This is a genomic window from Oceanobacillus sp. CF4.6 (genome assembly GCF_051262635.1).
GTDB lineage: Bacteria > Bacillota > Bacilli > Bacillales > Amphibacillaceae > Oceanobacillus.
In genome coordinates, this window is record NZ_JBIMEX010000002.1 from 403,699 (window position 1) to 461,369 (window position 57,671).

The 57,671-nt window shown below is 35.8% G+C and carries 60 protein-coding genes and 6 pseudogenes (2 of these 66 only partly in view); 16 read left to right on the top strand and 50 right to left on the bottom strand.

Annotated features, from left to right (window positions below; translation table 11 throughout):
* From ACHABU_RS05565 to ACHABU_RS05695, 27 genes are all read right to left on the bottom strand, one after another.
* A protein-coding gene (locus ACHABU_RS05565; RefSeq protein WP_435763167.1) for a CaiB/BaiF CoA transferase family protein crosses the window boundary here: on the bottom strand, positions 1 to 554 show its 5' portion. It extends 577 nt beyond the left edge of the window; 554 of the gene's 1,131 nt are visible here — the first part of the coding sequence; it begins with the start codon at positions 552 to 554; its stop codon lies beyond the left edge, outside the window.
* Positions 555 to 593: 39 nt separating this feature from the next.
* Entirely contained in the window at positions 594 to 1,745 is a 1,152-nt protein-coding gene (locus ACHABU_RS05570; RefSeq protein WP_435763682.1) for a thiolase family protein, read from the bottom strand.
* Positions 1,746 to 1,776: 31 nt separating this feature from the next.
* Positions 1,777 to 2,544 (bottom strand): 3-hydroxyacyl-CoA dehydrogenase, encoded by a 768-nt coding sequence (locus ACHABU_RS05575; RefSeq protein WP_435763169.1) that lies wholly within the window; start codon positions 2,542 to 2,544, stop codon positions 1,777 to 1,779.
* 212 nt (positions 2,545 to 2,756) lie between these two features.
* On the bottom strand, positions 2,757 to 3,518 hold the full coding sequence (locus tag ACHABU_RS05580; protein ID WP_435763171.1) for an SDR family NAD(P)-dependent oxidoreductase: 762 nt from the start codon (positions 3,516 to 3,518) through the stop codon (positions 2,757 to 2,759).
* A gap of 20 nt (positions 3,519 to 3,538) precedes the next feature.
* Positions 3,539 to 3,940, bottom strand: coding sequence for a MaoC/PaaZ C-terminal domain-containing protein (locus ACHABU_RS05585; RefSeq protein WP_435763173.1), 402 nt, complete (start codon positions 3,938 to 3,940; stop codon positions 3,539 to 3,541).
* A 16-nt stretch (positions 3,941 to 3,956) separates the two neighbouring features.
* On the bottom strand, positions 3,957 to 4,412 hold the full coding sequence (locus tag ACHABU_RS05590; protein WP_435763175.1) for an FAS1-like dehydratase domain-containing protein: 456 nt from the start codon (positions 4,410 to 4,412) through the stop codon (positions 3,957 to 3,959).
* Positions 4,413 to 4,475: 63 nt separating this feature from the next.
* A complete protein-coding gene (locus ACHABU_RS05595) occupies positions 4,476 to 6,038 on the bottom strand; it encodes a class I adenylate-forming enzyme family protein (protein WP_435763177.1) in 1,563 nt (520 codons plus the stop codon).
* Positions 6,039 to 6,063: 25 nt separating this feature from the next.
* Positions 6,064 to 6,474, bottom strand: a complete 411-nt coding sequence (locus ACHABU_RS05600; RefSeq protein ID WP_435763179.1) for an acyl-CoA thioesterase — start codon at positions 6,472 to 6,474, stop codon at positions 6,064 to 6,066.
* 28 nt (positions 6,475 to 6,502) lie between these two features.
* Positions 6,503 to 7,246 carry an SDR family NAD(P)-dependent oxidoreductase gene (locus ACHABU_RS05605; RefSeq protein ID WP_435763181.1) on the bottom strand — a complete coding sequence of 248 codons (744 nt, stop codon included), beginning with the start codon at positions 7,244 to 7,246 and terminating at the stop codon, positions 6,503 to 6,505.
* Positions 7,246 to 8,931 carry a long-chain-fatty-acid--CoA ligase gene (locus ACHABU_RS05610; protein WP_435763184.1) on the bottom strand — a complete coding sequence of 562 codons (1,686 nt, stop codon included), beginning with the start codon at positions 8,929 to 8,931 and terminating at the stop codon, positions 7,246 to 7,248. Before ACHABU_RS05610 ends, ACHABU_RS05605 begins: the two co-directional genes overlap by 1 nt.
* A gap of 410 nt (positions 8,932 to 9,341) precedes the next feature.
* Complete coding sequence (locus ACHABU_RS05615) at positions 9,342 to 10,115, bottom strand: SDR family oxidoreductase (RefSeq protein ID WP_435763186.1); 774 nt, start codon at positions 10,113 to 10,115, stop codon at positions 9,342 to 9,344.
* Positions 10,116 to 10,237: 122 nt separating this feature from the next.
* Positions 10,238 to 11,086 carry a 3-hydroxyacyl-CoA dehydrogenase family protein gene (locus ACHABU_RS05620; protein WP_435763188.1) on the bottom strand — a complete coding sequence of 283 codons (849 nt, stop codon included), beginning with the start codon at positions 11,084 to 11,086 and terminating at the stop codon, positions 10,238 to 10,240.
* A 155-nt stretch (positions 11,087 to 11,241) separates the two neighbouring features.
* Entirely contained in the window at positions 11,242 to 12,453 is a 1,212-nt protein-coding gene (locus tag ACHABU_RS05625) for an acyl-CoA dehydrogenase family protein (protein ID WP_435763190.1), read from the bottom strand.
* A 70-nt stretch (positions 12,454 to 12,523) separates the two neighbouring features.
* On the bottom strand, positions 12,524 to 13,288 hold the full coding sequence (locus ACHABU_RS05630; protein WP_435763192.1) for an SDR family NAD(P)-dependent oxidoreductase: 765 nt from the start codon (positions 13,286 to 13,288) through the stop codon (positions 12,524 to 12,526).
* Positions 13,289 to 13,299: 11 nt separating this feature from the next.
* On the bottom strand, positions 13,300 to 14,958 hold the full coding sequence (locus ACHABU_RS05635; RefSeq protein WP_435763194.1) for a long-chain-fatty-acid--CoA ligase: 1,659 nt from the start codon (positions 14,956 to 14,958) through the stop codon (positions 13,300 to 13,302).
* A 44-nt stretch (positions 14,959 to 15,002) separates the two neighbouring features.
* Complete coding sequence (locus ACHABU_RS05640) at positions 15,003 to 16,040, bottom strand: phosphotransferase family protein (RefSeq protein ID WP_435763196.1); 1,038 nt, start codon at positions 16,038 to 16,040, stop codon at positions 15,003 to 15,005.
* 697 nt (positions 16,041 to 16,737) lie between these two features.
* Positions 16,738 to 16,959, bottom strand: a complete 222-nt coding sequence (locus ACHABU_RS05645; RefSeq protein WP_435763198.1) for an acyl-CoA thioesterase — start codon at positions 16,957 to 16,959, stop codon at positions 16,738 to 16,740.
* Between the two features lie 53 nt (positions 16,960 to 17,012).
* On the bottom strand, positions 17,013 to 18,221 hold the full coding sequence (locus ACHABU_RS05650; RefSeq protein ID WP_435763200.1) for a YbfB/YjiJ family MFS transporter: 1,209 nt from the start codon (positions 18,219 to 18,221) through the stop codon (positions 17,013 to 17,015).
* A 192-nt stretch (positions 18,222 to 18,413) separates the two neighbouring features.
* Positions 18,414 to 18,614 carry a hypothetical protein gene (locus ACHABU_RS05655; RefSeq protein ID WP_435763202.1) on the bottom strand — a complete coding sequence of 67 codons (201 nt, stop codon included), beginning with the start codon at positions 18,612 to 18,614 and terminating at the stop codon, positions 18,414 to 18,416.
* A 668-nt stretch (positions 18,615 to 19,282) separates the two neighbouring features.
* Positions 19,283 to 19,876 (bottom strand): TetR/AcrR family transcriptional regulator, encoded by a 594-nt coding sequence (locus tag ACHABU_RS05660; protein ID WP_435763204.1) that lies wholly within the window; start codon positions 19,874 to 19,876, stop codon positions 19,283 to 19,285.
* 305 nt (positions 19,877 to 20,181) lie between these two features.
* Positions 20,182 to 20,580, bottom strand: a complete 399-nt coding sequence (locus ACHABU_RS05665; protein ID WP_435763206.1) for a nuclear transport factor 2 family protein — start codon at positions 20,578 to 20,580, stop codon at positions 20,182 to 20,184.
* Between the two features lie 80 nt (positions 20,581 to 20,660).
* Positions 20,661 to 21,752, bottom strand: coding sequence for an LLM class flavin-dependent oxidoreductase (locus ACHABU_RS05670; protein WP_435763208.1), 1,092 nt, complete (start codon positions 21,750 to 21,752; stop codon positions 20,661 to 20,663).
* 92 nt (positions 21,753 to 21,844) lie between these two features.
* Positions 21,845 to 22,339 (bottom strand): flavin reductase family protein, encoded by a 495-nt coding sequence (locus ACHABU_RS05675; protein ID WP_435763211.1) that lies wholly within the window; start codon positions 22,337 to 22,339, stop codon positions 21,845 to 21,847.
* Between the two features lie 95 nt (positions 22,340 to 22,434).
* Positions 22,435 to 22,782 carry a VOC family protein gene (locus ACHABU_RS05680; RefSeq protein ID WP_435763214.1) on the bottom strand — a complete coding sequence of 116 codons (348 nt, stop codon included), beginning with the start codon at positions 22,780 to 22,782 and terminating at the stop codon, positions 22,435 to 22,437.
* Between the two features lie 185 nt (positions 22,783 to 22,967).
* The gene (locus ACHABU_RS05685; RefSeq protein WP_435763216.1) at positions 22,968 to 23,249 is read right to left on the bottom strand and encodes a hypothetical protein; all 282 of its coding nucleotides are present in this window, start codon (positions 23,247 to 23,249) and stop codon (positions 22,968 to 22,970) included.
* Positions 23,243 to 23,545 (bottom strand): hypothetical protein, encoded by a 303-nt coding sequence (locus ACHABU_RS05690; protein WP_435763218.1) that lies wholly within the window; start codon positions 23,543 to 23,545, stop codon positions 23,243 to 23,245. The genes ACHABU_RS05685 and ACHABU_RS05690 overlap by 7 nt, the downstream gene beginning before the upstream one ends.
* Positions 23,546 to 23,897: 352 nt before the next feature.
* Positions 23,898 to 24,152, bottom strand: coding sequence for a hypothetical protein (locus tag ACHABU_RS05695; RefSeq protein WP_435763219.1), 255 nt, complete (start codon positions 24,150 to 24,152; stop codon positions 23,898 to 23,900).
* Between the two features lie 171 nt (positions 24,153 to 24,323).
* Here ACHABU_RS05695 and ACHABU_RS05700 point away from each other — a divergent pair, with 171 nt between their 5' ends.
* Positions 24,324 to 25,268 (top strand): alpha/beta hydrolase, encoded by a 945-nt coding sequence (locus ACHABU_RS05700; RefSeq protein WP_435763221.1) that lies wholly within the window; start codon positions 24,324 to 24,326, stop codon positions 25,266 to 25,268.
* Positions 25,269 to 26,018: 750 nt separating this feature from the next.
* On the opposite strand, the gene ACHABU_RS05705 is transcribed toward ACHABU_RS05700, so the two are convergent.
* The 5 genes and pseudogenes from ACHABU_RS05705 to ACHABU_RS05725 form a co-directional block, all read right to left on the bottom strand.
* Positions 26,019 to 26,645 (bottom strand): transposase, encoded by a 627-nt coding sequence (locus tag ACHABU_RS05705; RefSeq protein ID WP_435763223.1) that lies wholly within the window; start codon positions 26,643 to 26,645, stop codon positions 26,019 to 26,021.
* A gap of 441 nt (positions 26,646 to 27,086) precedes the next feature.
* Positions 27,087 to 27,386 (bottom strand): annotated as a pseudogene (locus ACHABU_RS05710) (SDR family oxidoreductase); the annotation flags it as partial.
* 425 nt (positions 27,387 to 27,811) lie between these two features.
* Positions 27,812 to 28,021 carry a DNA cytosine methyltransferase gene (locus tag ACHABU_RS05715; protein WP_435763225.1) on the bottom strand — a complete coding sequence of 70 codons (210 nt, stop codon included), beginning with the start codon at positions 28,019 to 28,021 and terminating at the stop codon, positions 27,812 to 27,814.
* An 80-nt stretch (positions 28,022 to 28,101) separates the two neighbouring features.
* Entirely contained in the window at positions 28,102 to 29,304 is a 1,203-nt protein-coding gene (locus tag ACHABU_RS05720) for a serine hydrolase domain-containing protein (RefSeq protein WP_435763227.1), read from the bottom strand.
* A gap of 107 nt (positions 29,305 to 29,411) precedes the next feature.
* Positions 29,412 to 31,040 carry a flavin-containing monooxygenase gene (locus tag ACHABU_RS05725; protein ID WP_435763230.1) on the bottom strand — a complete coding sequence of 543 codons (1,629 nt, stop codon included), beginning with the start codon at positions 31,038 to 31,040 and terminating at the stop codon, positions 29,412 to 29,414.
* A gap of 368 nt (positions 31,041 to 31,408) precedes the next feature.
* Between ACHABU_RS05725 and ACHABU_RS05730 the strand changes: the two are divergent.
* Positions 31,409 to 31,980: pseudogene (locus ACHABU_RS05730) on the top strand (transposase); the annotation flags it as partial.
* 31 nt (positions 31,981 to 32,011) lie between these two features.
* Here ACHABU_RS05730 and prpB read toward each other — a convergent pair.
* From prpB to mmgD, 3 genes are all read right to left on the bottom strand, one after another.
* A complete protein-coding gene (prpB, locus tag ACHABU_RS05735) occupies positions 32,012 to 32,908 on the bottom strand; it encodes a methylisocitrate lyase (RefSeq protein ID WP_435763232.1) in 897 nt (298 codons plus the stop codon).
* Between the two features lie 220 nt (positions 32,909 to 33,128).
* Positions 33,129 to 34,562: a bifunctional 2-methylcitrate dehydratase/aconitate hydratase gene (locus ACHABU_RS05740; RefSeq protein WP_435763235.1), complete on the bottom strand. Its 1,434-nt coding sequence runs from the start codon at positions 34,560 to 34,562 to the stop codon at positions 33,129 to 33,131.
* 216 nt (positions 34,563 to 34,778) lie between these two features.
* Positions 34,779 to 35,888: a citrate synthase gene (gene mmgD / locus ACHABU_RS05745; protein WP_435763238.1), complete on the bottom strand. Its 1,110-nt coding sequence runs from the start codon at positions 35,886 to 35,888 to the stop codon at positions 34,779 to 34,781.
* Between the two features lie 208 nt (positions 35,889 to 36,096).
* Between mmgD and ACHABU_RS05750 the strand changes: the two genes are divergently transcribed.
* The 5 genes and pseudogenes from ACHABU_RS05750 to ACHABU_RS05770 all read left to right on the top strand — a co-directional run bounded on the left by ACHABU_RS05750 (position 36,097) and on the right by ACHABU_RS05770 (position 39,086).
* Positions 36,097 to 36,966: a LysR family transcriptional regulator gene (locus ACHABU_RS05750; protein WP_435763240.1), complete on the top strand. Its 870-nt coding sequence runs from the start codon at positions 36,097 to 36,099 to the stop codon at positions 36,964 to 36,966.
* 117 nt (positions 36,967 to 37,083) lie between these two features.
* On the top strand, positions 37,084 to 37,218 hold the full coding sequence (locus ACHABU_RS05755; protein ID WP_435763242.1) for a hypothetical protein: 135 nt from the start codon (positions 37,084 to 37,086) through the stop codon (positions 37,216 to 37,218).
* Positions 37,211 to 37,441 carry a hypothetical protein gene (locus ACHABU_RS05760; protein ID WP_435763244.1) on the top strand — a complete coding sequence of 77 codons (231 nt, stop codon included), beginning with the start codon at positions 37,211 to 37,213 and terminating at the stop codon, positions 37,439 to 37,441. The genes ACHABU_RS05755 and ACHABU_RS05760 overlap by 8 nt, the downstream gene beginning before the upstream one ends.
* Positions 37,438 to 37,692, top strand: a complete 255-nt coding sequence (locus ACHABU_RS05765; RefSeq protein WP_435763246.1) for a hypothetical protein — start codon at positions 37,438 to 37,440, stop codon at positions 37,690 to 37,692. The genes ACHABU_RS05760 and ACHABU_RS05765 overlap by 4 nt, the downstream gene beginning before the upstream one ends.
* Before the next feature lie 155 nt (positions 37,693 to 37,847).
* Positions 37,848 to 39,086, top strand: a pseudogene (locus tag ACHABU_RS05770) (IS256 family transposase).
* 179 nt (positions 39,087 to 39,265) lie between these two features.
* Here the strand turns inward: ACHABU_RS05770 and ACHABU_RS05775 are convergent.
* The 11 genes and pseudogenes from ACHABU_RS05775 to ACHABU_RS05825 form a co-directional block, all read right to left on the bottom strand.
* Positions 39,266 to 39,525, bottom strand: a pseudogene (locus ACHABU_RS05775) (AMP-binding enzyme); the annotation flags it as partial.
* Between the two features lie 431 nt (positions 39,526 to 39,956).
* Complete coding sequence (locus ACHABU_RS05780; protein WP_435763248.1) at positions 39,957 to 40,718, bottom strand: SDR family oxidoreductase; 762 nt, start codon at positions 40,716 to 40,718, stop codon at positions 39,957 to 39,959.
* A gap of 68 nt (positions 40,719 to 40,786) precedes the next feature.
* Positions 40,787 to 41,104: pseudogene (locus ACHABU_RS05785) on the bottom strand (SDR family NAD(P)-dependent oxidoreductase); the annotation flags it as partial.
* A gap of 430 nt (positions 41,105 to 41,534) precedes the next feature.
* On the bottom strand, positions 41,535 to 42,521 hold the full coding sequence (locus ACHABU_RS05790; RefSeq protein WP_435763250.1) for a tripartite tricarboxylate transporter substrate binding protein: 987 nt from the start codon (positions 42,519 to 42,521) through the stop codon (positions 41,535 to 41,537).
* Between the two features lie 106 nt (positions 42,522 to 42,627).
* Positions 42,628 to 44,136: a tripartite tricarboxylate transporter permease gene (locus ACHABU_RS05795; RefSeq protein ID WP_435763252.1), complete on the bottom strand. Its 1,509-nt coding sequence runs from the start codon at positions 44,134 to 44,136 to the stop codon at positions 42,628 to 42,630.
* A gap of 20 nt (positions 44,137 to 44,156) precedes the next feature.
* The gene (locus tag ACHABU_RS05800) at positions 44,157 to 44,615 is read right to left on the bottom strand and encodes a tripartite tricarboxylate transporter TctB family protein (RefSeq protein WP_435763254.1); all 459 of its coding nucleotides are present in this window, start codon (positions 44,613 to 44,615) and stop codon (positions 44,157 to 44,159) included.
* 40 nt (positions 44,616 to 44,655) lie between these two features.
* Entirely contained in the window at positions 44,656 to 44,859 is a 204-nt protein-coding gene (locus ACHABU_RS05805) for a hypothetical protein (protein ID WP_435763256.1), read from the bottom strand.
* 235 nt (positions 44,860 to 45,094) lie between these two features.
* The gene (locus ACHABU_RS05810) at positions 45,095 to 45,193 is read right to left on the bottom strand and encodes a thiamine pyrophosphate-dependent enzyme (RefSeq protein WP_435763258.1); all 99 of its coding nucleotides are present in this window, start codon (positions 45,191 to 45,193) and stop codon (positions 45,095 to 45,097) included.
* Positions 45,159 to 45,413, bottom strand: a complete 255-nt coding sequence (locus ACHABU_RS05815) for a thiamine pyrophosphate-dependent enzyme (protein WP_435763260.1) — start codon at positions 45,411 to 45,413, stop codon at positions 45,159 to 45,161. Before ACHABU_RS05815 ends, ACHABU_RS05810 begins: the two co-directional genes overlap by 35 nt.
* A gap of 290 nt (positions 45,414 to 45,703) precedes the next feature.
* A complete protein-coding gene (locus ACHABU_RS05820) occupies positions 45,704 to 45,988 on the bottom strand; it encodes a hypothetical protein (protein WP_435763684.1) in 285 nt (94 codons plus the stop codon).
* A 225-nt stretch (positions 45,989 to 46,213) separates the two neighbouring features.
* Positions 46,214 to 47,005: an IclR family transcriptional regulator gene (locus ACHABU_RS05825; protein ID WP_435763262.1), complete on the bottom strand. Its 792-nt coding sequence runs from the start codon at positions 47,003 to 47,005 to the stop codon at positions 46,214 to 46,216.
* A 1,559-nt stretch (positions 47,006 to 48,564) separates the two neighbouring features.
* Here ACHABU_RS05825 and ACHABU_RS05830 point away from each other — a divergent pair.
* Positions 48,565 to 48,828: a hypothetical protein gene (locus ACHABU_RS05830; RefSeq protein WP_435763265.1), complete on the top strand. Its 264-nt coding sequence runs from the start codon at positions 48,565 to 48,567 to the stop codon at positions 48,826 to 48,828.
* Positions 48,829 to 49,066: 238 nt separating this feature from the next.
* Here the strand turns inward: ACHABU_RS05830 and ACHABU_RS05835 are convergent, their stop codons facing one another.
* From ACHABU_RS05835 to ACHABU_RS05850, 4 genes are all read right to left on the bottom strand, one after another.
* On the bottom strand, positions 49,067 to 50,356 hold the full coding sequence (locus ACHABU_RS05835) for a TRAP transporter large permease (protein ID WP_435763267.1): 1,290 nt from the start codon (positions 50,354 to 50,356) through the stop codon (positions 49,067 to 49,069).
* Positions 50,357 to 50,359: 3 nt separating this feature from the next.
* Positions 50,360 to 50,839, bottom strand: coding sequence for a TRAP transporter small permease (locus ACHABU_RS05840; protein WP_435763269.1), 480 nt, complete (start codon positions 50,837 to 50,839; stop codon positions 50,360 to 50,362).
* 99 nt (positions 50,840 to 50,938) lie between these two features.
* Positions 50,939 to 51,979, bottom strand: a complete 1,041-nt coding sequence (locus ACHABU_RS05845) for a TRAP transporter substrate-binding protein (protein ID WP_435763271.1) — start codon at positions 51,977 to 51,979, stop codon at positions 50,939 to 50,941.
* 75 nt (positions 51,980 to 52,054) lie between these two features.
* Positions 52,055 to 53,050: a zinc-dependent alcohol dehydrogenase gene (locus ACHABU_RS05850; RefSeq protein ID WP_435763273.1), complete on the bottom strand. Its 996-nt coding sequence runs from the start codon at positions 53,048 to 53,050 to the stop codon at positions 52,055 to 52,057.
* Positions 53,051 to 53,284: 234 nt separating this feature from the next.
* Between ACHABU_RS05850 and ACHABU_RS05855 the strand changes: the two genes are divergently transcribed.
* From ACHABU_RS05855 to ACHABU_RS05890, 8 genes and pseudogenes are all read left to right on the top strand, one after another.
* On the top strand, positions 53,285 to 54,055 hold the full coding sequence (locus tag ACHABU_RS05855; protein WP_435763276.1) for an IclR family transcriptional regulator: 771 nt from the start codon (positions 53,285 to 53,287) through the stop codon (positions 54,053 to 54,055).
* An 88-nt stretch (positions 54,056 to 54,143) separates the two neighbouring features.
* Entirely contained in the window at positions 54,144 to 54,917 is a 774-nt protein-coding gene (locus ACHABU_RS05860; protein WP_435763278.1) for an SDR family NAD(P)-dependent oxidoreductase, read from the top strand.
* 185 nt (positions 54,918 to 55,102) lie between these two features.
* Positions 55,103 to 55,378 (top strand): SDR family NAD(P)-dependent oxidoreductase, encoded by a 276-nt coding sequence (locus ACHABU_RS05865; protein ID WP_435763686.1) that lies wholly within the window; start codon positions 55,103 to 55,105, stop codon positions 55,376 to 55,378.
* Positions 55,366 to 55,533, top strand: a pseudogene (locus ACHABU_RS05870) (SDR family NAD(P)-dependent oxidoreductase); the annotation flags it as partial. The gene ACHABU_RS05865 and the pseudogene ACHABU_RS05870, both read left to right, overlap by 13 nt.
* 132 nt (positions 55,534 to 55,665) lie before the next feature.
* Positions 55,666 to 55,815: an SDR family oxidoreductase gene (locus ACHABU_RS05875; protein ID WP_435763281.1), complete on the top strand. Its 150-nt coding sequence runs from the start codon at positions 55,666 to 55,668 to the stop codon at positions 55,813 to 55,815.
* A gap of 78 nt (positions 55,816 to 55,893) precedes the next feature.
* Positions 55,894 to 56,661: an amidohydrolase family protein gene (locus tag ACHABU_RS05880; protein ID WP_435763283.1), complete on the top strand. Its 768-nt coding sequence runs from the start codon at positions 55,894 to 55,896 to the stop codon at positions 56,659 to 56,661.
* Entirely contained in the window at positions 56,654 to 57,439 is a 786-nt protein-coding gene (locus ACHABU_RS05885) for an amidohydrolase family protein (protein WP_435763285.1), read from the top strand. The genes ACHABU_RS05880 and ACHABU_RS05885 overlap by 8 nt, the downstream gene beginning before the upstream one ends.
* 116 nt (positions 57,440 to 57,555) lie before the next feature.
* On the top strand, positions 57,556 to 57,671 hold the 5' end (the start) of the coding sequence (locus tag ACHABU_RS05890; protein WP_435763287.1) for a thiamine pyrophosphate-binding protein. 1,645 nt of this gene lie beyond the right edge of the window; 116 of the gene's 1,761 nt are visible here — the first part of the coding sequence; its start codon is at positions 57,556 to 57,558; its stop codon lies off the right edge, out of view.

Below are 57,671 nucleotides of genomic sequence, written 5' to 3' on the forward strand. Positions count from 1 at the left end.
TTATCCATTAATGCTAGTAAAATACCAATTATTGCAGGAAGCGCGCCACCTCCGATATCAGCGACCTGGACTGCCGGAACAACTGGGTCTCCATCCCTTTCTCCCATTATATCTAATAGACCTGCATAACTCATATAATTAATATCATGACCTGGTTTCTCGACATATGGACCTGTTTGCCCATAGCCAGTAATTGCACAGTATATAATAGAAGGATTTATTTCCTTTAATTTCTCGTAACCGATTCCAAGTCTGTCCATTACACCTGGACGGAATGATTCTACTACAACATCTGTAGACTCTACTAACTTTAAAAAGGCAGCTTTCCCTTCCTCAGACTTCAAATTTATTGCAACACTTTTTTTATTACGATTTAAAGAATGAAAAAAAGCACTATTTTCATCTATCTTTGGTTCCTGAAATCTGACATAATCACCTAGCTGAGGTTCTTCAATTTTAATAACTTCTGCTCCAAAGTCTGCTAATACCATTGTACAATATGGACCCGGTAATAGCCTTGTTAGATCAAGTACTCGTATTGATTTTAATGGCATCTCACTTTCCCCTCTCTCCTTTTTCGAAATGATTAGTTCTCAATCTAATCTTTCAATAATTGTAGCGTTTGCCATACCATGTCCTTCACACATGGTTTGCAGGCCATATCTCGTACCCGTACGCTCTAACTCATGTAACATCGTAATCATTAAGCGTCCGCCACTAGCACCAAGTGGATGACCCAAGGCTATCGCACCACCATTTGGATTTAATTTCTTAGGATCTGCTCCTGTTTCTTTTAACCATCCTAATGGTACAGGGGCAAAAGCTTCATTTACTTCAAAAATATCAATGTCGCCAATTGATAACCCGGCTTTTTCCAGTACTTTTTTAGTTGCTGGAATAGGTCCATCCAACATTAAGGTCGGATCAGAACCAACTACGGATCGAGCAAGCACACGAAAACGGGGTTTTAAACCAAGCTCTTCTGCCTTTTCACGAGACATTAATAATAAAGCAGATGCGCCATCGCTAATTTGACTAGAGTTACCTGGTGTAATTGCCCCATCATCTTTGAACGCTGTTTTTAAGGTAGCCAGTTTTTCCAGACTTGTATTTTCTCGTGGTCCCTCGTCATCCTTGAGCAGTTTCTTCGTACCATCAGGCATTGTTACTTCCAAAGGCATGATTTCTCGTTCAAAGCGACCTTCCTTTATTGCCTGAAGTGCTTTTTGGTGGCTTGCGAGAGAAAATTCATCTAATTGTTCACGCGTCAATCCCCATTTTTCTACTAATCTTTCCGCAGATAATCCTTGATTAATAATTTCATATTTAGAAGTTAATGAATTTGCTAATTCTGCCCCTTGCATATTTGAAAACATCGGTACTCTTGACATGTTTTCTATTCCACCAGCAACCACGACGTCCATATCTCCACTGATAATTGCTTGTGCTGCAAAATGAACTGCCTGCTGACTTGAACCACATTGGCGGTCGATTGTAGTACCTGGTACATGTACTGGATACCCAGCAATTAGCGCTGCTTGTCTTGCAATATCGAATGCTTGTTCAGAAACCTGACTTACACAGCCTAGGATCACGTCTTCTACTAGTTCCGCTGAGATACCAGCGCGTTTTATTACTTCTTCTAGCGGTTTTGCAGCTAAATCCTCTGCACGTATACCACTTAATGCTCCATTACGTTTCCCTACTGGTGTTCTAACCGCTTCAACAATAACTGCTTCACGCATCATCATTTTCCTCTCCATTTTAAGATTTATTTTATTTTGGTTGCATTCGGATAGCGCCATCTAAGCGAATGACTTCTCCGTTTAACATCGGATTTTCAATGATACTCTTTACAAGTAATCCATACTCACTTGGTTCACCTAATCTAGGTGGAAACGGTGTCATCTCCTCTAATGCATTGATTACTTTATCAGGTAATGTTGCAAACAATGGTGTTTTAAATAGTCCAGGTGCTATCGTCATCACACGAATTCCTGAACTCGCCAAATCTCTAGCAATAGGCAAAGTCATACCAACAATTCCACCTTTTGAAGCACTATATGCAGCCTGTCCCATTTGTCCATCAAATGCCGCAACAGATGCTGTATTAATGATAACGCCTCTTTCATTTTCTTCATTTGGTGTGTTTTCACTCATTTTCTCTGCAGCATAACGAATAACATTAAAAGTTCCAATCAAATTAATCTGGATTACTCTCGTAAATGAGTCTAAATCATGCACTCCTTTCCTTCCAACTACTTTCCTAGACAAACCGATACCAGCACAATTAACAGTAATATTGATTTTCCCAAAAGACTCTACCGCCTCGTTCAATGCTGCTTGAACACTCTCTTCATCCGTTACATCTGTCTTCACATATAGAGCATTTTCCCCAAGCTCTTCCGCTAGACTTATACCTCTGTCTTCTTGTAAATCTGCAATAACTGCTTTTCCACCATTTGAAATGATATTTCTTACTGTTGCTTCACCTAATCCTGAGGCTCCACCTGTTACAAATGCAATACTTGAATCTAATTTCATTTTTTCCTCTCCTTATCTATTTAATTTTAAAAAAAACCATTTAAAGTGCTTATTATTCAAAATTAAACTTTTAGTTCAAAAAAATGACATAAAAATACCGATACAAAATAAAAACGTGAAATATTCTATCGCATCCTAATAAATCTTCTCGCTGAAGAATTATCGATATAATACAATCTACACAAACACAATTCATACTTCCAGTACTAAATCTATTTCAAATATCCGCCATCTACTGGTATTACAGCACCCGTTGTAAAACTCGCTGCATCAGATGCAAGGTAAAGAACAATACCAACGATTTCATGAGGCTCTCCACCACGGTTAAGAAAAGATTCTTGTTCAATTTTTTTCAAAGCACTTTCATCCCAAGCCTTCGAAATGTCTGTTAAAAACGGACCTGGCATCACACTATTTACACGAACATTTGGACCATACGTTTTTGCCATAGCAAGGGACAATGTATTTAAACCAGCTTTTGCGGCAGCATACGGTACTTCTTTTGGTGTTGGGTTCGTTGCTGCTGTACTACTAATATTGATAATCGAGCCGCCGTCACTTTCATACATTTTTTGACCAATAAGTGAAGATAATCGGAATGGACCCTTTAAATTGATTGCCAATACGCTATCCCACAGTTTTTCATTTACATCCGCTAGCGAGTCATAAAGCGGTGATTTCCCTGCATTATTGACAAGAATATCGACTTTATTAAACTCCTTATAAACATCTTCCACAAGCTGATTAATATCTTCCCACCTGCCTGTATGACAAGAATAGGCAAGTGCACGTCTCCCAAGTGCTTCAACCTCTGCAGCGACTTCCTGACAAGCTTCAAGCGTCCGACTTACAATAATTACATCTGCCCCTGCTTTTGCAAAGGCAATTGCCATTTCTTTCCCTAGGCCCCTACTACCACCCGTAATAAGTGCTGTTTTTCCTTCGAGTGAATATAATTTTTCAACCGATTCCACACTCTTCACCTCACATATCATTATTTTGACTTTATTTCTACTTCAAAGGTACCTGACATCTTTACTTCATCCTGTAAATTACTAGCAAGCACTTCCCCCACTAATATATGATCATTCCTTATTTCTATTACTGTTCCTGTTATCTGAATAGATTCTCCAGGTCGAGTCATACCCTTAAAGCGAACACTGAATTTTTTTAGTTTTTTTCTAGGAAACCATTTTGTTATTTCTCTAGAAGCGATTCCCATTATTAACATGCCATGTGCAATTACACCAGTACCAGCTTTTTCACCAACTTCTTCAACAGTATGCAGTGGGTTAAAATCACCCGATGCGCCTGCATATTTAACTAATTGGACTCTAGTAATTTCATCTGATTTTATTACCGGAAATGCATCACCAATTTTATACTCCTTTCTCATCGTAAACTCCCTCCCTTTAGTGCCTATGAATAATCACTTCTTTTGAAAGCGCGGCCAATTCGTCACTCTGGTTTATGTATGAATTTTCTGTTGTAATAATATCCATTAAACCAGTGGAACCTTTCTTTAATTCTGCACCCGTTATTTTCGAAGTAACTGTGAGCACATCATCTACATAAATGTCTTTTAAATATGCATACTCCTGTTGCCCATGAAGTACATTAACAAAATTAAGTTGAAGGATGTTTACCTTCTCCTCAAAATTAAGTCCTCCAAAACAGTCAACAGCAGTTAAAAAAGTAGGTGGAATCGGAATCCCTTCGTACCCATTATTCTTAGCGAATTCAAGATCTTGATATATCAAGTTATCATCACCAATTGCTCGAGCAAATTCTTTTATTTTCCCATGTTCTACTTTAAAAGTATAGGTTTCAAATTCCATTCCAATAATCTTATCAATGCTGCTTTTCATAATACCCTCCTTCCAAAATTGTTCAAACAGTAAATATGGATTATTTTGAAATATTAAGATATTTTAGTTGAAACTTTTTTCATTTTTTAATAAAAATGAGCTTTTAATTTTCTTTTTATCTATTTTTCCATATGGAGTTAGATGGAGACTGTCTACAAAATAAACAACCTTTGGTCGTTTATATTTCGTTAAGTCTTCACAATGTTTCAGAACTTCTTCTTTTGAAAGTGTGTAGCCTTCATTAGTAACAATAATAGCCACTACCTGCTCGCCCCAATCAGAGTGAGGAACACCTATTACGGCAACCATTTTTACTCCGGGATGTTTTAAGAGAACATTTTCCACTTCAACAGAATATATATTTAATCCACCACTAATAATCATATCTTTTTTTCTGTCTAATAAATAAACATAACCATCTTCATCCATTTTGCCTATATCACCGGTATAAACCCACCCACCAATTAAAGTAGCTTCCGTCGTCTCAGGGTTTCGGAAATATTCCACCATATTATAAGGTGTACTTGCTATAATTTCACCCTCTTTTCCCTTTGGAACCTCTTTTCCATTTTCATCGACTATTTTTACAAAGCTCATCGTTACACTCTGACCACAACTATTCAGTCGATTTTGAGCATCCAAACGGTGGTCTTCTTTCCGTAACTTAGTAATAAGATTTGGCGCTTCTGTCTGTCCATAGATTTGTACAAAAACACTTCCAAAGATGGAAAGCCCTTGTTTTAAACGTTCCACATCAATAGGGGCCGCTCCGTACATAACGGTACGTAAAGAACTATAGTCATCCTTATTCTTCTCCGCTTGATCAAGCAAACGGTAAATCATAGTAGGGACTAAAAAGGTGAATGTTATCTTATTCTTACTAATTCGATCTAAAACAATAGAAGGATTAAATTTTTTCTCAATCCAATTTTCCGCTCCTTTAAGTAGTCCTGCCTGTAACACTAGTCCAGCAGAATGTGGTAAAGGTGAATGAAGCAGAATCTTTTCATCATGTTGAATTTCAAGTTCTGTGATATGGGTAAATATATAATTTATAACATTTTTTTGGTCATGGACAACCCCTTTTGGTCTACCAGTTGTTCCTCCTGTATACATAATTCCAGCCATGTCCGTAGGCTTAACATGGACCTCTACAACAGTTTCTGGCTGTTTTCCTTGAAAATCTTCCCAAGACATAAATCCATCGGGAAGAAAATCTGAATTCGAAACGCCAACAATTAATTTCACATTTGGGATAATAGCGGATATTTTTTGTATTTTGTCAAAAGAATCTTCATCCACAATCAATATTTCTGCACCAGAATCATTAAGGATATATGCAATCTCTTTTTCAGCTAACATATAATTAAGTGGAACTTTCGTTGCACCGGCATATATGATTCCTACATCACAGATAACGTACTCCAAACTATTTTCCAATAATAATGCAACACGAGAATTTGGTTCTATTTTATTATGGATTAATGCATGGGCAACTTTATTTGCTGCTTTATTTAATTCTAAATAACTAAGCTTTTCTTCTTCAAATACTAAGGCCGTTTTCTCGCCGGAATTTGTTATATTTTTTCTAAATAAATGATGAAGCACTGCGAATTTATTTGGCATCACCAGCCCTCCCTTTTATAAACAACTATAATTTGCTAACTAGCTTCCGTTCTAAGAGCACTCTTATTTCATCTGGAATCGGCACCGTTTTTTGTTCTTCATAATTAAAGCAGGCAAGGACAGCTGTACCTTTTGCAATAACTGTTCCAGTATCAGCAAGTGTAAGTACATGATCTACTCTAAAACTTTTGTTTCCAACATGGGAAACCTCTGTAGTAATTTTAAGTATTTTTCCTGCATAGGCTTGTGCAATGTAGTCACAAGATGTGGTAACAAGTATCACATTGGACGGAAGAAAATCTCTCTTACTATCCTTGCTTATCTGTTCAAGATACTTTATTCGTGCTTCTTCAAAATATATAAAATAACTTGTGTTATTCACATGTCCTGCTGCATCTGTCTCACTAAATCGAACATAGACTTCTATTTCATGCATTTTTTAATCCTCCTCCCCAAGCCTTATTTTAAAGATTTAACGTCCCACCATCGATGATTAATGTCTCTCCAGTAATGAATGAAGCCTCATCAGATGATAAAAATAACACGGCGTTGGCTATTTCCGTTGCTTTTCCAACTCTCCTTAAAGCATTAGCCGTTGATAATGCTGACCATTTATTAGAGTTTTTCCAATCTTCTACCATGTCTGTATCAATAACACCTGGAGCGATGGCATTGACACGAATATTTTCCCTTCCAAATTCGGTTGAAGCAGCTTTGGTTAGTGCGATAACACTACTTTTGGAAGCCGTGTATGCAGACAAGAGCTTTTGACCTTTAATCCCAGCAATACTAGCCGTATTTACAATCGCACTTCCTGATTCCATCTTCGGAATGGCATATTTCATTCCTAAAAATACACCATTAAGGTTTATATCCATTACTCTTTGCCAATCCGAGAGTGATACGTCTGGAATTTTACTTTCATCGATATTTACACCCGCGTTATTAAATAATATATCCAGCTTACCAAACGTATCGATTGTTACATTTACCATGTTTTCAATATCTTCAGGACTCGTTACATCCGTTCGAACAAAAAATGCTTGCCCACCATTTTCTTTAATTAAATCTACCGTATGTGCACCCGCTTCTTCACGTATGTCTGCAACAGCAATTCGGCAACCTTCTTCCGCAAATCGAAGCGCTGTTGCCCTACCAATATCTCCACCAGCACCAGTTATAATTGCAACTTTATTTTCTAAACGCATTAAATCATCCTTTCAATTTCAGTTTTATTCTCTTCCGTTTCCTTTTGCAATTGTCTCCACAAGATTTTCCCGCTAGCTGTTGTAGGAAAAGTTTCTCTAATTTGTACAATTCTAGGACGTTTATAAGCAGCCATTTGATCCTTTGACCATTCAATGATATCTTCTTCTGAAACCTTCCCTTTAGAGTTATCTTCTAATATGACGTAGGCTTTTACCGTTTCTCCTCGTTTTGGATCTGGTGCACTGACTACACACGCCTGCTGGATTGCAGGATGTTTATATAGTATAGATTCTACTTCTGTTGGCCAAACTTTATAACCCGCTGCGTTAATCATTCGTTTTAAACGATCAATGATATAGAAATATCCTTCTTCATCCATTTTTACAATGTCGCCTGTTTTAAAGAATAGCTTTCCATCAATTTCAATATGCGAATCCCTATTTTCTTCTTCGCGATTATAGTAACCTTTGAACAATTGTGGCCCATGAACTATTAATTCGCCTTCTTCATTTGGACCAAGTTCTTCTCCATTACTCAAGTCGATAATTCTTGCATCTAAATCAAATACTGGTACACCTAAACACTCCATTTTTGGTCGGTCTGGTGGATTAAAATGGGTTTGTGCGATTGTTTCTGTTAAACCATACCCTTCCACATACCTTAAGCCTGTTCGTCTGTATAACTGGTTTCCCACTGCTTCTGGAAGAGAAGCGCCTCCACCTCCAATAAATTCAAGAGAAGAAATATCAAAATTACCTAGATTAGGATTCGCTAAAAAATCAATTAGCATGGTACTGATATTGATCCAATGGGAACATTCAAATTTTTCAATGGCCTTGGCCGCGTAATCTCTATCCCATCTTGTTAAAATAACCATTGTACTTCCTGCGTATAATGGAGTAAGTGCACTATGAACTAATCCCGTAACATGAAAGAGTGGAAGTGTTGTTAACACCACCGCATCCGAAGAGTAATCCATCCAGTAATACGGACCAATTACATTTGCTAATATGGTTTTATTTGTATGAACACAACCTTTAGATAGTCCTGTAGTCCCTGATGTGTACGGTATCGCTGCAACATCATCAATCTTCCCTTTATAAATAGAAGCTTCGTATCTCTCATTAATTATTTCGCTCCATAAAATAGTATTTTCCAATTCTTTTACTGGATTACTAACTTCTGAAGGCAATTCACCTAGTGCATCTTCTTCATGTACATAATCTGAGTAGGTAGCTACGATAATATTATCTATTAATTTTTGTACCTGTAATGGATATACTTTATCAAATAGCTCCTGTCCTATAATTACATTTTTAATATCACAATCTTTCACAAATAACTCTAAATCATTCGTCGTACTCATAGGATTAATTGGTACAACAACCGCTCGTACACGGAGAATTGCTAAATAAGTGATGATATATTGAGGTGAATTCTGCATGAATAACAATATCTTTTCTTCTTTCTGCACATGCAACTCTTTTTCTAAATATCCTGCAAGGAATTCCACTTCCTTAATTATTTCACTATACGTATATGTTCCACCATAATAGTGTAAAGCTATCTTCTCTGGATACTTTTTCGCGGAAATTTCTAAGTTCTCGAACAGCGTTGTCTCAGGAATCGTTAACGATTTTGCTACTCGGTTCGGCCAATATTTGAAATGATTTACATTTTTCAACCTAAACTCTCCTTTTTTCAAATTAAATTAGATTGTGGTTAATACCCTCCAAAGAGAACACATTTTGTAGGCGCTTACATTTTTGATGTGGAATTTTAATCCTTATTATCTATTATGTTAAGAATAAGTTAATATATTTTTTATTAATGGTGTATGTTTTTTAAGTATGAGTGAATATAATCTTTCTTAAAGTTTTCTAAGTGGTGCTCATCAAGAAAAAGTTTATTCATTGCTATTATTATAAACGTTCATAATTTAACTGTAAAGTATTATTTTTCTAAATATTATAATTTTACTATTCTTTAAAGTTATTTCATTTTAATAAGTTGTAAATAAGATCAGGTTTTGCACGAATATATTAAAGTGAAAAACCCTAAGTAAGGAATAATTACTCAGGGGTTTGTTCTGTGTTATAACGCGTTCATTCCTCCATCGACAGACAGAATATCTCCCGTTACATAATTCGAGGCGCTTGATGCTAAAAATAATGCTGCACCCTTGATATCTGTATTGTCTCCTAATCTCCCTAGTGGGGTTCGCTCTAAAATTAGCTCCCCACTCTTTTCCAGAACACCTTTCGACATTTTTGTCGGGAAAAAACCTGGTGCTATCGCATTGACATTGATATTGTACGCTCCCCATTTTACAGCAAGGTCCTTTGTAAAATTAACAACAGCAGCTTTACTAGTATTATAGCCAATTGCATCTAAATATCTTGGGTCAGTAGCCTTTAGACCTGCAACCGATGCGATGTTAATTATTTTCCCGCTCTCTTGTTCCACCATTATTCTTCCGACTTCTTGTGACATTAAAAATGTACCTGTAACATTAACATTCATTACCTTATGCCACGCTTCAATTGGCATATCTAATACTGTAGCACCCCATGAAGCGCCACTGTTATTTACTAAGATGTCAATTCTTCCAAAATGCTTATAGGTTTCACTTACGACTTTTTTAACATCATCTACATTGGTTACATCACAAGCGAACGCTAGAGAGTCAACTCCGAATTTCTTTAGTTTCTCACTCATTTCAATACAACCATCTACTTTACGTGAACAAACAACTACATTTGCGCCAGCTTCTGCGTAGGCTTCTGCAATTTGTGCGCCTAACCCTCGTCCACCACCTGTAACAATTGCTGTTTTTCCTTCTAATTTAAATAGGTCTAATACACTCATGAATTTCCTCCTTTAATTATAAGTAATACAATATTTTTAACTAGATATAACCCTTGGCCAATGGAGCTTGTAAGTATAATAAATATATTCTTGGTCATTTCATTAATAACGCTTTTTATCTATTAACTATAATTATAAAAACCTTTTCCTGATTTCTTCCCTAGTTGATTTGCTTCTACCATTCTTCGCAGCAATGGGCAAGGACGGTATTTTGAGTCATTAAATCCTTCATAGAGACTTACTAATGTATGGAAAAGTACATCGATTCCTACCATGTCGGCTAATTTCAACGGACCGATTGGTTGATTTGTACCGAGCATCATCCCACGGTCAATGTCTTCCGGGCTATTACCTTCCATGACAAGAAAAGCCGCTTCATTCAACATAGGTACCAATACACGGTTTACTGTAAAACCTGGGTAATCTTGAGCAACAATTGTTTTTTTATCGATTTTTTCAGCAAAAGCTTCTGCAAATTTAATTGTTGTATCATCTGTCTTAATACCACGAACAATTTCTAATAACGTCATAACTGGGACAGGACTAAAGAAATGTAAACCAACTATTTTCTCTGGCCGCTTTGTTACAGAACCAATTGCAGCAATTGATAAAGAAGATGTATTACTTGCTAAAATTGCTTCTGGTTTCATTAGACTATCTAATTGCTTAAAGACCTCTTTCTTAATCTCTAATCTTTCAGGTACTGCTTCAATTACTAGGTCTCCATCTTTACCATCATTCATGTTAGTTGTAAAAGTAATACGATTTAAGATGGCTTGTTGATCTGCCTCATTTTTTTTAGAAATTCCTTTTGTAATTTGTCTTTTTCCTCTTTCTAAGTCTGCTTCTGTTCGATCATAAATCACAACGCCGAGACCTGCTTGAGCAGTTACTTGAGCGATTCCCGCTCCCATTAAACCGCAGCCAACAACAAATACTGTTTCACAAGAATTTAATAGTGAATCAGACATTATATCTACCTCCAACATATAAATTGATAACTCTAAAATATTTTATAGTTTTAGTTTTTATAGCAATGTTGACGAATTAATTTACTTTATAAAAGAATTAATTAGTCTAAATTTCATATACTAATTAATCTTCACTATAAATTTATAACCAAAATTTACTTTCCTTGATATTGTCGAAGTTCTAATCTTCCAATATCGCGACGATGCACCTCATCTGGTCCATCTACCAATCTTAAAGTTCTTGCGTTCGCCCAATGTTCTGCAAGTGGCGTTACTTGAGATACTCCTCCAGCACCATGGACTTGGACAGCACGATCGATTACTTCTTGACACATCTTAGGAACCGCAACTTTAATCATAGCAATTTCTTTTCTAGCAGCTTTATTGTCTTGTTCATCCATGATAAAAGCTGTTTTTAGAGTTAATAGTCTAGCTTGTTCAATATCAATTCTAGAATCTGCAATGTACTCACGAATAACCCCTTGTTCGGATAGTTTCTTTCCAAATGTTTCTCGTGATTCTGCTCTCTTACACATTAATTCTAGCGCACGTTCTGCTGCACCTATTGCCCGCATGCAATGATGGACTCTACCTGGTCCAAGTCTACCTTGGGCAATCTCAAACCCTCTTCCTTCTCCCAGTAAAATATTTTCAACTGGCACACGCACATTATTGAATGAGATTTCTGCATGTCCTGTTGGTGCATGATCGTATCCATAAATGGAAAGTGGTCGCTCCATTTTCACACCTGGCGTATCCATTGGAACAAGCACCATCGATTGTTGTTTATGTCTATCTGCCTCTGGCTCGGTCTTACCCATAACAATTATAATTTTAGTGCGTGGATCAACCCCATTTGTTGTCCACCATTTCCTACCATTTATTATATATTCATCTCCATCACGTTCTATACTACATTCTATGTTCGTAGCGTCAGATGAGGCTACATCAGGCTCAGTCATTGCAAAAGCTGAGCGAATTTTTCCGTCCAATAAAGGTTTTAACCATTCATTTTTCTGTTCTTCCGTTCCATACTTTAAAAATACTTCCATATTCCCCGTGTCTGGAGCATTACAGTTAAAAATTTCAGGTGCAATTAATGAGCGCCCCATAATTTCTGCTAATGGAGCATATTCTTGGTTCGTTAATCCATATGGATTATGTGCTTCAGGTAAAAATAAGTTCCACAGTCCTTGCTTTCTTGCTTTCTCTTTTAATTCATCAATAATTGGGGGTATATTCCAACGAGATTCACCCTCATTTAGTTGTTGTTCATAGATTATTTCAGCTTCATATACATATTCATCCATAAATCCCGTTAACTTCGCTTGCAATTCCTTTGTCTTCTCTGAATAATTAAAGTCCATTATAATTCCTCCCTAGTTAGTTTTTCATATATTTATCATTGCTATAGTTATTGGCGTTCAATTTATCTTGTTACTTTGCTGTCCATCCACCATCAACTGCTAATATTTGTCCAGTTATGTAAGCTGAAGTATCCGATGCTAAAAAGACAACTGGCCCCGCTAAATCCTCCATATCTCCAACTCGTTTTAGCATTGTACTATTTACAATTTTTTCATAGCGTGCCTTATCAGAAAGCCAATCTTCTGTCATTGGTGTGCGAATATATGCAGGTGCTATAGCGTTTACATTAATTCCGTGATCTGCTAATTCATCTGCCCATACTTTAGTGATTTGATTAATCCCCCCTTTACTTGCTGCATAGCTAGATTGAAATGGATTACCAATCTGGCCCAAAATAGATGATATATTGATGATTTTCCCGGATTTCTGTTTAATCATTTGTTTTGCCACAGCTTGACCAACAAGAAAAACCCCTTTTAGATTCGTAGTCAGAACTTTATCCCAATCAGCTTCTTCTATTTCTACAAGTGGTTTGCGAATATTCATTCCGGCATTGTTTACTAGGATATCTAGTTGACCAAATTCCGTTACAATGTCCTGAATTAGTTTTTCCACTTGCTCCTTATCTGTTACATCAACTTGAAAACCTTTTGATCTTATTCCGCGTTCTGTTAAGTCTTTTTCTGCTTTCTTTAAATCTTGAATTCCTCGACTAGCTATTGTTACGCTCGCTCCATACTCACCTAATGCAGCAGCCATTCCAAAACCAATCCCTTTACTCCCTCCTGTTACAAGTGCAACTTTATTTTCTAGAGAAAAACTTGGTATTTTCATTTTATTCCTCCTTACAATATTGGGCTTTCTTCCTGGAGTTGTTTCCATAATATTTTTCCACTGCTTGTTGTTGGAAGACTATCTCTAAACTCCACAATTCTTGGATATTTATACGCCGCCATATTTTCTCGTGCCCAGTCCATAATCTCTTCTTCTTTAATTTTTCCAATATATTCATTATTTACGATTACAAATGCCTTTACCGTTTCCCCTCGTTTTTTGTCCGGCACACCAACAACACAAGCTTGTTGTACTGCAGGGTGTTTATAAAGTTTTGATTCAATTTCGGTTGGCCACACTTTAAATCCTGAAGCATTTATCATACGTTTCAGCCTATCAACCATAAAGTAATAACCCTCTTTATCCCGAATTACAATATCACCTGTTCTGAAAAACTTCCTTCCATCAACCTCGATAAAGGCGTCTTCATTCTCTTCTACTCTGTTATAGTAACCCTTAAATATTTGATCACCATGGACAATTAGTTCTCCCTCTTCATCATCACCCTTTTCTTCTTCTGTAATTGGATCAATGACTCTTGCGTCCACACCAAATGATGGTATTCCAAGGCACTGCAATTTCGGTCGTTGAGTCGGATTAAGATGTGTTTGTGAGATTGTTTCCGTAAGACCATAAGCTTCGATATAACGTAATCCCGTCAAATCATACAATTCCTCTCCAACTACTGCTGGTAATGGCGCACCACCTCCACCTATCATTTGAAGTGACGAAATATTAAATTTATTTAATTTTGAATTCGATAGAAAGTCAATTAACATTGTACTTATATTGAACCAGTGTGTGATTTGGAATTTCTCAATTGCTTTTGCTGCATAGTCACGATCCCAGCGTGTTAGAATGATCATTGTTCCACCTGCTAAATTTATAGCTAACATACTATGAATCAAACCAGAAACATGAAACATTGGTAAGCTTGCTAATGCAACAGAATCAGAATTTTTATTGAACCAATGGTAAGAACTATGTGTATTCGTTTGTATTGTTGCATGTGTATGAAGACAGCCTTTTGGTAGTCCAGTAGTACCTGATGTGTATGGGATTAGCGCGATATCTTTGTTTGCCCCGTTATATGTAGACGGTTTTTCATTCTTAGCAACGGTTTCTTTCCAATGAATCGCTTCATTTACTTTAATAGGCTCCTCCAATACGATGTTAGGAATTACACCAAGCGCTAAATCTTTGTTAATATAATCGGAATAGGATGCAATAATAATGTTTTTTAATGAAGTAGTCTGCTTCAAAGGAGAGACCTTTTCATAGAGTTCTTGGCCAACAATTGCCTGTCTAATATTACAATCCTTAACAAAAAACTCTAAATCCTCTCTTGTACTCATAGGATTAATAGGAACGATAATTGCTTCTACACGTAAAATCGCATAAAAGCTAATGATGTACTGAGGCGAGTTTTGCATAAATAAGAGAACTTTTTCGCCCTTTTCTACATGTAGCACATTCTGCAAGTATCCCGCTAAATTAATTACCTCATTATATACTTGGCGATATGTGTATTTTTCACCATAAAAATGAAATGCAATATTATTGGGATACTTTGTCATCGTTGCTTCCAAATTATCTACTAAAGTTGTATCGGGAATGATTAATGTTTTCGGTAATCGTTCTGGCCAAAATTGATAATGAGCAGTATTCATTGCTCTACTCTCCCCCTCATACAGGTAAATAAATACTAGAAAGATTATAATATCCTGTTATTCTTAGCCTCATTTGCCATTGCTACTAAGTTAGCTACACTTTGATTTAAAGTGGAGAAACGTTCATCTTTTGCCTCACCAATCTTCCAGCGGTAATAAAGTTGTTGCAAAACGCCGGCTAGTTTATAAAAGCCAAATGTTAAATAATAATTGATTTCTGAAACATCATTGCCCGTCAATTTTGAGTACTCTTCTAAAAATTCTCTTCTTGATAAAAAGCCAGGTTTATCCGTCACAACATTTATCCCCATATCCATATCTCCCGGTTCTCCCCAGTAAACTAAAGAAGATGCTAAATCCGTTAATGGGTCACCAATGGTCGAGAGTTCCCAATCAAATACTCCAACCACTTTTCTAGGATCATGATAATCAAGTAACATATTATTTAGCTTGAAATCATTGTGTACGATAGTAGCCTTACCTTCGCTAGGCATTTTTTCTATTAACCACTTTTCTATTTCATCAGCATAGGCGATATCATCACTTTTTGTACGATGGAATCGTTCGGTCCACCCCAGCACCTGTCTATTTAAATATCCTTCTGGTTTTCCTAAACTTTCTAGTTTTGCTGCTTTATAATTGATAGAATGCAGTTGAGCTAATGTAGAAACAACAGCTTGTGAAATCTTTTGTCCTACCTCAGGTGAATCGCCATACTGTTCTGGTATTTCCTTATCAACAACAATTCCATTTTTTCTTTCCATAATATAGAAGTGTTTGTCCATAATTTCCGGGTCTTCACAATAAAAAAACACTTCTGGTGCTAACGGGAAAACGGGATGGACTTTGTTTAGTATTCGATACTCTCGTTCCATATTATGTGCTTTAGGTGGTACATAACCAAAAGGTGGTCTTCGAAGGACTGCTTCCCATTCACCAATCGTAATTAGATACGTTAAGTTGGAGTACCCTTCAGTAAACTTTTTTACTTGCATTTTTTCTTCCGTAAGATTGTCAACTTTTGAACGAATATAGTTTTCTACTACATCCCAATCTATCTTTTGTTGCGATTCGATTTCCATTTTTATTGTCCCCCTTTATTTTTATGAAATCAATTTAAATTTCGTTATTCCTTTTAAAATAAGTTCTGCATACTGGATTAAATTAGTAGTTATATCTTCAATTAATTACGCCCAGTAGATAAAAGTAATACTTTCCTCTTCATTTAATGTGTATTTAAGCAACCGCTTTCATTATCTTTGAAATACTATCGCTTTTTAAGCAAATACTTTATGTTCACTAACTAACCAGATAGTATAATTAAGATTATTATAACATATCCGAAAATTCACGCAACAGGTAAATTATTTAATATATTGTTAATTAAGAAAAGTGTAATTTTTTAAGGAGGTAAATTAGCCTATAAAATATATTAATATAAGCTTATTACTTTTCGTATTTCTAAAAAACCATTGTACATGCCTTCTATCAATGGTGTTCCGGAAAAAAATAATACTGCAAATCCAACGATGATAAGCCCTAATGGCATTTAATCTTTTTACAGATAAAATAATTATGCTACATGCTATGATTCCGATTCCAGTAAGGGGCAAATATTGAAAAGTAAAAGTGGTTCTCGGTAAAAATAGGTAATAAAATGTAATAATCCATATGTAGAAATGGGGAGATTTCACCCCCACTTGGTAAATGAGGGATCAAATAATAATCCTTATCAGAATATTTTATAATATTTATTCAATTATTACTTTATGGGGCAATCTAGAGTGTAGATTTTAACGAAGCAGTAGCATTATTTCGACTAATATGGACAACCGGATATGCAATTCCAATCTCGTTCGTCATTACTTCCATAGGCGCAATGAGCTGAGCCACCCAATCCGTTCTCGCCTCAGTCATCAGCTCTATGTACGTTGTATAGGTTACATGTCCTAATATATCAATATCTGATTCTCTTATATTTCGAGTGAACTTAGTCTTCATTTTATATTCAACTCCCCATCTTGTCCTTCAAGTTTATTATTCTTGCTCAATGTTTATAAAGTTTTTCTCATTGCATCACTCATAACCACCGCATCTTTTTCCAGTCGTACCGATAACAGGAAAGCCAAGGTTAAAAGAGAGCTACAAAAAACTAATGCTACAGGGATACTACCTAGATATTCAATGATCCATCCACCAATCCCTGGGCCCATTAATTGACCAACAGCAAAATATACGGTTACATATGCCAAAGCAACTGGCGCGTGGTAAGCAAGTGTTTGGTCTGTTGCAAGTGCCTGGATAAGTGAAAACATTCCGACTATTGTAACACCCCAAATGAATTGGCTGATTGTGAATCCGATTAAAACTGGAAAGAAAACCGGTATAATCATTGCAATTATTGCCAAAAATAGAGCAATAAGTAGGGACTTTTTGCGACCTACTTTATCTGAAACTGCCCCCCATAAAGGACCACTGAAGACAGACATAAGTCCACCTAAACTCATTACCCTTCCAGCAGTAAAGGAATTGATATTCGATTCTAAAATATAACTAAAGTAAAAGTTTTGTGGGATTAAATATGCAAACCCCATGAGACCGTAAATAAAGGCAACAAGAACAACCTTTTTATTAAAATATACAGCACGAAGAAGTGACGTTTCTTTCTGGTCATCCTTAAGTAAAGGGACTGGTGGGTCACTCAAAAAAGTATGTGCAATAATTGCAACAAGAATTGATAATAAACCAAATAATAACCAAAGAGCTCTCCAACCATTATCTGAAAAGATATTTATGAAAGTTGGTATTAATAAACTTGGAATAAACGTGCCCAAACCAATCCCACTTAAAAGAAAACCAATTAACAGACCCTTTCTTTCTGGAAACCAACCAACCACTATATTAACTATTGGGGTATAAGCAAAAGCTGTCCCAATACCAAGAATTGCCATTATTATTATAGCACTAGTAAAACTTTGAATTGCTGCAAGGAAAAACAAGCCGCAACCTACGATTAATGTACCGATTACTACAAGTCGTTTAGAACCCCACTTTGCTGCTAAAATCCCCGTATATAAAACCATTGCTAAATAGCCAACAGCAGTCGAGGTTCCTAATACTCCCGCTTGCCCGTATGTAAGAGAAAGACTATCCATCATGAAGGGAACCAGTATACCGTAAGCCATCCTACCAAACCCTATTATACTAACTGTTATCATAAGCCCTAGAAATGCATACTTCCAAACATATTTTCTTTCGCTCACCACTCCCACCTAATTTCTACGCAATAATGAAAAAATCTTTATTAAAACTGGGTGAACTTATTTCTTAAAATGATTGTGATGTCCATGCAAGTTGAATATATTCTATCATTTACTTTTTCCGTTACTTCCATTATTTATAAACTGTTGCTTAAATAATTGCTATATATACAGCAATTGGCTTATATTCTCAATTTATTTAGTATCTTCCTTTACATTTTCAAATGCAGATCTGATTTCTAAAACTACCGGAATACTTTTTCTGTCTTTCATATTAAACATTACATGTTTCATAATGCCTTCAGAAATCAAATCATTTTCTTTATTATATATTTGTTGTTTCAAAGTAAAACTTATTTGAAGATAGGCTGTGTTCTTTAAAGTTAATTTCCCCATTTTCCTTAATCCCGTTTACATTATGCAAATATAGCAAAAAATATAATATTTCCTCACGTCTGTTGACTATCTCTCTTATTCACTTTTCATATAGGATTTCATCAATCGTATTATAAACGCCTCGGTTCACACCGAATATATTTTGATATTTTTGTACAAATAACAGGTCAGGAAGATGAAGATACGCATAAGTTTGAAGATTACTATGAATGTTCATCATTTGGTTCTATCTTCACACCCTTTTAATCATTTTAAATTATTATTAATGTTTACATTAAGATTCCCTTTTTATGATGAAATCGCTTATACCTCAGCCTCCTTTAGCAGCATCGACAAGCTTCAATAAATACTTTTTTTCTAATCGGATGCCTTCCCTGCGAAGGAAGTTTAATGCGAAGTTTACTTTGGAATATGATTAGTAAACGCATTGTGCCAAAAGGAAGCAGGTATAAAGATACAAATATAAGGATTTTTACTACTAAAAATAACGAATAGTATACAGGAAGCCAGCTTCCTAAAATTTCCATCAATTCTAATGTTACATTTTTTAACCTTTATCAATTTTCTCACTAAGTTCTATCCCTTAACATTATATTTTTAACTTTAAATATTTAATGAAAGCACATTTATGTTCTGGTTAAAAATTTCCGTCTATTGTTAGATTAGAATTAGCTTTTTATGAGTATACACATTAAATGATTGGAAATTGTTTCTGCCAACTCCTCTTTATTCTTATTACCATCGGGAGAGTACCACTGTATAACCCAATTCAGAGCTCCTAAGATTAGGTTTCTAACTATCTTAATATCCATTTCTTTAAATAAGTTAGCTTCAATCCCTGCTGTAATGATTTCATCAAAACACGTAGCATATTCTGAACGTAAATCTAATATTACCAGTAGTTCTACTCCATCAAAGAAGTGTTCTGGTTTCATCCCTGTTTCAAAACCGTTTTTTTGTGTGATGAGGTATTCAGTATGTGCCTGCATAGCCTTTCTTAACTTCTCGTCAACTGGTAATGAATATTTCATAACTTCATTAAATCGATTAATACTATTCTCCAAAAGCATTTTATAGCTTTGATATAATAAATCTTGTTTATCCTTAAAATAATAATATACAGACCCTTTTGTCATTAATAGCTTCGCAGCGATATCTTCCATTGTTGTATTGTGGTAACCCTTTTCAGTTATTAAGCTTATTGCTGATTGAAGAATTTCCTCTTTTTTCTTAGCTGTTTTTTTTTCTCTCAGTGATGGCATATTTCCACCCCCTTTTTACTTTATAAATCATTCTATATGTTTGTTGTTTTTAACTCGTATTCATTTTCTATAACTTATAGAAAAAAATGGTCTTTTTTAGCGGGATTATGCAAATATAAAACAATGTCCACACTTAATAGTTAGCGTGGACTAATCATCGCAATGTAATCTTCACAGATATATTCATAATCTGCACTTAGAGATTTTGTTAGTGTTAATTTAATACCAATGTTCTAGAACAGATTTTGCAGTCATCATGGCTAAATATAACAAGAAGAGAACAGCTTTCGTTCTCTTCTTTATCATTAACCTAGAAAAACTTCCCTCGTATGTTCTGTATCAAGAAATTCTTTTACTTTCTGGATTTTTCCATCCTCTACAATAAATAAGAAGTGATACAGATTGTTATATACTTTTCCATTCGTCATTTCAGCATAAGATTCTGTTTCTACTGCAACTCTATTTCCTTCAGCTGTCCAAGCAAGAGGAGTCAGTTTAATAGCCGCTTCCTTCGTTGCTGTAGCCAAACCTGAATTCATTTCTTTAAATTCGTGCATATTCTTTTCGCCTGACACCCCTTCAATGTTGCCAGCAACCCACCATGTCGCTGTATCTGACATATAGGTTAGGAATTTATCAATGTTTCCAGTGGAGAATACTTCCATGAACTCCTTAACAATCTGTTTGTTCTCTTCTAAATTCAATATTTCAAATCCCTTCTTTTTAAATTTGAATGAAGAATTTCTCATTGAATATAGCTAAAATCTAGAAACCTCTGGATAGATTAACGATATGCTTTTTTCTTCGCTGCTTTCTTTTTGAAATATGGAATGACATCCGTTGCCATTCTTTCCATTGATTCACGAACTAATTTGTCAGACATTCCACCAATTCGTTGCCAGCAGCTTAATTGCGTTAATCCAAAAGTCTCTTGCATCTCTTCGATTTCTTCAATTAGCTTTTGTGGACCATCAACATGAATTGTTCCAGCTTGACGTAATTGATCATAAGTAATACCAGTCATGCTCTTCGCCACTTCTCCGAAAGCTTCATACGATTCAGGTATTTCTTGCCTTTCACCTGTTTCTGGCACCATTCCACCAGGAACTAATTGCCCAACATAGTCAAAATACCAATCAAAGTAATCTTGCGTTTTTTCAAATACTACCTCTGCATTATCAGCAACATGCATTTGTAAGTTTACAACAAAATCAATGTCTTTTTTATTCATTCCTTTACTAATTAAAGTTTCCCTTGCATCTTTTAATTGACCTTTTAATTCATCTAAGGTAGATAATGTAGGTGTTGCAGCTATGTTCAGTCCCATATTAGCCACTAAATCAAATGTTTCCGGACTAATTGAACCAACATAAGTCGGTATTTTTTTCTGAATTGGTCTTGGTCTAAGTGTAACATTATCTAGCTGATAAAATTCTCCGTCATAGCTAAAACTCTCGTTTTCCCAAAGACCAGTAATGATTTCTAATTCTTCTTTAAAACGTGCTCTAGTTCTCTCCATGCTGACACCTAATTGTTTAAATTCAGTTGGCTGGTATCCGCGCCCTACACCAAATTGTAGACGACCACCACTGATAATGTCTGCCATTGCATAATCTTCCGCAATTCTAATTGGATTCCCTAAAGGTAAAACTGAAATAAGAGAACCGATTTTTATTTTTTTCGTACGTTCAGCTATAGCTGCCATTGCAACTGCTGGGTTAGGAATGGATCCATATGCAGTAGAATGATGTTCTGCAAGCCACACCGAATCAAATCCTAGCTCCTCCCCATATTCAATTTGACCTAGCATCTCATCATAAGCCCGCTTAAACTCCCCATCTGGTGATTCAAGTACATAAAACATTCCAAATTCCATTTTTATCTTCCCCTTTTTTTGAATTTTATATTAATAATTGCTATTAATACCGCGTTAGACTGATCGTAATCGTTAGTTCATTTCCTAAATCATTAAACTAAAGACTTATATTGACCTTGGAAAAATATTAATGGCTGTTTGGAAGAGTTCACATTTCCAGACATAACTTCTCCGATAATAATAGTATGGTCCCCTCCATCAACTAGTTCAGTTATTTTACAATCAATATACGCTAGCGTATCCGGCAGAATAGGACATCCTGTAGCACATTCATAATAGCCAACCCCTGCAAACCTTTCAATCCCTTTTGTTGCAAACTGCTTGCATAAATCTATTTGGTCTTCCGCTAGTATATTTATTGAAAAACATTCTGCATTCATAAACTCTTCATAGTTACTAGAGCCCTTATCAATACTGAATAATATCAACTGGGGATCTAGTGACAAGGATGCAAATGAATTTGCCGTAAAGCCGATTGGCTTTCCTTCATTATTCTTCGTGGTTATTATAGTGACACCGGTCCCAAAGTTCCCTACTAAGTTACGAAACACTCGGCTATCCATTACTTTACTCTGTACTTGATTCAAATTATTCTTCTCCCTTCTTTAATTAAAACAGTTTTTTAAATTCCTTTTTAAGGAGTTACAATGAACTTTATCTATACCTATCTACTATTGTTTTATTATTTTTGATAGAGTTGAACAATATTATTTGATGGATCATAGAAATAGCATGTCTTTCCGTGATCCCCCATGTCCCTTATTTCATCAACCTTAATTCCATTTTGTTCAAGCTTTTTTTTTATTTCATCTAAACTTTCGACTTCAAAGGTTACAACTGCACCTGTCCTTAATTCATTCGGAACTTCTTCCGGACCACCTAATGCAAAAGTAACCCCATCAACCTTAAATTGTGTCCACTGATCTCTATCTATAAATTGCAAAGGTATTCCTAAAATATTTTCATAGAATGCACTTGTTTCCTTCATGTTAGCAACACTGTAGAACACATTTTTCAATTTCACTGCCATGTATTACCACCTCCTTTATTCTCGGCACCAATAATGTTAGCGTTTTCAAATAATGCGTTATAATATTATTTTTTATCTTTTATATTAACTTAATGGTTATTATACATAGTTATATTTTGAATGTAAAGTATTATTTGAATTTTTTAATTATTTTTATAATTATAAATTAAAGTTATACAAATTAATCATGAAATAGAAGTTACCCATACAGCCTTAACCAATTTGGTTATCTCATTTTCTAAATTATTTGTATTTATTACGAACTCATTTCTCTCACTTTGAATATCAATTGATATATTATCAATTGATTTTGGAATACTTTCCTTTGAAACATCAAAAACACGTAATCTATGAGTAATTTCCAAATTCTTAACTAATGCTTTTATAAGATCTGGTGCTTTTTTTTCATTATCTTTTATAGAAAGTGCAAGATTTGTAACACCTAATAATTCACTGATTTTCACCAAATGATGATACGTTCTCGGTAAAATCCCATTACAGACGGCAGCATAATCGCTGAAGTCATTCCATGTGGGATATTATAAAAGGCTCCTAGTAGGTGACCAATACTATTGGATAACCCCAATTTGATATTATCAACAAAGAATAGTGACAACCACGCACCAATTTGGCATTGTAATCGGTATTCCAAGTTGTCTGGGTCTTGTTTCGTTAGAGGTAAGTATTTGTATAAATTCTCAAGTGATTGTAATGAAAGACTAGTTTTAACTGGATTGGGTGCCGGTGAATAAAGCGTCTCCACCCATGATCTACAGCTCGCATACCAGCAGAATAGCCATAACCACTCAGTTGTATTCAATGTAAAAGAAGGGTCTAAAAACACTTGTTGCGGTTGTCTTTAAATGATGAAGTTTGTACTTTACCTGTTGTTATCCCTGCAATACCCGTAAATTCAGCAGCTGATAATATTGTTGGAATAGCAAAATTAGGGATGTGATTTTTCATTATAGGCTTTTTCTGATGCATATTTTCCGAATAAGGATAAAAATCTTCCTCTTTATTAATGTCTTCTGCTTAGGTGAGCGATTATACTTTTCCAGCGTCTATCGGGCTCCAACCTCCACAGCTAACTATAATATCAGGCTTGAATTCTTTCATTTCATTAATGTTTTCCATAAGTAATTCGCCAGGAACATTTTCTTAATAAGTTTGACGTAAAATTCAATCCCACTAACATGTAGTTTCTTAAACAACGTTTTATACACTTTTGTTTTTAACATACTATTTGTTGTTACAATAAGAACTTTACATTTACTCCTGTTTATTCTTTGTATTTCAGTAACAAGTTTGTCTTCACTACATTTACCCCGTAATATATACGATCCTACAGGAAGAAATTGATTGATCATTCTACTACCTCCTATTATTAACTCAAAGTTCAAATTAATATAACATTATTAAATTATTAATTAAAATTTATTTTTGAATAGTAATTATATTCAAAATTATTAGTTGCATTAGCTTCAGATTGATTGTATACTATTTTCAGAATCATTAATAACATTATTAGGAGGCTTATTATGGGATATCAACCAGCAGTAAAAGAGTTACTAGACCTAATTAACTCTGCAGAAGGAAAAGGTATTTCCGAAATGACGGTGGAGGAAAATCGGGCAGGTTTACAAGCTTTTTATGGAGGTTTAGTAGGAGAAAAACAGGAAGTTAAAAAGGTAGAGAATATTAATATTCCAACCCATGATGGTGAAAAAATGGGAGTCCGCATCTATACTCCTGAGGGCGAGGGTACATTTCCTGTATTAGTTTTTTATCACGGTGGTGGTTTTGTTCTAGGTGACTTAGAAGTAATTGACCCAATTATGCGTTGGATTACAAATGAAACAAGCACCATGGTGGTTTCACTAGATTATCGATTAGCCCCTGAGTATAAATTCCCGATTCCTGTAGAAGATTGTTATACAGGAACGAAGTGGGTAGCAGAAAATATTCAAAAATATAATGGTGATCCGAAGCGTATAGCTGTTGGTGGAGATAGTGCAGGTGGAAACCTGGCAGCAGTGGTTCCATTAATGGCAAAAGATCGTGGAGGTCCAGAGATTTCATTACAAATTTTACTTTATCCTGTTACCGATTATGACACGACAACCGATTCTTATATTCAAAACGGGAAAGGTAATTATTTAGAAACGCCAGCAATGCACTGGTTTAATGATAATTACTTAAATAATGAAGATGACAAAGAAAATCCTTATGCTGCACCTTTAAAGGCTAAAGATTTAAGTGGTCTGCCTCCAGCTCTGGTTTTCACAGCAGAACATGACGTATTACGTGACGAAGGAGAAGAATATGTCAATCGCTTAAGAAAAGCTGGTGTACCTGTTGAACACACAAGATTTGATGGACAAATCCACGGTTTTTTCTGGATGCCTACGATTATGGATGATGCGCATAAAGCGTTAGAGCAGATTAAAAAGGCATTTAAGAATCAGCTTTCTGCAACTATATAATAGACTAGTATTAATAAGCCGGATGAAATCGCTTACGATTTCATCCGGCTTATTATGTTTGTGACTCCACTAAAAAAGGCGACACAGAATATTGGGTGTTTTTAATATTTAGTTTGAATTAATGCAACGCTAGTGTCTTCATACATATAATAAATAACAATCCAAGATATGACAGCGCGCGGAATAAGAAATAAAAGTTCAATATCCACAAAGCTTGGATAATAAAAATCGAGCCAAATAACGTGAAGAAAAGCACAATGAAATCAATAAAATTTTGTTTCATGTACCGATAATTATGCTTATTCGAACGCATGACTTCAGCAAATTCTGACTCCAACCCTTCTGTCAAATCGACTCCTTATTTCTTTTCCTCAAAATCTACTCTGGGCATTCTTGTATGGAGTTTTGTTTGATATTGCCAGAACTCGAGATGTCGACATGTACGACCCAGGTCTTGGATATCATGAACTTTACATCCAGTTTTAATAAACTCGATGTAATAATTTATTTTATTTTCTAATTTTATTTTTTTATTTATAAATCCCGGTGTTTGTCAATATAGTTGTCGCATTTGGCTAGTTTACTTTTCTCAAAATCTTATTCCGATATATAAATAAAGTATATCCACAAGTGTACCCTAGGCTACCGCGCTGCGCTTGCTGGCCTGGTGGTTTGAATCGAAAGGAAAAGCGTATTTTCGATCCAAACCACCAGGAAAAGGGAAGATTATGGTTGTACTACTGCTAGTTTTTACTCCTCATCTCTCATGGGATTGAGCGCTACCTTTTCGTGTGGTGTCCAATTTCTTGTTGTCCGCGCCCAGCGCTCTGGATGCTTCATTTTTGCTGCTTCATATACTTCTTTTCGCTTTTCTAATACAGCTACGTGCTCTCCAGTATGGCATTGAATTGGGGTCACGAAATTTAACCCACTATGCAAATGAATCTCATTGTACCAATGCACAAATTTTTGAGCCCATTGCCTTGCTTTCCCAAGTGATACAAAACCTTTATGCGGAAAATCCGGTCGGTATTTGAGCGTTCGAAACATCGCTTCTGAATATGGATTGTCATTACTCACACGTGGTCTTGAAAACGAGCTTTGGATGCCCAACTTCTCCAATAAGCCTAGGAATGTGGCAGCTTTCATCGGGCTGCCGTTGTCGGAATGTAACACCAGTGGTTTACCTTCGATTTTCTCACTAACCACTGCTTTTTTTACGAGTGTTTCGGCATGCGTTGCTTCTTCTGTTTCCCATACTTCCCAACTAACGACCTTTCTGCTAAACAGGTCAAGAATCAAATAGAGCCGGTAAAATAAACCTTTCGCCGGCCCGCCCAGCCAGGTAATATCCCATGTCCACACTTGATTTGGCATTGTTGCGAGATGGCTCTCCGGGATTATTCGCGCCGGATTTTGACTACGTCCTCGCTAATGCTTCATAATTAATTCTACTCCCACGTTTTAATTGATTGGTAACAATTTTATGTTGAATGTATTTATAGACTTGAATATTTAAATAACTAGTATTAGGTATTGAAGTCGTATGCATCTTTTTCATCCTTTCCAGTTATTTGTATATCAGATATAAGAGAAGTATTCATCATACAAGTGTTACATTAGGTGTATATTTTTAGATTTTAAAATCACCTTATAAAATTCATTTCCAAGAAAAGATTACAGCTAAATAGTTATAAAAATATTACCGGTAGAAACTGGTAGCGTAAAGGAATTTCAAGTTTCGACAGAAGAAAGTGAATCATAATATCTCTAGCGAAAAAACTGATATGCAGCTAATGCTTAAATACCAGTTTGTATTTATAACGCTTTTATCAAACCCCCATCTACTATAATAGATTGGCCAGTTATATACGTATTTGCTCCTGGACAAAGAAAAACAACCATTTCAGCAAATTCATCGGGACGACCATATCTTCCAATTGGAATGGAATTTTCTGTTTGTTGACGATATGCTTCATATGAAACACCAGTTGCTTTCGCATAAATTCCATCAAGTTCAACCAACCTGTCCGTTGCAATTCGTCCTGGACCGACTGTGTTAATCATAATATTATCTTTTGCTAGTTCTTGTGATAAGCCTTTCGATAACCCAACAACAGCTTATTGAAAATGCCTTGGAAAAGACAAACAAGAAATTCAAAAAGTTAATCAAAGCTACAGCATTGGTTTGCGACAATACCAAGTTATATCAAGTTGTACTTGCCAAATTTAGGGTGCGAAAGTTGAGAACTTATATAAAAAACACGATGAAAAACGATGGTTTGGCATTGATATGCGTAAAGGTAACAATGTGGATATAAAAGATTCAACGAGAGAAGTAGTACGTAATGAGATTAGACTGATGTGTGTACTGGTATAAACCCATCTAGGATAGTTACTTGCTCAAGTGAGCAGTCAGTGTAGAGATGAAAAAAGTAATCACCTGTTAGCTGGCCGCAGCTTAGGGTGATTACTTTTTTGTGTTAATGATCATGGAGAAATTTGAACGTGTACAGTATAGTCCAAATCTTCCTCTAAAACTTTTATATAGTTTTCAACCTTCTTCCTTTATCATGGCCACTTAATTGCTTAATATTTTCCAATAAAAATGCCTGACATGGAAATCCTGCTAATAATATATTGTGTTTTGAAATATCTTCAGTTGGTATTTGTGTAATATCGCCCGTTGGTACTTCTCCACAATTCATCTTATATGTTTTTACCGCAAATTTATCACATACTGAAGAAAACACAGTTTTTCCACCTTGCTTTTGAAAAGCTAAACGAATACCACCAACACCTCACAAATAAATCAATCATTTTAAATCGTAGATTATTTGGTGGTAAAATTCCTATCCGAAACGAGTTTTTTAGCCGTTTGTTCATAAATGGAAGCTTCAAAGTTATCTGCGACATTCAACGCTTTCTGATCAGCAAACGGTAAGATTTGAGTTAAAATGACACCTGTTATCTGGCTGACTGGGTCAATCCAGAAATATGTGTTTGCCAAGCCAGCCCATGATAAGCTCCCTGCTTTCCTCCCAGTGGAAGCATCCTCGGTTGTAAGAAGAAAACCTAGTCCCCATTTTTTTGACATCCCAGGAAAAGCTTCATAATCATTTGTTAAGCCAGGATTAGTACTTGTCAATGCTGTCACCTGTAAGTCTCCAATTTGATTTTTACTCATCTCTTCAATCGTTTCTTTTTCAAGAATTAGTTTACCGTTAAACGTCCCATCGTGTAATACCATCTGAAGGAACTTCATGTAGTCACCTGCTGTCGAATACAGTCCTCCTCCGCCCATAAAAAATTCAGGCTCTTGAGTGATTTCAAATGGAATCGGTGAAAGCTCTTGATTCTCCCCGCGTGCGTGCATACCAACTAGGCGTGAGCGAGCTTCCGGTTGAATCACGAAATCCGTATCCGTCATCCCTAATGGGTTGAAAATATTTTCTTTAAAGTAATGACGAAGATTCTGACCTGAAGCAGCTTCAATTGCTTTCCCAACCCAATCCATATTAATTCCGTACTCCCATCGTTCACCGGGGTGAAAAGCAAGTGCAGTCATTAAAGCTTCATTTTTACATTCTGTAATATCAGGTAATTTTTTTGCTGCTATATAGTTTATTGTATCCCCATTAAAGAAATGATAGGTGAATCCAGCTGTATGGGTTAGTAAATGACGCAGCGTAATTTGCCTTTTTGGTTCAGAAAGAATTGGCTGCCCATCATTGTCTAGACCTTCCATTACTTTAATATCATTTAACAGTGGCAGAACCCTGTTTAGCGGCTGATCCAAATGCAATTTCCCTTGCTCCACAAGTTGCATGGCAGCCACTGTTGTTACAGCTTTAGTCATCGATGCAATCCAAAAAACAGAATCAGTAGTCATTTCTACATCACTGTCTAAACTGCGCTTGCCATATGCACCTTCATAAATGATTCCTTGATCATCCGCTGCATATGCCACGACACCTGGAATGCTAGCGTCCTTCACGGATTGTTTTAAAATTTCATCTAATTGTTTTGTATTCATCAATTATTACCTCCAAAATTTATTTTAAATCGAAAAGAAAAATCTATTCATGAAAAGAAGTTTAGTAATGTATTAGTATTTTTCCAACAAGCAAATCTTACTTATTTTCATTTACTCGTTACACTTTGAAGTGGTGTGAATTTGAATCCCTTATAATCCTTAGAAGAGTTATATATATGTTCTTGGTAGGTTGGGAAATCTCCAGGGTGTCCTAAAAACCCACGTGGTTTACCTTCAATATTTGCTCCTACATACCAGCTGTCAACTTTTGCAAAGACCGAATTTTCACCGATTTCATTCAGATGATTCGTCCATTCTTCTTCAGCCTCTGGAGTGGCCTCAATTTTTTCAATACCGTTTTCATCAAGATATTTTATACAATCAAAAATCCATTCCGCTACTACCTCTCCTATTGGAGGAACATTAACTTGTAATGGGAAATGAGCTCCTCCAATTGTGAACATATTTGGGAAACCAACGTTGCAAATTCCTAAGTATGTTTTAAGGTTTCTTCCCTCTTCCCATTTATCCCTCAACAATAATCCGTTTTTTCCACGGATATTTGCATTCATTAACGCTCCTGTCATTGCGTCGAAGCCGGTTGCAAATACGATAATGTCTAATTCATATTCTTCCGTCGTGGTCCTTAACGCTTTATTAGTACATTCAGTGAATGGTGTTTTTTTCAGATTAACTAGAGTAACGTTTTCTCGATTATAGGTATCTAGATAATTAATTACACAAATTGGACGTTTGCCACCGATAAGGTGATTTGGCAGTAAATTATTAGCTGTTTCAGGATCCTTAACAATTTCTTTAATCTTACGATGCATGAATTCTTCTAAAGTTTTATTAGCTTCATCATTGGTTATAAGATCATTATAGGCAAATAAAAATTGAAACCCGCCAACTTCTTCCCAAATTTCTTCATATAATTTTATGCGTTCTTCCGGTGAGTCATCTAGTGCCGAATAATCATTTAATAGGGGAAAAGCTGGCATGCCGATAGGGTGTTCACGTACTCTTTTTCTCAGTTCATGAAAGTCTTCTTTCATTTTCTTAATTTCATCTGGGTCGAGTAAAGGATTTCTTATTGGAAAAGTATGATGCGGGGTCCGTTGAAAAACAGTAAGATGATCTGCCTCCTTCGCAATAGCCGTAATCGCTTGAACACCGCTGGAACCAGTACCGATTACTCCTACTCGTTTCCCTCTAAAATCTACTTTTTCTTGTGGCCAACGACTGGTATGAAATTTCTTCCCTTTAAAGTTTTCAAGACCTTTAATATCTGGTTCGTGAGGAATTGCTAAACTACCAATTGCTGGAATGAAATATTTTGCTTCTGCAAGCTCGCCATCTTCTGTTTGTATTTTCCATCTGTTCATCGATTCGTCATACGTTGCCGACGTAACACGAGTATTTAACTGGATGTCTTGGCGAAGATCTAATTTATCTGCTGCGTAATTCAAATAATCTAGTATTTCCGCCTGTTCGGGGTATAATGAGGACCAAGTCCAATCCTTATAAAGCCCTTCAGAAAAAGTGTAACAATAGAATTCGCTTGGAGTATCACATCGTGCTCCGGGATACGTATTCCAATACCAAGTACCACCAACGCTATTTCCAGCCTCATATAAGCGAACAGAGTATCCCTCCTGACGTAATAAATGAACCATATGCATTCCACTATAACCCGCACCAATTACAACAGCATCAAATTCTTGTTTTTTATTCAATTTGTTTAACCCCTCTCATTTTAAATTTGCTAGTAATCCTTTTCATAGATAATTTGACATTAGGCTCTTTTTAAATAAAAGTTTTAATATCTGATCCAGAATTATTTGGAACTGGTTTTAGGAAAAACGTAACTTGATATGAAAAAGTTGTAAATTATACTACTCTAATTACTTAAAATACTGTTAAACCAGATGATACAGAACGTCGTGTATCCGCTTACAATATTCCAAAGAATATTCACATTTTAATGTCTTTAATTTTTTTAAGCTTACATTTCAAACACCTACCTTCAAATTATTAGATAGATATGAATATACAGATAAATAAGATAACTTAACTATATATTAGGGTGTTAACCTAGTCAAGATTTGGCTTCTCTTGTACTTATTTATTTCAGCTCGTCTTTTGTTTATTATTCGAACAGAAAAACTGGTTTCGTCTACTTGAAAGCAAAAAATCGTGAAAATCTGCCTGAGGAAATACTGTCTATCACTCTTTAAAACATTCCAAGTTAATTGGTGCTGTTTTTTACTTTCACTTAGTACGGCAACGATTCTTAAGGTCAATCGTTTAACCAAAAACGACCGTCTAAAAGTATTGATTGTTGATGATTCTGCCTTTGAACAGAACCGTAGTAAAAAGGAAGAATTACTTGCTCGTTGTTTTGATCATTCCTCCAAAAAATGCGATTTTACAAAGGCTTTCGTATGCTTACGCTAGGCTGGTTTGACGGATTTCATGCCAATTGATATCTCATTACTAAGCTCAAAGAAGTCAATAATCAATGGTATTTCAGTTAAAGTTGACAAACGTACATCCGGTTATAATAGACGTGAAGAAGCATTACAAACAGCTCCAGAACAACTACCAGCTGTGATTCCCCGCGCACTTTCTACGGAAACAGAAGCTTCTTACGTATTAATGGATAGCTGGTTTACAGTGTACAGTAACTCAGTTGGATAATTATACTCTACAACAACGTCTTCGCAATACTATTATCTAATTCCTCAAATTCATCATAACTAATCGTCGCATACAATTCTTTCCTCGTCTGCATATCTGGCACACCTTCTTTTTGGCTACCCTGTTCCTTAATTAATCCAAAAATCCGCTCATACGCTTTAGCCGCTACTCTTAATGAAGTAACTGGGTAGATGACCATGCGAAAGCCCATATTTTCGAATTCTTGTGCTGAATAATAAGGCGTCTTCCCAAATTCCGTCATATTGGCAAGGAGTGGTACGACAATTTTTTCAGCAAATAGGCGGAACTCCTCCTCTGATTGGAGTGCTTCTGGGAAAATAGCATCGGCTCCTGCTTCGATATAGGCTTGTGCTCTTTCAATCGCTGCATCAAGACCCTCGACTGCCCGTGCATCCGTTCTTGCAACAACAATTAACGAAGGTGCAACTTCCTTGATCACCTTTATTTTTTGCGCCATATCTTCTGTTGTAATGAGTTTCTTCCCGTTTAAATGACCACATTTCTTTGGTAAATCCTGATCCTCAATCTGAACGGCAGCTACATTTGCTTCCACCATTTCTCTAGCCGTTCTCGCAGCATTCAAGACACCACCGAATCCCGTATCAATATCAACAAGTACGGGTAAATTCGTTGCGCGAACAAGATCCCTTGCTCGTTCTGCTACTTCAGTTGAAGTAACAATGCCAAGGTCAGGTAACCCCTTACTTGCCGTGTATGCTGCCCCAGATAAATAAAGAGCTTTAAATCCTGCCTTTTTTGCGACGAGTGCTGCCATCGCATCATGTGCACCAGGAATTTGCAAAATATCATTTGTTGCGATTTGTTCCTTAAATTGTTTCGCTAAATCTGCTTGTGTAATCGGTTGATCAACAATCCATGCCATAGTAGATATCCTCCTTTAGAAAACTAACCCTTTTATACAACATTATACAGGGGAAGAGCTTGGTTAAACATTTTGACGTCCGTCAGCGACACCAAACAACCAAACCTCCTCCCCATTTCATTTATACAAACTTAGCAGTTAAGAAAGTATAAACTACTTTCTTACTGCATAAATGCAACTATGGCAACTCGCTTAATTAGGCGTTCGCCAACTTTTCTAATTAAACAAACAACTCAACGAAATCGTTGACATTCATTTCGATTAATCTTTTGTAGTTATTTCCAACCTCTACCAATTTATTGCGCTGTTTCTCTGAATAATGGGTTGCAATATTTTCTGCATATTTTTCACGAACTTTTGGAATTGCTTCATCACGACGGAAGCGATGACCTAATGGGTATTCAACTTCGATAGCTTCTGTTGCTGTACCATCTTTGAAATATACTTGTACTGAATTTGCAATCGAGCGCTTTGTTGGATCTAAATATTCTTCGGTATACGCTTTGTTTTCTGTCACAACCATTTTATCCCGTAATTGGTCAATGATTGGATCGCTAGCTACATCATCTTCATAATGCTCTGCACGGATATCGCCTTTTAAAAGACCAATCGCTGTAATATATTGGATACAATGATCACGGTCTGCTGGATTATTTAATGGACCCGTTTTATCAATAATCCGAATGGCTGATTCGTGGGTTGTAATCGTAATATGATCAATCTCATCAAGACGGTTCACCACTTCAGGATGTAGTGTTACTGCCGCTTCTGCAGCGGTTTGTGCATGGAATTCAGCAGGGTATGATACTTTGAATAAAACATTTTCCATCACATAACTATCAAATGGTTGGCCAAGTACTAACGATTGCTTATTAAACAAGACATCCTGGAATCCCCAACCTGGTGCTGTTAATGCAGTTGGATAGCCCATCTCACCTTTTATAGACATGAGCGCAAGACGTACGGCTCTACTTGTTGCATCACCTGCAGCCCATGATTTTCTAGATCCTGTATTTGGTGCATGGCGGTATGTACGCAGGCTTGAATTATCAATCCACGCATTGGATAGAGCATTAATAATTTCTTGCTTTGTTCCATCTAACATCGTTGTTACGACTGCAGTTGTCGCGATTTTTACATATAATACATGATCAAGACCGACCCGATTCAAGCTATTTTCCAATGCTAGAACCCCTTGAATTTCGTGTGCCTTAACCATCATTTCTAATACTTCTAGCATTTTCAGTGGCTCTTGTCCTTTACTTATGCGCTCCTGACTAATAAAGTCCGCAACAGCAAGAATCCCCCCTAAATTATCAGATGGATGTCCCCACTCCGCAGCAAGCCACGTATCATTAAAATCAAGCCAGCGTATCATTGTCCCAATATTAAATGCCCCTTGGACGGGATCAAGTACATGGGGAGTCCCAGGAACACGTGTCCCATTAGGAACCGTCGTCCCAGGTACAATCGGTCCAAGTAATTTTGTACATTCTGGATAACTAAGCGCCAAAATTCCACAACCAAGCGTATCAATCAATACATTATGAGCTGTTGTCAGTGCCTCTTCACTCGTAATCTCTTTATTTAATACATAATCTGCAATTTCTTCTAGCAATAGATCTGTTTTATTTTCTTGTTCTGTCTTTAACATTCATCTCTTCCTTCCTCGTCATAATTAGTAATCTAAGGTTTAACCCAGCCTTTAGGAAGCAGCCTTATGGGAAGTTCGGTTAGAAGCGCGACGCATAGGACTGCAGTTACTCGCCCCACTGAAAAGATTTGTCGCAACACCGAACTGAGCTAGATTCTGCTAAACCCACTATGCAAATAGGAAAGTTTTATACTTTCATATCTGCTAAATGTATTCTTAATAGCTTTCACCAATATAATTTACCCGTGGTCTAAATAACCGATTATTATCATGTTGTTCGATGACATGTGCACAAAGACCAACCGTTCTCGCACTAAAGAAGATTGGTGTATATAACGGAATTGGAATACCAAGTTTATAGTAAACTGGTGCTGCATAATAATCTAGATTCGGATAGAGTCCCTTTTCTTCTTCAAGTATCTTTTCACCCGCTTCACACATTTCAAGCAATGAAGTATCCCCATCGATCTCACATAATTGCTTTAATGATTCCTTCATAATTAATGCTCTAGGGTCCATCTTTTTCATATAAACACGATGTCCAAAGCCCATAATCTTTTCTTTTTTTTCTAGTCTTTTGTAAATTACTTCTTCAAATTCAGCAACACTGCTCGCTTCATTCAACATATACATAACTGCTTCATTGGCTCCCCCATGCAGATTGCCTTTTAATGAAGCAACCGCCCCTGTTAATGCGCCGTAAATATCCGATTGTGTTGATGCAATCACTCGCGCAGTAAACGTTGAGTTTGGCATTTCATGTTCACTATATAATAGAAGGGATCGGTCAAAAATCCCCGCTTCCAATTCCGTTGGTACCTTACCTGTAATCATATATAGAAAATTCGCACTGTATGATAAATCCTTATTTGGAGCCACTTCATCCTGCCCATTCAAAATTCGGAAACTATTTACTGTAATATTTGGTAGTTGCCCCATGAGTTGATAGGCACGGCTTTTATTCGCTTCTAGTGAACGGTCATCAATGTTATTATCGAAACCCGCTAGAACAGAAATTCCTGTTCGCTGCCCGTCCATTGGATGTGTTTGATTCGGTAATAATTTAAGTACGTCGATCACAGTCGATGGAACATCATAATTTTCCTTTAATTTTGCTTCCAATATCGCTTTTTCAGTTTCACTAGGTAATTTTCCTTCAATTAAAAGATGCACCACATCCAGATAATCTTTTGTCTGTGATAATTCGATCAGATTATGTCCTTTAATAATGATTTTTTCTTGTACCGTATCGAGAAATGAAATTGCTGTCTCCGCCGCAATAACACCTTCTAATCCAGGCACAAACTTTTCTGTCGTTGCCATCAAAATCCTCCTTTTTCAATCTTTATGAGGTATCTTAAGGTGCACATCTTCAATAAAGCTTTTTATAATCGTTACCATATTTACAACTAATTCTATTATAGTATTGATTTGAAGATTAGGAAAATATATAATATTTATAATTAGACATAGATTCTATCAATACCTGTTTACTTACTCCATATAAATTTGTTTAAACTAAGGGGTGTTTGGAATGAATTATCAAGATTGGGAAATGCTTGCTACATTGTATGCTACAGAGAACATCACACAGGCAGCGCAACGTTTATTTTTATCGCAACCTACGTTAACTTCTCGAATAAAGAAATTAGAAGACTATTATGGAATTCAAATTATTATGAGAAAGCGCAGAGGTGTCACGTTTACTCCAGAGGGAGAAAAACTTGCAGAACATGCTAAAAATATGCTAAAAGAACAGAGAGAAATTGAAGAAAAATTAAACAATATGGGAAATCAAGTCGCGGGAACACTTCGAGTAGGAGTTTCTAATTTTTTTGCTCTAAATAAAATGCCTAAATTACTACGTTTATTTAAACAAGAATACCCAAACGTAGAATTCCAAGTTGTTTCTGGATGGAGCAGTGAAATGCATCGATTAATTTTGAATAATGATGTACATATTAGCTTTATTAAAGGTGACTACCCTTGGAAGGAGCAAAAAGAATTACTCTATGAAGAGAATATTTGCATCGCCTCTCCATGGGATTTCGAATGGGCAACGCTTCCTTCATTACCGCGTATCGATTACTATACGGATGAACGAATGAAAAATCTTGTAGATATTTGGTGGTACAATAATTACAAGCAAAGCCCAAATATAAATATTCAAGTCAATCAAGTGGAAACATGTAAAGAGATGGTTATTAATGGATTGGGCTATGCTATTTTAGCGGATTTAGTAGTCCGCCCTCACCCTGAACTTATCACCAAACCTTTATATAATCATTTAGGCGATCCGGTTACACGCAAAACATGGATGTATTATCATGAAGATTCGTTGAAGCTGAATATTGTTCATGCATTTGTTAGTTTTATCCGCACACTGGATGTGAAAGGATTATAAATCGAGATATAAAAAAAGTCTTAAAATATCACTTTAATAGTTTTCTGCAAAGAAAAAGTCCTTTATATGAGAGAAAGCGAAGTTAGTGCGGAAAGCTTTTAACAAATTGGTGAAACAATGAAAGAAAAGTTTCCCCAAAAAACAAATACGAACGATGTGACAGAAACAACAAAGTATTGGGAAACACTAATCGATACGATTAATGCCCTCTGTAAAAGAGAAAATGAATTATTTAAAAGAGGTAATGGATGATTGTCAGGAACAAAAAGCACTTTCCAAAGATCCAGACGCACGTATAGGACATAAAACAGCGGATAGTTCGTTCTTGGGTGATAAGTCACACCAGGGTTTATCGACAGAACGAATTATTACGGCAGCTACGATTACAACAGGGGAAAAAAGTGATGGAAAATATTTAAAAGAGCTTGTACAAAAAAGTAAAGATGCTGGTATGGAAATTGACATGGTTATTTGAGTACTGCTTATTCCGAAACGAAACTTACGAAAATGGAATCATTTGAATTGGTTTCCAAACTACATCCTGTCATTACGGATGACAATCGAAAAAATACAGGCTTTGAATTTAATAAGGATGCCGATATGTCTTTATGTCCAGCAGGTCATTTGGCAACGAAAAAATTAATAAAGAAACGCTCTGGAACAAACAGAAATACACAAAGCTCAAGTATTATTTTGATGTGGAAGTATATAAAGCATGTCCACTAAGAGATGAATGTTATAAGGGATGGAGCAATACTTTTGAGCAATTTCCTTAGGGAGTGTAAACTAAACTGTGTAAGTAAGAGAGCGTACGGCTCTTACTTCGCAGTTTAGTTTTTTTATTGGTAGAATACAAATATAACGATTGGGAGGTTGTTCTATTGGCTAAATCAAAGCGAGATCAAAAATCAGCTGAATTAGCGAACCAAATTCTAGAAAACTACCAACCAGAGACTGTAGAAGACATGCAGAACGCACTCAAAGATATATTTGGCCCTATGTTTGAATCCATGTTGAAGGGTGAAATGAATCATCATTTAGGCTATGATTCGAACGATAAAGAGGAAAAAGAGACAGAAAACAGACGGAATGGTTATGGAAAGAAAACCATCAAAACGAGTTCGGGTGAAGTGGATATCAAAATGCCACGAGATCACGACGGTTCCTTTAATCCTGAACTGATACCGAAACGGAAAAAAGACGTCTCTGCGATTTAGAATAAAGTGATTTCCATGTATGCACGTGGGATGTCCCAACGAGATATTTCTTCAACGATTGAGGACATTTATGGTTTTTCTGTCTCCCATGAAATGGTATCCGATATAACGGATCAGGTTCTTCCTGAGCTGGAAGAATGGCAGACTCGTCCACTAAGTAACTGTTATGCGTTTGTATTTGTGGATTGTATGTATACCACCATTCGCAATCAATATGAAACAAAGAAATATGCCGTCTATACGATTTTGGGATACACCATCGAGGGCAATAAAGAAATCCTTGGGTTATGGTTAAATGAAACGGAAAGTAAACACAAATGGATGCAGATTTTCGACGAAATCAAGGCGAGAGGTGTTGAAGATATTTTCTTTATATCCATGGATAGTGTAAGTGGATTGGAGGAAGGAGCACGTGCTATTTTCCCTGACGTCATCGTCCAAAGATGTATCGTTCATTTAATCCGTAACTCCATCAAATACGTCCCAAGCAAAGATTATAAAGCCTTCACCAAGGCCTTAAAGAAAGTATATGGAGCACCAAGTCTGAAAGCATGTCAAAGTGCATTTGAATCGTTCCAACAACAATGGGCAGCCTATCCAGGAGCCATTGATGTATGGACGAGGAATTTTAGTCATGTCGAGCAACTCTATGATTATGGAAGTGCTATCCGTAAAGTTATGTACACCACAAATGCGGTTGAGAGCATCCACGCCAGCTTCAGAAAGGTAACTAAAAAAGGAGCATTCCCTAACGAGAATGCCCTTTTGAAAGTATTATTTTTACGTGTGAAAGAACTCGAAACGAAGTGGAATGGTGGCCATGTCCAAAACTGGTCAATGGTGATGAACCAACTTCTTATCCACGACAAGCTAAAAGATAGGGTTCTAAAATACTTGGAGTAATTTTTAACTTACACACTTTATTTGACAAACCCTTTCCTTAAGGGTACTTTCTTCCCTTTGTATTTCTAAAACGATGTTTGCTTTTTCCTCTGGTTTGTAACTTCTTCGTTTTTTTGCTCATAGTGTTATCTTTATGTTATTTTTGTATTTTTAGTGTCCAATGATACGGATACATTATATTTTGCCCAGTTTATAATTTCCGCTTCAGTTATCTTACCAACATAATTGTCATTTAAGTAATGACGGTTTTACAACGTTTGGGGTCGGGTATACCGACAACATATGCCTGCTTTACAGCAGGATGCTTATACATACTTTACTCTACACCTCCGTTGACCAAACTTTAAATCCAAAGGCATTAATCACTCGTTTTAAACGATTGACATTAAGGAAATATTCCTTCTTTATCCAACGTTACAATAACATCAGTACGAAAGAATGTAGTGTTGATTATTTATATAAATCTACTGTTATTATTTAAATAGTATGACAACTATCGGTAAGTTAGAATAATTTTTACTCGAACCTGGAATCTTTTAACCATAGATTACCAGGATAAGAAAACGCCCACAAAATTATTTAAGTAAATACGTATTGCATTCTAGTTACCGGATGTGATGCACATATTTGTGAACATGAATATGTGCATAAATCTTCTCAAATACATCATTGCACGCTCTAGGATCTTATAATGGAAAAAATTAGAACTTATTGACTAAAAATCAAGTTAATATACTAATTAAACAACAAAGAAAGACGAAGCTAATTAACATTTAAATTAAGTTCCACTGAAAAACTTTCGTTCTTCAGTGAAATCATTTTCAAGTGTTTCTACTTTGGGGGTATTATTGTTATACTGAACGTGAGGTTTTAAGACATAAACATTCCTCCATTAATATCTACTGTCGCACCATTTATATATCCTGCATCCTCTGTACAAAGATATGAAACTAGTGATGCAACTTCTTTAACTTCCCCTGCCCGTCCAACAGGCACACTATCAATAAACCTTTTGTTTGCTTCTTCTGTGGCTGTTTTGCTCATTGGACTTTCTATTCGTCCAGGTGCGACACAATTAGCAGTAATTCCAAATATCGCGTATTCCGAAGCAATCGTACGTGTAAAACCGATAACTCCACTTTTAGAGGCAGAATAATGAGAACCTGCAATTCGGCCACTTGTTCTTCCTGCTAGGGATGATAGATTAACAATTCGTCCCCAATTTCCTTTTTTCATTAAAGGTAGACACTCTCTTGTACATAGAAAAGTACCTGTCAAATTAACATTTAACACTCTTTCCCATTCCTTAAGTGGTGTTTCATGGATACTTATACTTTTCCCATTAAATTTCGGTGAAATACCAGCATTATTAACTAGTATGTCTACTGCGCCAAACTTTTTCTTAATAAATTTAAACGTATCGATGACTTGTTGTTCGTTCCCTACATCAACTACTATACTTTCCACTTTACTATTCTGTTTCTTAAAGTTCTCTACTGTTTTAGCTAATTCATCTTCTATAAAATCTAAAAGTATAACGTAAGCACCACGTTGCAAAAGTACACTAGCTATTTCTGCACCAATACCACGAGCTGCGCCTGTAACTACAGCGATACGATTTGATAATTCCAACACCTTCACATCCTATTCAAAAAAAATTTAATAAAAATAATTTTAATGCAACCTATAAGAACTGATAATCACATATTCATTCTTGATTGTCCACCGTCCACGTTAAGAGTAGCACCAGACACCCAGGAGGCTCTTTTGGAAGCTAGAAATATTACTACGTTAGCTACTTCCTCCGCTTTGCTAAATCTTCCCACAGGAATTTTTTGCTGTACATACTCTTTAATTTTCTGTGGATTCTCAAAGAGCTGTTTTTGCTAATTACTACTCGAATGCAAAATTGCTCCAATAGCAATTGAATTAACTCTTATTCCCTCTTTAATTACTTCATCTGCTAAAGATTTTGTAAAACTAATCATTGCTGCTTTAGAATTATTATAGGTAGGTTTCCGGAACCTAAATACTACAAATGGAAGGGCTTGTAAAAAAATGAAAAAGCAAGTCCCGGGCATATTGTTGCCTTTTTATTCAAAATAAGAGCAATTACACGTAAGCAATAAATAGGCAGAAATACTATGAATATCAAATTGTAAAATATTGGTATTCTAGCTTGATGACAATGCGGATATAACCCCTTTTTCAGCATTAAATCTGTCCGGTTTAGGGCAGTTGCTTTTACAGTAACTATAATTTCATCTTCACTTGGCACTGGGTCGTCATAATCTTCAATAAACAAATTTTTTGTTTGATCATTAATTAAAATTGCTCTAAAAGCTTTCCTCTACTTTCTGTATAATTTTTAAATCTTATAAGATTGTTAGCAATTCACCTAAACACGGGTGAATTGCCTGTTGTTTAACTCTAAACAACAGGCTTCTCTTATTGATTTGTCTCTTCAATGATCTCCCCATAAACATCATACATCTCGTTCACTGTTTCTTCATACTCGTCCCCTGGCATCCAGTCTAGAGGTAAATCCATGTTTTTAGCGGCCTCAATAAATTCCGGGTCCTCAATTGTTTTTTGAATGACCTCACTCCAAACTTCTATAACTTCTTCCGGCAACCCTTTAGGTCCACCAATGCCTAACCAAGAAGTGATGTCAAAATCGTAACCAAGTTCACTAATTGTCGGAGCGTCTGGTGCTAAATCCCATTTAGTATCACTTAAAGATACTAATAGTCTTAAGTCTCCAGATTCCAATGAGCTTTTATATGCTCCTGGGTTATTAATCCCGAAATCTACATGACCTCCCAAAAGAGCGGCTGAAGCCTCTCCACCACCGTCAAATCCAACACTCTGCCAGGAAGGTATATTACCTTCCGCTTTATCTAGCATAGATATTCCTAAAGTAGTAATGCCTCCTGGACCAGAATCGCTGTAAGGCATACCTGGGTTATCGTGTGATGCTTTTATAAAATCTTCAAATGTTTTAAACGGAGAATCTTTTCTTACCGCTATACCATAGAGATATTTTGCCCATCCGCCAACATATGAAAAGTCGCTTGCTTTATATGAAACTGTCTGATTATGTGGTGTAATAGTCAAGGGTTGTAAAGAAGTGTTCCCTAAAGTGTATCCATCGGGTTCTTGTTTTGCTAGTTCAGCTAACCCCACCGTTCCTCCTCCTCCTGTAACATTCTCGACTACTATCGTTTCTCCCAAATACTTTTCAGCTACAGAGAAAAATTGTCTATAAGCTAAATCGGTTGCACCGCCTGCTGAGTATTGAACATAGAATGTAACTGGTCTTTCAGGATATCCATTTGTATCGCTTTGAGCATCGCTTTCAACATCTTCAGAATTACAGGCAGATATAAAAAAGATCAATATTGTTACCCCTAACAACTGTATAATTTTTTTCATTTTTTTATCCTCCTAATTAAATTTAATAATTGTAATTAATTGTAGCTAGACTAACGCCTTTTCTTTGTTAAACTCCTATCACATAGACTTAAAAAACTTCACTTTCCTACATAGCCTGTTGTCCATTTTGCTTTTTTGATTTTATAAAATAACTAATAATAGTTATAACTGTTATTACGATAAACATCAATGCAATTGGTCTTTCAAAAAAGATGAGTAAACCATTGTCAGTAATAGTTAATGTTTGGCGAAAAGAACTTTCAATTATAGGAGTTAAGATAAAACCTATAAGAAGGGCTGTTATAGGAATACCAAATTTACTTAATAGGTAGCCTAATATTCCGAAGAAAAACATTACTTTTACATCAAACATGTTTTGGTTATATCCAAAGGTGCCAGCAATACATAGAATTAAAATAATGGGAATCATAATTTTTATAGAAATATTTTTTAACTTAATTACAAACTTAACAAAATACCAATTAAAGAAAAAATTCATAATAATCGCCATTATCATCCCAGCATAAATACCATAAACTATCGGTCCATTATTAACAAAAATTTGAGGACCCGGAGTAATTCCTTGTATAGTAAGCGCCCCTAATATTAATGCTGCTTCCACATCACCTGGAATTCCGAGTGATAATAAAGGAATCATGTTAGCACTAGCTACAGCACTATTTGCTGCTTCCGGAGCAGCGACTCCATCAATTGAACCTTTTCCGTAGTTAGGGTCTTTTGATATTTTTGCCCCAGAGCGATACCCCATGAAAGCAGCAATAGTTGGTCCTAGCCCAGGAAGTGTCCCTATAAAAGTTCCTATACCTGCTGATCTAAATAAAATTTTTCTTGTTCCTTTTACTTCTTTCCAAGTTATTTTAGAGTCTGCTAGATCAACATTGGATGATATTTCCTCTTTATTTTTCTTCATTTTATTTAAAAAAACTTCTTCGATTTGTCTAAAAGCTTCGGGAACTGCCAAAAGACCAATTAACACTGGAATTAATGTGAATCCAGAAGACATTTCCATAGAACCAAATTCGAAACGGGGAACACCATTAACTGGGTCGTATCCAACTGTTGATATTAAAATACCCATTCCAAGTGCCAGAAAACCCTTCATTAAAGATTTTTCTGACACTCCAAGAATCATTGTAAAAGCAAATAATATAATAGCTACATATTCGGGAGGGCCAAATAACAAAGCAGCTTTTGCAATCAATCCAGCAATCAAAATTAGTACTATGCAGCCTATCATATCCCCTACTGAAGACCCTATAAGAGCCATTCGAATAGCTTTACCTGATTTCCCTTGCTGGGTTAATTGGTAACCATCAAGAGCTGTAGCCGCAGCGGCAGATGTCCCTGGGGCGTTGAATAATATAGCCGCAATACTCCCCCCAAATAATCCTCCTTTATACATTGCTGTGAGCATTGCAATTGCTGCAACAGGACTTAGAGTAAAAGTTATTGGTAGTAATAAAGCAATCCCCATTGTAGAAGATAGTCCTGGTATAGCACCTAGAATTGTACCAAGAATAACTCCCGCCAAAACCAAAATAATATGTTGAGGTTGCATTATCATTCCCAATCCTTCAAGAATATCAGGTCCCACTTTCTCACCTCCAATTTAATTTATATGAATAATCCACTTGGGAATCGTAGGTTTAATAATTCTCCTAGAACTAAATAAACACCCAAGGGTACAAGTGTGGAGATTAAGATGATTTTGACTATAGACTTAACTTTTAATAACCACATCATTAAAGCTATGAAGATAATACTTAGCAGAAAGTATCCTATTGTTTCTATTATAAATATATATACCCCGTAGATGAAGACGAGCATCACCAACATAAAAAGCACCTTTCTTGGAAACTTAATCACTATTTCTTTATTACGGAGACATCGTATAAAACAAATAATAGATACAAGCAAGGTTGTACCTACTGAAATATAAGGAACAATTTGCGATTCTCCTTCTTGAACTTGAGCAGGTATTATATATAAAATGATGAAACACAAAACAATAAGGGATAAATAAATATAACGCTCACGCCAATAAATCATCATATACCTCCTTCTAATAAACATTGAAGATATTCTTTTAAAATCTAAATCTATTACCACCTGCTCAATGTTTAGAAAGTTTTTTCATTACTGATTGTGCAATTACAGCTGCTTCAATAACAGACTCTGTTTCTTCCATGGTAGCGACCGGAATCTTTGTTAATTCTCCCCCGTTATAAGGAGAATACAGGGGAGCGCATTCTCCTGCTTCTAACCACTGCCCATTTATAAACAGTTTTTGTTTTACATCGATTTTCGTTTTCAGCATATATATCCTCCTCATATTTCCATGACCTTGATAATAAAAATAAGTTATTTTCTAATAACAATTAACGATGCCTTTGCTTTTTGGAAACTTTCTGAGTCAGTAGTCACAATATTAATTACCGTAGAGTATTTGAAAAGCCTCTTATCTTTTCTGGATTCGTAACTCTCACGCCCTCACATCCAAATGACTTTGCCATTTTGCTAATATTGCAGTCGTTATATGTGGAGGCAATAACCTAGTCCCCTTGGTTGCTTTTCACCCATCCTAAACTAGAGTTATTCATAACCACTACCACTATTTTAATGTTGTATTGAACTGCAGTTAATAAGAGCATTCATGGTCATAGGAAAGCCCCCGTCACTACAAACAGCTACTACTTCATGGTCAGGATAAACTAACTTCGTAACTAGTGCAGTCGCATATCCCAATGCTCCTGAAGCAGTAGGTGCTATCACACTTTCTGGTGACATTGTCTTTAATAGCTTGGTCATAAATACTCTGTTTTCACCAGAGTCTAAAGTAATTTTTGTTTTTTCATTTATAGTCTTGTCCAATTTCTTTTAACGACAGGTAAGATAGGAGTATTACCCGCTAAAGTCTCTTCTCCTTCCATGTACTGTAGTAATTCCTTCTGATTATTAATCCCCATGAGGCGTTTTCTTAGTTCTTCCGTATCTATTTTATTATCGTTTTCTTTCATATGTTCAAGGAGTTGATTAATAATACGCTTTGCATCACCAATTAACGCTTGATCAACAGCATATGTCCAACTAGCATTCTTCTCTTCAATATCTAATCTATTTGTATAATTGTCTGCTTTGATGGATCTTTTAAATCTTCCGTCTCAAAAACAGTATCTGGGCGTAAGTCTAGGACCTACCACTAATACTAAATCTGATTCATTCAAAAGCTTATTAGCAAAATATTGACCCCATTTCCTCATAACTCCAACAGCAAGGGGATGGATTTTTTCGATAGAACTTTTCCCACCTGCTGTTGTACCGATTGGTGCACCTATCAATTCAGATAGCGCTTTCAAGTCCTTATGAGCTTTAGCGGCATGCACCCCGCATCCTGCTATAATGAATGGTTTCTTAGCACGATCCAATGCGTCACAGGCCTCCTCAATTTATTAAGACTTTCACTTTTCTCTCTGAATTTCAAGTAATGTTGAGTATGATAAACTTTGGAGAGCTTGTTACTTTTACTACTTCGTTAATTGAGTTGCTGCGGAAAACAAAAGCGACCCGACCGGGACTTCCTGATAAATAAATGTATCATTTCAAGCAAAATTCTCTTTACTATTACCTTAAGCTAATATAAATCTACTGATATAATTTGAATATTACCCAGTCTATTGCACCAATTCTTCATCCCACCCAAACTCCTTTGATAACTCTTGTGCTGACTTTTTAAGAATCTCTATAATTTTTGGTAACCTTTCATCTGAAAAACGTTGAATAACCCCTCCAATACTTAGAGAACCAACGACGTTTCCTTGAAAATCAAGGATAGGAGCACCAATAGCAGCTGCGCTTGGGTAGATTTCTCCTTTGCTTAGAGAAAAACCCTTGGATCTTATATTGTTTAGTCGGTCATTTAATTTTACGAATTGCTTTTCTCCTAAATTTAATCCAGAAAAAAATTTTTCACTTTTATTGGAATCAAAATATGCTAACATTGCTATAGGACCTCCGCCCTGAGTGAGATTTAGCGTATCTCCAAGTTCAGTTGTTGTATCCCGTACTAAGTAATCTCCTTTTATGGTGTCAATACAGTGAGCTTTATTATTTTTTTCAATAAAGAGATATGAATTGTCTCCAGTCATTTCCGTAATTTTTCTCAAATATGGCTTCGCTCTACTTGTAATCTCCAGAGAATGAATAACTAAGCTTCCTATTTTGTATAACTCTATTCCCAAACGATAGTACGGTACAGTTGAGATATAAGTCTTTTCAATAAATCCAACTTTTTCAAGCGTCTTACAAAAGCGAAGTGCTGTCGTTTTATTAAATTCCGTCCTCTGAGAAATTTCACTAAGAGTTAATTGCGTTTCTTTTTTAGAAAACAAACGCAGTATGATTGCTGCTTTTTCCACTGATCGAACAACAGATTTATCATGCAATTCTACACTACCCTTTGCCATATAAATACCACCTACTCACATATATATAATTAGCTTTCTTTAATCCTCCTTGTTAATTGTAATTAGCCTTTTTCAAATAAAGCGATTACATTTTATTTTGTATCACGAATAGTGGAACGCAGAACCGGCATCCGTAATTTATAATTTTTATAATAATTGATATTATAAAAATTGTCAATATATTTTAAAGAGAAAAAATATATAACCCTGAGAAATATAATCACTATGCGAACGCCCCCCTTCTACAACAGAAAACATAAGCCAACAAAAGGGCAGCAAAAAACTTGGCTTAAAAGTTTTTTGCTGTCCTTTTTATTTAATTACTCAACTTTCACACCTAAAAAAACATTAGAAAACCATTGATACGACTGAATAATTCCGAAAAACAATACTAAAGATTAAACAAAAATACATTCCAATTTGGTAAACTATAGTCACCAAACCAATACCAGAAAGTGATGTATTTATGGCTACTATTTCACCAAATTCCGAACCAAAAAACGAAGCTAATTCTCATATTTTCTCGTTTTTTCATAGAACACAAGCTGGGCACACTGCTTAATCAGGCGAATATTCGAAAAGAAGAGGGGTTTTCTCCATTGTTTCTTTTCCAGTTTATTCCTCGCTTGTCTTACACGGTAAGAACCTTTACCGAATCCTTGATTCAAATCGCATACAGGATGCTCCCAAAAAAGATGCGATCGATCGCTTTCTCAATAATCCCAAATACAACTCGCGAAAGTTTCTTACATTGCTGAGCAGGAATGCAATCGTAACCAAACTGTTGCCTTTAGTCTCAAATGAAGAGCCGTTCCTGGAGTGAAGCTGTCGAACTGCTTGCACGTGTGCATGATCATACGACAGGCCAGTTTGTCAAAGGCTTCCGAATGCTTACGCTTGGGTGGTCAGATGGGAATACATATATTCCGTTGGCCTTCTCATTACTCAGTTCTGGCAAGCAAAAAACCGTTACAGGATATCAATTCGAAAATTGACAAGCGTATTGTAGGATACAAGCGTCGTTAGGAAACACTATAAAAATCGACTGAAGCGATGTTTGATTTCCTCGATGACGTCAATCCGTTACAGCTTTGTGCCAGGACATTATTGTTTGACAGCTGGTTTGCCTTTCCTAAAGTGATCAAGTGCGTCGTTTTCCAATATCCTCTGCATGTCATTTGTATGCTCAAAAGCATGCACCGAGTTTATTACATCCTTAAAGGCAAGAAATATACCCTGAATCAGCTCTATAAAAAGTCCGAAAAAAACGCGATCTTGCTAAGATTCTTGCCTCAGTCATTGTCAGCATTCGTTCAGATGACAAAGGTAAGGATGTCCAGGTCTGCATTGTTTTTGTACGGAATCGAAATCGCTCCATACAATGGCTGGCTCTCCTTTCAACGCCGGAAGAAGAAGTCGTTCTCCTTTATGGAAAGCGGTGGGACATTGAATGCTTTTTCAAAGTCGCCAAATCCCCTCTTCGTTTAGCAAAAGAATGCCAGTCTTGTCATTATGATACGCTCGTAGCCCATACGACAATCGTCCTCACGCGTTATATCATGCTTGCGATAAACTCCCGGGAAGAGAAAGATTCAAAAACAATTGAACAGCTCTTCTATTTGTGCTGCGATGAGATAGAAGACATTCGGTTTGCCCAGGCGCTCGTGATAATCATAGACGTGTTAAAATCAACGCTTTCAAATGAACCATTGCTTTCAGAAGAAAAAGTCCAATACATCATTAATGAGCTGTTTGACAGTCTGCCACAATTTTTAATGAAAACATTTTACGGTGCGAAAGTTGAGAGAGTAACTAAAAAATAAATGATTCCCATCATAATTTTGGGAATCATTTCTCTTTTGGACTTTTTCAGTGGCCTCACCCAAGATAGCAATTCTTTTCCTTTTGCGACAAATAATATCCATAACTTATCTTTGAAGAAAGAGAGAAAAATAATGTAACGGGCGATTTCCCGCCTAGATCCCGAATTTTAATAATTATTTCATAAAGAAAACAACTTTTAACAACAACAAAATATAGAGATGAAAAGTAAATAAAATTTTATTTACTCAATTCTACTAAATACAAGCTTAGCTGCGGAATTAACGTGATGAATAATAAAACAACGATTAATGTAGCAAATGCCCATTTTAAATATCTTAATGTTTGTTCAAATCCTATTCCGGCCACCTTACTAGCAACAAATAGGTTTATACCAAATGGAGGTGTGATCATGCCGATGGCCAAGTTAATACAGACTACGATACCAAAGTGGATCGGATCTACCCCAATAGCCGTTACAATTGGCAGTAACAGAGGTACAAAGATTAAGATGGCTGCAATCGTTTCCATAAACATCCCAATAATTAAAAGGAAGACATTTAAAATTAATAGAATGACGATTGGGTTTGTTGTAAGTTCTGAGATTTGCATCGCCAGCGTTTGAGGGATTTGTTTCAATGACAAATACTTCCCAAATAAAGTGGCAAAGCCGACAAAGATCATAATTCCACCGGACGTTGCAACGGTTTTGATTAAAATATTAAAATAATCTTTCCAGTTAATTTCTCTATAAACAAAGACGCAAATGATGGTTGTAAAAACAACTGCTAATATCGCAGCTTCTGTAGGGGTTACAATACCTCCATAAATACTTCCTAGAATCAAAACAGGGGTTAGCAATGCCCATTTTGCTTGATTGAGTTCCTTCCAAAAACTTGTATCACTACTTTCATTTCGATTTAACTGTTGAGAATATCCTTCCCTCTTACTAATAATAAAATTAAAGATTAATAAAGCAATTACAATTAATGTACCTGGAATAATCCCTGCAATAAACATATCCCCAATCGAAACGTTCGCTACTACACCATAAACAATAAATATGATGCTCGGTGGAATAATCGGTCCAAGTGATCCACTACTTGCCGATAGGGTGGCTGCATATTTGGGATCATAGCCATTTTTTATCATATAGGGAATCATAATACCACCAATAATTGCTACCGTTGCAGGACCTGAACCAGTAATTGCTGCAAATAATGCACTTGCAAGAACGGTAATCATTCCAACACTTCCTGTAACGGATCCAACTAGTTTTTGTATAAAGCTGATGATCCTTTTTGCCATTCCACCAGCACTCATTATTTCACCGGCTAAGATAAAAAATGGAATAGCTAATAAGGGAAAGGAATCTGCAGCACTAAACATCGTTTGGGTAATAACATCCATAGGAAAATTAGGTTCAAGGAAAATGAGAATTAATGTACTGACACCCATTGCAATTACAATTGGTAAGTCAAATAAAAGGCAGACAATGGTAATTAAAAAGAATAGTAATAATACGCTCATCTCCTAATCCTCCTCTCTGCTAGACGGATGACTTCTTACGTTTTGGATAAATTCTATGATGAGCCTAATGATGGATAGGATAAACCCTAATGGAATACCTAAATAAACAATCCATAAAGGGACACTAGAAGCAATTGCTATTCTTTGTTCTTCAAAAGCGTTTATCGTATATACAGAAGCTATGTAAGCAACTACGACTGCAAATAGAATCCAAATAATGATTCCAATCTGTGAGAATAACAATCTATAATTTTTCGGAATAAACTTTACCATGGAGTCTATTTTGATATGTGATTTTGCAATAATGGCATAACTCATAGAAATATATACAAACCATATAAATAAATATCTAGCAACTTCTTCACCCCATATTAGGGAATTATTAAAAAAGTATCTTAATATTATTTCTACAAATAAAATGACGGTTACGATAACCAGTATAGAAGCGCCTAGTATGGATTCGAAAGTTAGTTTGTTGTTCAATTGATATCCCTCACTATCTAGAAGTAAATTAGGTTTAGCGTAAAGAGAACGATATATTTTTACGCTAAACCTGAATAAACAGTTTAGATTACTATTACTTTAATTATTGATTAGGTCATTTACTTCTTTATAGAAATCTTCGCCTACATTGTCAACAGCTTCTTGAATCGTGTTTTCGGAAGATTTACGGAATTCCTCGAATTGTTCTTCTGATAATTCATTCACTTCTACACCATAATCTTTAATAGCTTGTACTGCTTCCTCATCGGTTGCCGCACCTTGTTTACGCAATTCTTCTATTAAGACTTCTAATTCTTCATCTAAAATAGATCTTAGATCATCTGGTAAACTATCAATAAAATCGTTATTAATCATAACAAAGTGTACCAAGGCAACGTGTTTTGTTATAGATAAATATTTAGATGCTTCATAAAGTTTATCTGTCCAAGTTGGAGCTGTCGCCATATGAACCCCATCAATTGTTCCTTGTTGAAGAGACGTGAAGGTTTCTGAGTATGCCAGCGGTGTTGGGTTTGCACCTAATTCTTTTAATAAATTAATTTGTAAATCAATTGGAGACGTTCTTATTTTTAATCCTTCCATATCTTTCGGAGATTCAATAGGTCTCACATTGTTAAACATATTGTAGCCCTTCATGTCGTAATTCCCTACGAATTTTACATTTAATTTACTTTCTAAGTCTTCCTCTAAGCCTTTCGCTAGCTCACTATCTAAGAATTTATACAGTTTATCATTATCTGTAAACATAAAAGGAACATCAAAAATACCAAACGTATTGACGTCAGCATGGTTAGTGATCAAACCTGATGCAATAGAGGTTAATTCAGCATTCCCTTTATCGACTAACTCTAATTGTTGTTCCTCAGAACTTGCCAATGTTCCACTTCCATAAATCTGTACTTCAAAACGATCATCACTTTTTTCTTCAATATTTTCTTTAAAAAATGCATAACTTTTATTCACAAAGTTCGTGTCGGAACCTAATAATGGAATTCTGATTACATATTTACCTTCCGAGTTCTCACTCCTCTCACTATTACCAGAACTTGCTTCTTTATCACCACAACCTGCTATAAATAATACCAACATACAAATTGCTAGAGATAATAATTTCTTCAATATAATTCACTCCTTAGTTATTTTATTTTTTATTATTGTCTTTTATATCTCTTGTTTATTAACATTTGACACTTACTAGTAAAACTTGATTGCATTTTTAACTTTTAATGGTTGCTTCACCTTGAAACTTTCGATTGCCTCCTCAAGAGGGGAGATGTGAACAAAGTTGGATAAAGTAGATTCATTTCTCTTTAAAAAATCGACGGAATAATTCCAATCTTCCTCGTTCGCACCAATCGTTCCGGTTACATGTAATTCTTTATACGTTATAAGTGATAGATTAATATTCATCGAAAATTTATTGGTGCCTAGTAATAATACAGTGGCAGAAGGTTTTGCTAGGAGGAATAAATTATTTATAGCATTTTCATGTCCGGTGCAATCAATCACGATATCAAATATTTCCTCATCTTCCACCTGTATATTAAATTCATCTATAATTCCTAGTTCCGTTAAGTGAACTAAATTTGTTCTATCCTGTTCTAGTCCAATCATGGTGATGTGTGATCCAAATTCTTTTATCATTAATGCGGTCAAAAATCCTATCGGTCCAACACCTGCTATGGCGATTCGTAAATTTGGGTTAATGTTGAGTGCATGAATGCCTCTAGCTACTACACTAATTGGTTCCAACCATATACCGTTACTGATGTTATGTAAGAAGTTAACCTCGATTAAATTTTCCTGCGGTATGGAAATATACTCCGTGAATGCACCGTCGGCATTAATACCTAATCGAAGCCTATCCTTACATAAATTCACTCTGCCAGTTTTACAGTAAATACATTCCATGCAACTTTTTAAGGTTGGTTTTCCTACAACGTAATCCCCTACTTGGAACAAATTAGAATTAGCTTCAGCTTCCACGATTTCTCCAACAAATTCATGTCCAATTGTCAGGGGAAACAATTCATCTTGAATTGGATATCTTCCTTCTATTAATTTAATATCTGTTCCACAAATACCGCCGTAAAGCACCTTTATTTTTGTAGAGTTTTCAAATAATGGTTGAAAATTTTTTTCTATAATGGCTGGATGGGATTGATGTTCCATTACATTAATAGATTTCATAAACTATCCTCCTCCTTTTGAAAGCGGAATCACATTTCGTATTATGGTATCATCTTAAAACTTTCTAATTATTTTGTCAATACACATTATTCATTATTTTCGCATTGACTTTCCTTCCGGGATGTAATATTATGGTTTTGGAATCGCATTTCGTATTAAGGAATTAGGGTGTGATCATATGAAGCATTCAGTGTATTAAGCATTAATCTTAGTTCAAGTAAGGGGAATCATAAAATGAGTTTAACTGAAAAAAAAAAAGACACGATCCAATCCGTTAATAAAATACCTTTAGTATTAGATTTATTTTTTTCACATTCTAATCTTACATTGCATGAAATCCATCAACATTCTGGTCTTTTGAAGACTTCAGCTTTAAGATTATGTAATTCATTGGTGAATATTGGTTTTTTAGAAAAATCCAATATAGGGAACACACCTTATTACCGATTAGGGATAGAATTATACAAGTTAGGCAGACTGGCAGTTGAAAATATTAGTATCCATGAATCGGCAAAAAAATATTTGAAATATATTTCTCAAGAATTAGGGGATAGCACATATCTTTTCATCGAAAGAGATAACAAAGCGATATGTTTGGATAATATGATGGGTAGCTATTACATTCAGACATTAACTATTAATATTGGTGACATATTGCCTTTTAACAAAGGTGGGGGACCATTAGTCATGCTTGCATTCTATCCTAAAGCCAAACAAGAAAAAATCATTGATGCAATGAATCTTAGTAAACGAGAAGAGAATGCTCTTTACGAAAGATTAGAGAGTAATTACGAAAAGGGATACTCGCTTAGTATTGGGGAGGTTTATGAAAACACCGCCGCTATTGGAGTTCCGGTATTTGATATTGATGGAAACGTTGCTGGTGCTCTAAGTGCGGGGGCAATCGCTAGTCGTTTCTCAGATGAAAGAATACCATTCATTGTAGAAACGTTAAAGAAGAGTGCTAAGGAATTAACAAGAGATTTAGGATACGGAGCTAAATAAGAATAGACCATAAATGACTTCACCGCTTTATTAATCGTTCATTCAAACATTCTAATTGAAACTTTAGGTAAATTTGGAGGAAATATTTATGAGAATACAAGATTTATTTGACCTTTCCAACCAAACAGCAATTATAACAGGTGGTGGAGGGGATTTAGGAAGGCAAATAGCTAAGGCCCTGTTTCAGGCAGGGGCAAACATTGTTATTTGTTCTAGAAATATAGATAATTGTGAAAGCGCTTGTAATGAAATAAACGAATTAGGCGGAAGTGCGTTAGCACTTCAAGTCGATGTGACTCACAAATCTTCGGTAAAGAGATTGGTTAGTGAGGTGCAAAAGGCATTTGGAAGTATAGAAATCCTTGTCAATTGCAGTGGGAAAACGGGACACGCACCAGCAGAGGAGTTCAGTCATGAATTATGGGAAGAAATTGTTTCTACCAATCTAACTGGAGTCTTTTATATGAGTCAAGAAGTTGGTAAGCAAATGATAAAGAATGGGTATGGAAAAATTGTCAACATATCCTCTGTTGCTGGCCTAAGAGGATATGAGCCTGAAAGCCATAATTCTGTTGCGTATACTTCTAGTAAGGGAGCCGTTCATACTTTAACGAAGGATCTTGCTGTAAAATGGGGACCTCATGGGGTTTTTGTGAATGCGGTTGCACCAGGTGTCTTTATCACTAAAATGAATCGTAGTAGACTACAGCCAAAGATAGAAAAACTAAAGGAAAGTAATCCTTTACGGAAGTTAGGTGGAGATGATGATCTAATTGGTGCTGTTTTATATTTTGCCTCCCCTGCATCCAATTACACTACAGGGCAAATTCTAGCGGTGGATGGTGGAAGTTCAGCTAAGTAAATATATTCTTTTTACAAAAGAGAGATTCTAATTCATAGAAAAATAGATCCTTTAAGTACACGGGGCATTATTACTTTTTCTATGAATATGAGATCTAAAAATAGTGATAAATAGATAAATTTTAATTAAGGTTGTGGTATGAGTGGGAATGAACAATCGCACAGTTATCGTTACATTCTAGAGGGATTGGAAAGGGGATTGCGGAAAAGTTTGCTATCGAAAGAGTAAATGTTGTACTCCTTGATATCTTAGAGGAAGAAATAAAGGAAACAATAGAAAATACTAGGAAACAAAGTGGAAATGCAGAAGGAATACTTGTAGATGTAACCGATGAGGAAAAAGTAGTGGTAGTCGTAAGTATAATTAATCAAATATACGGTCAATTGGATATTCTCATAAACAACGCAGGAATTTCTCCAAAAGATAATGGGAAACGCAGAGATACACACAAAATGAATTAAACGAATGGAATAAGGTGTTAAAGGTTAATTTTACGGCTCAGTTTCTCTTAATGAGAGAATGTATTCCATTCATGATGGAAAATAATTGGGGAAGGTCCATCAATATATCTTCTCAAGCTGGAAGAACATTTAGTAGAATTTCTGGTTCACACTAATACTGCGACGAGACGGGAATTATTGGCCTCACTAGAATGGTTGCATAGGAATACGGCTCCTATGGTATTACTGCTACCTGTATCGCACCAGGTCGAATTGAAACACCGATGGCTAAAATGGTTTAAAAAGAAGTGAACGAAAAATTCCTAAGTCAAGTCCCCGTTGGTAGAGCAGGTACTATTGAAGAAGTTGCCTCATTAGCTCATTTTCTAGGAAGGAAAGATTCTGGATTTATTAATGGTGCTGTGGTAAATATCAGTGGAGGAATGCATATGTCCTAATATGAATCTACTAAGTAATATTTAAGAAATAGTAGATTTGATATTACAAACTCAAAATGAAAATAAGGAAGTGAAAAAATGATTATTGATGTCCATACACATGTGGTTACAAATCCGTATTCGATTAATGAAATAGAAGATTTTCTAGATGGAGCAAGTCGTTTCGGAATTGATAAAGTTTGTATTGCGGCATTAGGGCCGGGATGTTATTACCCGCCAAAGTTAATACATGAACCAACACAGGAACAATGTGCATCTTTTAATAAAGAATTACATGATATTATGCAAATCTTCCCTGAACATATTTGGGGATGGTCCTATATTAATCCTGCATATGAAGGTACCGTAGATGAGGTGAAACGCGGAATTGAAGATTATGGGATGATCGGGGTTAAAATGTGGACTGGAACGAAGTGTAATGATCCACGTTTCTTTCCTGTTGTAGAAACAGCAATTGAATATGGTGTACCGATACTTCAACATACATGGGATAAATCAACTGGTTATTTTCCTAATGAATCCAGAGCTGTCGATGTAGCTGATCTAGCGGAAAGATATCCTGAAGTTAAGATTATTATGGCGCACAATGAACGAGCAGTAATGAAAGTAAAACCTCATAAAAACGTGTATATGGATACTGCTAGTCCAATTGTGGAGGCTGGGATGATTGAGAAGGCTGTTGAACACGTAGGGGTGGAACGTCTCGTATATGGATCGGATTCTGTAGGGGTAGATTTTGCCTCAACCATTGGGAAAATTATAGGTTCCAAACTAACAGAAGAAGAAAAACAGAAAATTTTAGGAGGAAATTTTTTGCGTATTTTAGGGAGGGATGAAAATGCATAATCTGACTTATCATGATGCCAATATGTATATTGGAAATTGGCCTTTCCATACGATGCGAGTTACTAAAATAGAAGATATTATTAACATGATGGACAGGCAAAGCATAAGAAAAGGCTTTGTATCCAGCCTAGACAGTGTTTTTTGTATTGACCGTGATTTAACAGAAGTAAATCTTAGTCTATATGATCAAATCAAGGATTATACTGATAGACTGTATCCGTTTTATACGATTTGCCCTAATGTGCATGATGCTTCCGATTATTTAGTAAACCTGAGAGAAAATTATAATTTAAAGGGAGTTCGATTATTCCCTGTTTACCATGACTATTCCCTTGTTTCTAATAAAATATTGGATGAAATGTTAGAGAAAGCAGCCGATTTAAACGTACCTATCTATATCACATATCGATTTGAAGATGAAAGGGTACATCATCCTTTGGCTAAGATACCTCCAATAAATAATAGTAGTTTATCCGATTTTTTAAATAACCATAAACAGACAAAAATGATCGTAGGTGGAATGAGAATTACAGAAATCGAGGAATTAATAATGCTTACGGATCATCCTAATCTTTATTTTGATTTGTCATTTATTCAAACACCGTTCCGTTCATTAGAACTATTAACAAAAACGGTTGGAGAAGATAGAGTATTATTTGGATCCGGCTTGCCTTATTGGTATCCAGAATGTTCCACATTAAAATTAGAAACGTCCATTTTGGAGAAGGAACAACTAGAAAAGATATCAAAAAGTAATTTTGAATCTTTACTAACATAAGTTTTCTGAATATATCATATACAAATTATTTTCCAAAAATAAATAAGTTTTTACCGCAGGGCTGGAGCGCTAGAACGAATGCATGTTCCAACATAAAAATTAGGAGGAGTTATATTATGAAAACAGTTGATCAAGAGATAAATAATAAAGTAACAATTGAGGCGGGAACCACTACACTAGAAGGCATTTGTAAGGTATTAGAAGAAGCTGAAGTAGAATATTTATTTGGTTT

Coding starts and splice junctions, on each gene's coding strand:
- ACHABU_RS05570 (WP_435763682.1), bottom strand. CDS start 1,745: ATGCGTGAAGCAGTTATTGTTGAAGCGGTTAGAACACCAGTAGGGAAA.
- ACHABU_RS05575 (WP_435763169.1), bottom strand. CDS start 2,544: ATGAAATTAGATTCAAGTATTGCATTTGTAACAGGTGGAGCCTCAGGA.
- ACHABU_RS05585 (WP_435763173.1), bottom strand. CDS start 3,940: ATGAGAAAGGAGTATAAAATTGGTGATGCATTTCCGGTAATAAAATCA.
- ACHABU_RS05590 (WP_435763175.1), bottom strand. CDS start 4,412: ATGAAAAGCAGCATTGATAAGATTATTGGAATGGAATTTGAAACCTAT.
- ACHABU_RS05595 (WP_435763177.1), bottom strand. CDS start 6,038: ATGCCAAATAAATTCGCAGTGCTTCATCATTTATTTAGAAAAAATATA.
- ACHABU_RS05600 (WP_435763179.1), bottom strand. CDS start 6,474: ATGCATGAAATAGAAGTCTATGTTCGATTTAGTGAGACAGATGCAGCA.
- ACHABU_RS05605 (WP_435763181.1), bottom strand. CDS start 7,246: ATGCGTTTAGAAAATAAAGTTGCAATTATAACTGGTGCTGGTGGAGAT.
- ACHABU_RS05615 (WP_435763186.1), bottom strand. CDS start 10,115: ATGAGTGTATTAGACCTATTTAAATTAGAAGGAAAAACAGCAATTGTT.
- ACHABU_RS05620 (WP_435763188.1), bottom strand. CDS start 11,086: ATGTCTGATTCACTATTAAATTCTTGTGAAACAGTATTTGTTGTTGGC.
- ACHABU_RS05625 (WP_435763190.1), bottom strand. CDS start 12,453: ATGGACTTTAATTATTCAGAGAAGACAAAGGAATTGCAAGCGAAGTTA.
- ACHABU_RS05630 (WP_435763192.1), bottom strand. CDS start 13,288: ATGAAAATACCAAGTTTTTCTCTAGAAAATAAAGTTGCACTTGTAACA.
- ACHABU_RS05635 (WP_435763194.1), bottom strand. CDS start 14,958: ATGAATACTGCTCATTATCAATTTTGGCCAGAACGATTACCGAAAACA.
- ACHABU_RS05640 (WP_435763196.1), bottom strand. CDS start 16,040: ATGGAAATCGAATCGCAACAAAAGATAGATTGGGATGTAGTAGAAAAC.
- ACHABU_RS05645 (WP_435763198.1), bottom strand. CDS start 16,959: ATGAAGACTAAGTTCACTCGAAATATAAGAGAATCAGATATTGATATA.
- ACHABU_RS05655 (WP_435763202.1), bottom strand. CDS start 18,614: ATGGGGAAATTAACTTTAAAGAACACAGCCTATCTTCAAATAAGTTTT.
- ACHABU_RS05660 (WP_435763204.1), bottom strand. CDS start 19,876: ATGCCATCACTGAGAGAAAAAAAAACAGCTAAGAAAAAAGAGGAAATT.
- ACHABU_RS05670 (WP_435763208.1), bottom strand. CDS start 21,752: ATGGAATTTGGAATGTTTTATGTACTTGAATCACCAGATGGGGAGTTT.
- ACHABU_RS05680 (WP_435763214.1), bottom strand. CDS start 22,782: ATGGCAGTGAAATTGAAAAATGTGTTCTACAGTGTTGCTAACATGAAG.
- ACHABU_RS05695 (WP_435763219.1), bottom strand. CDS start 24,152: ATGATCAATCAATTTCTTCCTGTAGGATCGTATATATTACGGGGTAAA.
- ACHABU_RS05700 (WP_435763221.1), top strand. CDS start 24,324: ATGGGATATCAACCAGCAGTAAAAGAGTTACTAGACCTAATTAACTCT.
- ACHABU_RS05705 (WP_435763223.1), bottom strand. CDS start 26,645: ATGCCAAATCAAGTGTGGACATGGGATATTACCTGGCTGGGCGGGCCG.
- ACHABU_RS05720 (WP_435763227.1), bottom strand. CDS start 29,304: ATGAATACAAAACAATTAGATGAAATTTTAAAACAATCCGTGAAGGAC.
- prpB (WP_435763232.1), bottom strand. CDS start 32,908: ATGGCATGGATTGTTGATCAACCGATTACACAAGCAGATTTAGCGAAA.
- ACHABU_RS05740 (WP_435763235.1), bottom strand. CDS start 34,562: ATGTTAAAGACAGAACAAGAAAATAAAACAGATCTATTGCTAGAAGAA.
- ACHABU_RS05750 (WP_435763240.1), top strand. CDS start 36,097: ATGAATTATCAAGATTGGGAAATGCTTGCTACATTGTATGCTACAGAG.
- ACHABU_RS05755 (WP_435763242.1), top strand. CDS start 37,084: ATGAAAGAAAAGTTTCCCCAAAAAACAAATACGAACGATGTGACAGAA.
- ACHABU_RS05760 (WP_435763244.1), top strand. CDS start 37,211: ATGGATGATTGTCAGGAACAAAAAGCACTTTCCAAAGATCCAGACGCA.
- ACHABU_RS05790 (WP_435763250.1), bottom strand. CDS start 42,521: ATGAAAAAAATTATACAGTTGTTAGGGGTAACAATATTGATCTTTTTT.
- ACHABU_RS05800 (WP_435763254.1), bottom strand. CDS start 44,615: ATGTTTATTAGAAGGAGGTATATGATGATTTATTGGCGTGAGCGTTAT.
- ACHABU_RS05805 (WP_435763256.1), bottom strand. CDS start 44,859: ATGCTGAAAACGAAAATCGATGTAAAACAAAAACTGTTTATAAATGGG.
- ACHABU_RS05810 (WP_435763258.1), bottom strand. CDS start 45,193: ATGCTCTTATTAACTGCAGTTCAATACAACATTAAAATAGTGGTAGTG.
- ACHABU_RS05825 (WP_435763262.1), bottom strand. CDS start 47,005: ATGGCAAAGGGTAGTGTAGAATTGCATGATAAATCTGTTGTTCGATCA.
- ACHABU_RS05830 (WP_435763265.1), top strand. CDS start 48,565: ATGCTTGCGATAAACTCCCGGGAAGAGAAAGATTCAAAAACAATTGAA.
- ACHABU_RS05835 (WP_435763267.1), bottom strand. CDS start 50,356: ATGAGCGTATTATTACTATTCTTTTTAATTACCATTGTCTGCCTTTTA.
- ACHABU_RS05850 (WP_435763273.1), bottom strand. CDS start 53,050: ATGAAATCTATTAATGTAATGGAACATCAATCCCATCCAGCCATTATA.
- ACHABU_RS05855 (WP_435763276.1), top strand. CDS start 53,285: ATGAGTTTAACTGAAAAAAAAAAAGACACGATCCAATCCGTTAATAAA.
- ACHABU_RS05860 (WP_435763278.1), top strand. CDS start 54,144: ATGAGAATACAAGATTTATTTGACCTTTCCAACCAAACAGCAATTATA.
- ACHABU_RS05880 (WP_435763283.1), top strand. CDS start 55,894: ATGATTATTGATGTCCATACACATGTGGTTACAAATCCGTATTCGATT.
- ACHABU_RS05885 (WP_435763285.1), top strand. CDS start 56,654: ATGCATAATCTGACTTATCATGATGCCAATATGTATATTGGAAATTGG.